The following is a 57,671-nucleotide window of genomic DNA, read 5'->3' on the forward strand; positions in this document are numbered from 1 at the left end:
TGGCTAAGTCCATCAAGGTTTGACTTACGGTGTCATTGTTCCATGTGAACATGCTTTCCAAACGCCAAATCGCAAATTGAAGACTTTGACGAACTTGTTCTTCGCTCAGTTTCTTGCTTTCAAACTGTTCTTTGGTCAAGCTTGGGAACTGGTTAAAGTAATGCGCAGACCAGTTCACCGCTTCTGAAAGCAAGTTGATACGAGGTTGAATCGCTGCTGCGATGTCTTCGAGCATCTTACGATCTGCTTTCCATGCCAATAAAGTATCTAGCAGTTCAGCAGGGCTTAAGCCTTTGATCCATTGACCATTAAGCCAATTCAATTTTTCCACATCAAAAATTGGACCACCGAGGGATACCCGTTGAATATCAAAGTGTTCAATCATCTCGGCCAATGTGAATTTTTCGCGTTCATCTGGCATCGACCAGCCCATACGGCCTAAGTAGTTCAACAAGGCTTCAGGCAAGACACCAATATTTTTGTAGTAGTTAATAGAGGTTGGGTTCTTACGTTTCGACAGTTTTGATTTGTCTGGGTTACGTAGTAATGGCATATGACCCAGTACAGGCATTTCCCAACCAAAGTATTGATACAGCAACTGATGTTTAGGTGCAGAAGGCAGCCATTCTTCGCCACGGAAAACGTGGGTAATTTGCATCAAATGGTCATCAACGACATTGGCAAGGTGATAGGTTGGTAAACCATCGGTTTTAAGCAAGACTTGCATGTCCACTTGCATCCAAGGAATTTCTACTTCCCCACGCAGTAAGTCATTGACTGTACAAATGCCTTCTTCGGGCACTTTCATACGAATCACGTGTGGCTCACCTGCAGCAAGGCGACTTTGGACTTCTTCAGCAGATAATTTTAAACCACGGCCATCGTACTTTGGTGTTTCACCACGGGCCTGTTGTTCTGCACGCATTTGATCCAACTCTTCGCTTGTAGCAAAGCAGTAGAACGCATGACCTTTTTCGACCAAATCCAGTGCATATTGCTTATAGATATGCATACGTTCAGACTGGCGATATGGCGCATGTGGGCCGCCAATATCTGGACCTTCAGACCAATTCAATCCTAACCAACGCAATGAATCTAAAATCATTTTTTCAGATTCAGGAGTCGAACGAAGTTGGTCGGTATCTTCAATCCGTAGAATAAATTCACCACCATGTTGCTTGGCATAGCATAAGTTAAATAACGCAATATACGCTGTGCCCACATGCGGGAAGCCAGTTGGAGAGGGTGCAATACGAGTACGAACAGTCATAGCCAATTATGATTCAGAATGTAAATTGAGGTCTATTATAACGAAAAAGCCCGACCACTTAATGCTTAATTCAACATTCAGTGATCAGGCTTTTGTGTGCAAATGTCATAACTTGAGAGAGGTTATGACACTGTGGCTTATTTTTAGTTTAGAGGAACAATGATTGCACAAAACGGCTAAAGCGCTGGTTTTGTGTAGCAAAGAAATTTTGTGTCGGCGCAACTTTGATTGAGGTCATGATTTTTAAATCAGTATCCGTCATCGTGGTTCTATCACTGCCTTTTTGTTGGCTGAGCGCTTTTTCAATCAATGATGTTTTTTCAGTGGGCATCGTTGCTTTGTCATTGCTTTGAATGGCTGCACTATGTCCCAGTTGGCTAAAACAAGCCAAGCCGATACTCAACGTAACGGTATGTAAGAATGTTGCTTTCATGTCCTTTTCCCCCTCTCAACATGGTATTGGAACAGATTTTTATTAAAGTCATTGGTAATCTAGTTTCAATTTAACCGATTTTACAAATAAAAAAGTAGAACTGTGTCACACAATTTACAAAATTATAAACAAATTTGGGCTAAATTGACATTTAAACATCAAATATAAATCATTTGGCTTTTTGTACCAAATAACTGTGGAGATAGCATGGAGATTTTGAGCTTGATCTGTGGAGGATGGATATGGGCTTATCCTTAAAAGTGCACAAAATAGTCCTTTTAGAGATATCTTTTTATCAGATATAAAAACTATAATTAATTATAACTAGATGATTGTGTTGATTTTTTGTTGTTTATATAGTGAGCAAATTCAGTTCGAGTATAAAGCAATGAAAAAAATATTAGCGACATCTATTTTAGTATTACTTGGGGGCTTTGCAGCCAGTGCTTATGCGGCAAAAGATTTTTTAAATGTGTCTTATGATCCGACCCGTGAGTTTTATCAAGAATATAACCAAGCCTTTGGACAGTATTGGAAAAGCAAAACTGGGCAGGAGGTCAACTTTAAGCAGTCTCATGGTGGATCGGGCAAGCAAGCACGTGCCGTTGCAACGGGTTTACAAGCAGATGTGGTGACCTTGGCCTTGGCCAATGATATTGATGAAATTGTGAATACTGGACAAATTGATAAAAACTGGCAAAAAGAATTTCCAAATAATTCTGCACCTTATACTTCAACCATTGTTTTTTTAGTGCGTAAGGGTAATCCCAAACAAATTAAAGACTGGAATGATTTAACCAAACCGGGGGTTGAGATCATTACCCCAAATCCAAAAACAGGGGGCGCGCCGCGTTGGATTTATTTATCGGCTTGGGGTTATGCATTAAAACAACCGGGAGGTAATGATGCTAAAGCCAAAGAATTGGTGAAAAAACTTTATCAAAATGTCAAAGTCCTTGATTCAGGCGCACGAGGTTCATTAACCACGTTTGCTGAACGAGGCATAGGTGATGTGTTGTTGTCTTGGGAAAATGAAGCTTTACTGGCGACCCAAGGGCTAGGTAAAGACAAATACGATATTGTTTATCCCTCTATTTCGATTTTAGCGGAGCCATCTGTTGCGATTGTAGACAAAACCGTGGATAAAAATGGCAATCGAAATTTGGCCAAGGGCTATTTAAACTATCTGTATTCGCCAAAAGGTCAGGAGTTGGCGGCGAAGCATTTCTTCCGTCCACGAAATAAACAAGTGGCGACCAAATACCTTGCTCAGTTTCCAAAGCAAAAAACCTTTAATATTAATGATGTCTTTGGAGGGTGGGCCAAAGCGCAGAAAACTCACTTTGTAAATGGTGCGATCTTTGATCAAATTTATACTGAAAAATAAACGTGCTGTGGTTTGACGCGATCACGTTCGGACATAAAAGTGGATATACGCATATCCACTTTTATTATATTTTAAGCATAAAAATATATATAATAAGAATAAGTAAAGTGTTTGCTGTTATTTTAAATAAAAACAATTCATTAAGTCTCAGTGATTCAAAAATAACGGGTATTTAAAAAACAAAAGTGAATTGCGATTTATGATTTTGTTTCATATATTTAGCATAATTCTTGATATTTAATTTAATACGCCATGAAAACGCATTTGAAATCTTTCTGGGCTGCTGCCGTAGTGGCAACAGGTCTAACATTTAGTATGACATCAGCTCAAGCGGCTGACCGTACTATGCTCAATGTCTCCTATGATGCAACACGTGAATTTTACGATGAGTTCAATAAATCCTTTGGTGCCTATTGGCAAAGTCGTACAGGACAAACGGTCGACTTTAAACAGTCACACGGTGGTTCAGGTAAACAAGCCCGTTCGGTCGTGGATGGTCTAAAAGGGGATGTGGTGACGTTGGCCTTAGCCAATGACATTGAAGAAATTGTCAAATCGGGTCAAATTCAGCCGGGTTGGCAAAAAGAGTTCCCAAATAACTCTGCACCTTATACATCGACCATTGTGTTCATGGTACGCAAAGGCAACCCGAAAAAAATTAAGGACTGGTCTGATTTAACCAAACCGGGTGTACAAATTATTACGCCTAATCCTAAAACAGGCGGTCTACCACGTTGGGTGTATCTGTCTGCTTGGGGTTATGCACTGAAACAACCCGGTGGCAATGAGGCGAAAGCCAAAGAGTTCGTAGGTAAAATGTACCATAACGTAAAAGTCATGGACTCTGCGGCACGGGCGTCTATGACCACCTTTGCAGAACGTCGCATTGGTGATGTGTTATTGACTTGGGAAAATGAAGCCTTAGTGACACAAAAAACTTTAGGTAAAAATCAATTCGATATTGTTTATCCATCGATCTCGATTTTAACTGAGCCTTCGGTGGCAATCGTGGATAAGACCGTGGCTAAAAATGGCAACAAGTGGTTAGCACAGGGTTATATCAACTATTTATATTCACCACTGGGTCAGGAAATGGCGGCGAAACACTTCTATCGTCCGCGTAATGCTGCAGTTTTAGAAAAATATAAAGCGCAATTTCCACCTTTAAAAACCTTCACTATTGATGAGGTGTTTGGTGGTTGGGCCAATGCTCAAAAGACCCACTTTGTGAATGGGGCGACCTTCGACCAAATCTATAATAGCCGTAAATAATCCAGTTAATTATTTCAGCTGCTGCTTAAAAAGCCTCCCTTGGGAGGCTTTTTTGATAATGAATGCCGTTTAAAAACGGTTTTGTCTATGAAAAGTAATATTTCCCTACAAAAAGTCGTTTGGAGCTTTGTTAAAACAAGGTAATAATGTGCAGTTACATTTTTCCTTCCGATCATATTGAGTCTTTATGTCGCATATTTCTGTATTACTTCACGAAACTGTTGATGCTTTGGTAGCAGATCGCAATACAGGGATTTTCATTGACGGGACGTTTGGTCGTGGCGGACATACGCGTTTGCTGTTGTCTAAGCTGGATGAAAATGCACGTGTCTATGGTTTTGATAAAGACCCGCAAGCACTGGAAACAGCCGCGATTTTAGAACAAGAAGATCCACGGTTTAAAATTATCCATGCCAGCTTTGCTGACCTTAAACATGAGTTAGAAGTACGCGGTATTGGCTTGGTAGATGGCGTTATGGCCGATTTGGGCGTGTCTTCACCGCAGCTTGATCAGGCGGAGCGTGGCTTTAGTTTTATGAAAGATGGACCACTGGATATGCGTATGGACAATTCAAAAGGTCCAACCGCAGCGCAGTGGTTGGTCAATATTGAGGAAGAGGCGTTAGCCAATATTATTTTTCAATACGGTGAAGAGCGTTATAGCCGTCGTATTGCCAAAGCAATTAAAGCGGCTGGGTTGATTGAAACCACAGCGCAGTTGGCTGAAATTGTGAAAGTGGCACACCCGAAATGGGAAAAAAATAAACATGCCGCAACACGAACTTTCCAAGCAATTCGTATTGCCATTAATAAAGAATTAGAAGATATTGAGGTTTTCCTACCGCAAGCGGTAGACGTATTAAAACCGAATGGTCGCTTGGCTGTGATTAGCTTCCATTCGCTAGAAGATCGATTAATTAAACAATTTATTCAAAAAGAGTCGACACTTGAGGAAGACATGGGTTGGGGTATGCCACAACAACGACCAGATACACGTCGTTTAAAGAAAGTATCACGTGTGAAAGCAAGTGATGCCGAGGTTAAAGCCAATCCACGTTCACGTAGTGCATGGCTTAGAGTTGCAGAGCGCTTAGCACTTAAAGGCGAATAATGAAAACTGAAGTCGTTGAAAAAATTCCAACAAAGTTAAAGTTTAAGAAGCTGATTGTCTATGTCATTTTATTGGTGCTGGTGTTTATCAGTGCCATGATGGTGGTGTTCCAAGTGTTTGAATACCGTCATGACTATCGCGAAATGAGTTCTTTTATGCGCGAGCGTGATGACTTAAATGCAGAGTGGGGCCGTTTGTTGATTGAACAGCAAACTTTTGGCGCAACTGCACAAATTGGAACACGCGCAGTGACGCAATTGCGGATGTATTCACCACCTGCGGCGCAAACCGTAGTGATTTCTTTACCCACGACTTCAGAAGACAAAAAATAAGGCCGCTGTAACATGGTAGAAAAGCGTAAACCCACTCGTAAAAAACAGCAAGCGGTGACTGAAAAATCGGCTCTACAGGTTGAAATGTGGCGCTTTTATCTCATGTGGGCAGTGGTTTTAGCTTGCTTTATTGCTTTGGTTGGACGTGCTTTTTACGTACAGGTCATCAATACCGAATTTTTGCAAAACAAAGCCAATGCCAATATTTTAAGAACTGAAAAAATTAAAGCCATGCGCGGTGTGATTTATGACCGTCATGGTGTGCCTTTGGCGATCAGTACGCCGATCATGAAAGTGGTGATTGATCCACGTGATTATTTTGATAATAAAAAACTGTTTGATGAAATTACCGCTGAATTAGCCAAAGATCCACACAATCGTAAATTGAAGCGTCAATTACCAGACAAAAACCTAAATCTGGATGAACTGGCTGATGCCGTGGGTATGGATCGTGCGGAACTGAAGCGGAAACTGAATGAACGTCCGCGTTCGCGTTACTTGGTCTTAAAAAAAGAAGTGCCACCTCAGCAAGCTGAACTGATTGCGAAACGTGAGTTCCAAGGGGTGTATACCGAAAAGAACTACAAGCGTTACTATCCGCAACCACAACCGAATGCGCAAATTATTGGTTTGACCAACAGTGAAGGTTCGGGCATTGAAGGTTTAGAAATGCAGCTGAATCAACGCCTGTCGGGTATTGATGGTGAGCAGCAAATTGTTCGAGATAAAAAGGGCAATCGTTTTAAAGATGCTGAAGTGGTTAAAGAAGTTGAGCCGGGTGAAAATATTACGCTCAGTATTGACTCGCGCCTTCAGTACATTATGTACCGTGAACTGACCGCTGCGGGTGTAGCCAATAATGCACGTTCTGCAACAGCGATTGCGGTCGATGTGAAAACGGGTGAAATTTTAGCGATGGCGTCGTGGCCGTCGTATAACCCGAACGATAAAAATAGTTTGTCCAATAAAGACGCCATGCGTAACCGTGGTGCGGTTGACTCTTTCGAGCCGGGTTCAACCATGAAGCCTTTGACCATTTCAATGGCTTTGGAAAGCGGCAAATACATGCCGAATACTGTGGTCAATACCACTCCGGGTTCGATGCGAGTCGGTAACCATACCATTCGAGATACGCATAACTACGGTCCACTAACTTTGGGCGGGATTATTCAAAAATCGTCTAACGTAGGTGTGGCTAAAATTGCCTTGTCTCTCCCTTATGCAACTTTACCGACTTTTTATAAACGTCTTGGTTTTGGTCAGCGTTCTGCGGTTAAATTCCCGGGTGAAAGTGGTGGTTTAATTCTGCCACCAAGTAAATGGAATGTATCGGAAGTGGCGACCATGGCGTATGGCTACGGTTTAAATGCGACTGTGCTGCAAATGGTGGATGCTTATGCCATGTTGGCCAATAAAGGCGTGAAAATGCCTTTGAGTTTGTATAAGTTAGATGCGCCACCTCGTGGTGAGCAAATGATTGATCCAAAAATTGCGGATCAAGTTTTGTTGATGATGGAAACGGCAACTTTACCGGGTGGTACCGCGACTCGTGCGACTATTCCGGGTTACCGTGTGGGTGGTAAAACAGGAACCGCACATAAGTTGCGTGCGGACCGTAAAGGCTACTCAACCAATGAATATCGTGCACTTTTTGCTGGTGTTGCACCCGTTAGCGATCCGCGTTTAGCAATGGTGGTTGTGGTCGAAAACCCGCAAGGGACCTACTATGGTGGTACGGTGTCTGCGCCTGTATTTGCCCGTGTTATGCAAGAATCCTTACGTTTAATGAACGTGCCTTTAGATAAACCTTTAGATGCTCCTGTAATCAAGAGATAGGTGATGAATGTCCATTACATTTCAACAACTCTATACCGCTAACTTAAGCGCTGAATGGATGGCACAGCCATTTCAAGGTTTTGTTCTTGATAGTCGTAAAGTACAGGCAGGGCAAATTTTTATTGCGCTGACATCGCTTTCACAACCTGAAAAAACAGTGCAGTTTGCACAAATAGCCTTGGACAAAGGGGCTTTAGCGGTGGTGAGTGAAACTGAACTTGGACTTGAAAACAGCATTGTGGTGCCGAATGTACGTCACTTGATGGGGGGCTGGCAAAAGCAATTTTTGTTGGCCACTAGTCAAGTACAGCCTGCTCGCATTTTAGCGGTGACAGGAACGAATGGTAAAACTACCATTTCTCGTTTGGTTGCTGAGCTGCTGATGTTGCAAGGTAAGTCTTGTGCTGTGATGGGCACGACAGGAAATGGCATTTTACCGAATTTAGAAGCATCGTCGCATACCACCTTGGATGCGTTACATTTACAAAATGCACTACATACTTATGCCAAGCAAGGTGCTGAATTTGCATCGATTGAAGCCTCTTCACATGGTTTGGAGCAAGGCCGTTTAGCGGGCAGTGAGATTGAAATTGCTGCATATAGCAATTTAAGTCGCGACCATTTGGACTACCATGGCACGCTTGAGGCCTATGCCGAAGCTAAATCTGGCTTGTTTCAATTTCCATCATTGAAAGTTGCAGTCATCAATCTGGATGATGAGCATGCTAGAGTCATGATTCAAGCGGCACAAAATAATCCAGCCCAACCGAAAATTTTGACCTATTCAACCACGCAGCCTGCAGACTATCAGGTGAAGAATATTCAATATAGCCTGACGGGTGCGAACTTTAGCCTGTCTACGGCACAGGCCGAATATCAGGTACAGAACCCATTATTGGGTCATTTTAATATTGAAAATTTGGTCGCAAGTTTAATTATGGTTGAACAAGCGGGTTTTGATTTAGCCGATGTGGTTGCTACGACAGCACAGCTCAAGGGTGCACCAGGCCGTATGCAAGTGATTCGTGATGATGCGCGTTTATTTGTGGTTGATTATGCGCATACGCCTGATGCTCTGGTGCAAGTCTTAAGCACGTTGAAGCGCCATGTAGAACAGCAACTCTGGGCGGTATTTGGCTGTGGTGGAGACCGCGACCGTGGCAAACGCCCACTCATGACCCAAGCTGCTTTAAATGGAGCGGATGTAGTGTTGTTGACTTCAGATAACCCACGTACCGAAAATCCTGAGCAAATTTTTGCTGATATGAAAGCGGGTGTTGATTTCTCAACTCGTGTGGTTCATGAAATTCATGATCGTCGTGAAGCGATTAAATTTGCAGTCCAACAGGCCCAAGCGGGTGATATTGTCGTGATTGCCGGCAAAGGTCATGAAAACTATCAAGAAATAGAGGGTGTTCGGCATTGGTTTGACGATGTCGTCGAAGTGCAATCCGCGATTGATGCACAGCACCACACTACTGATTCTGCTTATCCTGCACACTAAGGAAGTCGTATGCATACCTCAACAACCAGCACAGTGCCTTTAGTGTCATGGACCGCCGCACAGTTACTTGAAGCCACCCAAGGTTATTGGCTAAATGATCAAGCGCCAAATACTGAAATTAAACGTATTTTGACGGATTCACGTGATGCAGAAGCAGGAGATGCTTTCTTAGCACTCAAAGGCGAACGTTTTGATGCACATGCTTTTATTACGCAAGTTGCTGAACAAGGTTGCCAAGTGGCCATTGTGAGTCAGCCTATAGATGCAGAGATTTGTCAGTTGGTGGTGCCTGATACACGTTTGGCATTGGGACAACTGGGGGCTTATCGTCGTGCACAAAACCCACAGCTAAAAGTGATTGCGCTGACGGGGAGTAGTGGTAAAACCACCACCAAAGAAATGTTAGGTAGTATTTTGTCACGTATAGCACCAACGTTGGTGACCCGTGGCAACCTGAATAATGATTTGGGTGTGCCAGTCATGTTGTTGGAATTACGTCCTGAGCATCAATATGCAGTGATGGAATTGGGTGCAAGCCATCAAGGTGAAATTGACTATACCTCGAATTTGGTCCAGCCCTTGGTGGCAGGCATTATCAATATTGGTACAGCACACTTGGGTGAGTTTGGTGGACGCGATGGTATCTGCCGTGCCAAGTCTGAGATTTATGCGCATATTGCCCCAAATGGGACATCTATTGTTCCTGCGGCCGATGACTTTACTGATAGCATTCGCCAAGCAGTACAAACCGAACAGGTACTCAGCTTTGGTGCGGGTGGAGAAGTCTTTGCCACTGAGATTGAACTACAGGCACAGTCGGCAACGTTTAAGCTAAATACCCCGCAAGGCATGCGTCAGGTGAATTTGCCGTTTGCTGGTGAGCATAATGTTCAAAATGCGACCGCTGCGGCAGCTTTTGCTTTAGCGATTGGCATCCGTTTGGATGAGATTGTGATTGGCCTTGAGCAAGCGGTCGGTGCAAAAGGGCGTTTGAACTTTATTCAACAAGGCCATCATTTGTTGATTGATGATACCTATAATGCCAACCCAACTTCTATGCGTGCCGCTGCTGAAGTGCTTGCACAGCAAGCGGGGGTTCGAGTGATGGTGATGGGCGATATCGGTGAGCTAGGTAGCTCTGCTGCACAGCAACACTATATGCTGGGGCGTGATTTGGTCTCAGTGAAAGGGCTGAACTTCGTGGTGGCTGTCGGTGAATTTGCACCTGCGGCACAAGAAGGCGCACGCAGCACCCAATATGGCAAAAAAATGCAGGCTTTTTTAACTCAAGAGCAGGCTTTGCCGTTCTTACTTAGTTTAATTGAAACACATCAACCCCAGTCTATGAGTTTCCTCTTTAAAGGTTCTCGTTATACCCATATGGAAACGTTGATGGCTGATTTGATGGAGAAACTCTAAATGTTGTTATGGTTATTTGAACAACTGGCGGGCTACCATAGTTCGTTTCAGGTGGTTCGTTATTTAACATTGCGTTCTTTGCTCAGTGTTTTAACCGCACTGACCATTGGTCTAGTGCTCGGTCCTGTGATGATTCGCAAGTTGCAAGCACTCAAATATGGTCAAGCCGTGAGTTCATATGCTCCTGAAAATCATGCCAAAAAAATGGGTACACCAACCATGGGTGGGGTGCTGATCTTACTCTCAATTGGTATCTCCACACTGTTGTGGGCAGACTTATCCAACCCGTATGTATGGATTGTCTTGGCGGTGATGGTGATTTTTGGTGCAGTGGGTTGGGCTGATGACTGGATCAAGATTCGCTATAAAGACAATGCAGGCTTACCTGCCCGTAAAAAGTTCTTCTGGACGTCGCTTGCGTCATTGGGCGCAGGTATTGCGCTATATGTAATTGCACAGCAACAGACCAATCCTGTACATACCGCAAATATGCTGGATCTGCTGATTCCATTTTTTAAAGATTTAAGTATTCCTTTGTCGGTGATTCCGCTGGGTATTGGTTTTATCATTTTCACGTATTTGGTGATTAATGGTGCATCAAATGCCGTGAACCTGACCGATGGTTTGGACGGTTTAGCGATTATGCCTGTGGTACTGGTTGCTGCAGGTCTAGGTGTATTTGCATATTTGGCTGGTGATGTCCGTTTTGCCAATTATTTACATATTCCTTATGTACGCTTTGCCTCTGAGTTGGTGGTGATTTGTGCAGCTATGATTGGCGCAGGTTTGGCCTTCCTTTGGTTTAATGCACACCCTGCACAGGTCTTCATGGGCGATGTGGGTGCATTATCATTGGGTGCAATGCTTGGTACAATTGCGGTTATGGTTCGTCAGGAAATTGTCTTTGCTATTATGGCTGGTGTGTTTTTGGTCGAAGCGATTTCAGTCTTCTTGCAAATTGGTTCCCTTAGAATGCGCAATAAACGGGTATTCCTGATGGCGCCATTACACCACCATTATGAGAAAAAAGGCTGGCGTGAAACCCAAGTGGTGATTCGTTTCTGGATTATCACAATTATGCTGGTAGTTTTAGGGCTAATGACCTTAAAATTGCGCTAAGCAAAAGTATGAAAAGAGTCGGCATTTGCCGGCTTTTTTTATGCCTGAGGTAATGTCTTGGAGAAAATAATGAATCTGCTCATGTGTCCTGTGTGTCGTGAGGCTTTAACTTTAAACGAAAGAACATGGCGCTGTGCGAATTCACATAGTTATGATGTGGCGAAACAAGGCTACGTCAATCTGCATGTGGTGCAACATAAGCACAGCAAAAATCCGGGGGATACGCCTGAGTCGGTACAAGCCCGTCGTGCATTCTTAAGTGCAGGTTATTACGCGCCGTTACAGCAAGCAGTGGTAAATAAGGTGCGTGAGTTACGTATTGAAAATTTACTCGATATCGGCTGTGGTGAAGGCTATTACACCGATGCGATGCAGGCTGAAGTGCTGCAATGCATCGGTGTGGATATTGCAAAAAATGCGGTTCAAGTGGCTGCGAAAATCAATAAAAACATTACTTGGGTGGTGGGTACAGGGGCAACTTTACCCGTGTTGGATCAATCGATTGATCTGTGTAGTAGTTTGTTTAGCCCGATTCCAAAACAGGAGATTTTACGGGTACTCAAGCCGCAAGGATATTTGTTGGTGGTGACGCCTGCGCCTCAGCATTTATATGCAATGCGTGAGGCCTTGTTTGAAGAGGTGAAGCCGCATGAACCGAGCAAATTTGTAGAACAGTTGAGTGATGCATTTGATTTGGTGAGTGATGATGTTGTCGATGCTGAACTTAAGCTCAATCAGCAGGACTTACAAAACCTGATTGCGATGACCCCTTATGCCTATAAAGCAAAACAAGAGCGCCGTGAAGCTTTAGAGGCTCAAACAGCTTTTGAACTACACGCCCAGTATCAAATTTTACTGTTTCAGAAAAAAGCATAAGTATAAAAAAGCCCGCAAATGCGGGCTTATATTATTGGACTTGATCAATCAAATGATCGAGCGCATCCGATTTAGGTTTCGGTTGTTCTTTGGGTGCTTGCATGGTGGGTGGGGTGCTATTCTTTGGAACCAACGTTTCCTCCTCACCCGGCAAATCATCAAAGTCACGCTCAGGAGCACGTGGAACCACCACAGGTGCAGGGCGATACAACGGCTGCGCCAAGGGTGGGGTTGGGCCTAAGTTGCTCTGAGGTGCTTCTTTCTGATGGCGTTGAATCGGCGCTTTGGCTTTGGCATCGAGTTGAACCCAAGCCGAAGGCGTGCCTTGTAAGGCTTTGGCCATGAAATCTGTCCAAATCGGGAGCGCAGCCACACCGCCATATTCGCGGCGCCCTAAAGTTGTTGGTTGGTCGAAACCGACCCACGCTACAGTCACCAATTTACCATTAAAGCCGGCAAACCAAGCATCTTTTGCATCATTGGTGGTTCCTGTTTTACCGCCCAAGTCATCTCGTCCAATACGCAGCGCAGCACGGCCTGTACCATGTTGAATCACGTCTTTTAAAATATTCGCCATATCATAAGCAGAGCTGGATTTTAAAATACGTTGCGCTTGACGATAGTCACTGTTGATCTCCACTGGATTTGCCGATTTTTCAGCAGGGTTCAAATCTTGGTTGGTGACTTCAATGACTTCATCATCAGGTGTGATGGTGTCAGCAGACTGAGGATTTGATTCTTGTTGAGAGATACAACTGATACATGCATATTCAGGGTTGTTCTGATAAATGACCTTGCCATAGGCATCTTCAATACGATTGATGAAGTGTGGTTGAATACGATAACCGCCATTGGCAAAGGCTGAGTATCCAGTAGCCATTTGAATCGGTAAAACCTGAGGTGTTCCGAGTGCGATGGTATAGTTCCGCGGAATCTGTTCATCGGTTAAGCCGAAGTCCATGAACAATTGGCGTGTACGTTCAATGCCCACGGTTTGCAGGAGTCGAACTGACACGGTGTTACGCGATAAATAGAGTGCTCGACGCAGGGGAATCATGCCTAAATAGCGACCATCGGCATTACGCGGTGACCATTTTCCAATGGTGATCGGGCTGTCATTGACCATGCTATACGGTGTCATACCGCGCTCTAAAGCGAGTGCATAGACAAAAGGTTTAATAATCGAACCTGGTTGGCGCCAGCCTTGTGTGGTTCGGTTAAATTTAGATTGATAAAAATTATAACCACCAACCAAGGCTTCTACAGCGCCATTGTTTGGGTTAAGTGCAATCAGCTGGCCCTGAACTTTAGGCAGTTGCACCAAAGCCCATGAGGTTTTATTGTCATTGGGACGCAGACGCACAATGTCTTTCACTTTAACAATTTGAGATGCTCTTGATGGTGCACCGCCTACCGCATTCGCATTGCGATAAGGACGTGTCCAAGACATGCCAGACCATGGCACTGTCACTGTTGAGCCATCTTGCATTAAGGCATCAAAACTATTTTGATTGACACGGGTAACTTCAGCAGGGAAGGTGTTGGCAAATGCACTAAAGCTACTTAAGGGTTTGTCATGAGCTTCCGCACCACGCCAACCATGACGACGGTCATAGGCTTCTAAACCATCTTGTACCGCTTGTTCGGCATAGGCTTGGCGTTCACTGTTGATGGTGGTGTAGACCTTATAACCAGAGTCAATTGCATGTTCGCCAAACTTTTCAATCAGTTCGCTACGGACCATTTCGCCGATGTAGGGAAATCGATTGCTTACCCCACGGTCAGGCATATCGAGGTTAATTGGTTCCGCAATGCCTTTTTCATATTGGCTTTGGTTAATGTAGCCTAGCTGGAGCATACGACCCAAAATCCAGTTACGACGTTCTAAAGCACGTTCGGGGTTGACCACTGGATTGTATTTAGACGGCGCTTTAGGCAGACCTGCAATCATTGCCATTTGCGCAATGCTGAGTTCATCTAAGCTTTTGTTGTAGTAGATTTTAGCTGCCGCTGCGATACCGTAGGCATTTTTACCCAAGAAAATCTTGTTGACATAGAGGGTTAAGATTTCCTCTTTCGTCAAATTTTGTTCAATTTTTCGTGCTAGAAAAACTTCAGTCAACTTACGTTTTAACGTACGCTCGGGACTGAGATAATAGTTTTTGGCCACTTGCATGGTGATGGTCGAGCCACCCGTTTGGACGTTGGAGCCAGTAATACTTTCACTGACTGCACGTCCTAAACCTTTAAAACTGATACCACTATGCTCAAAAAAAGAAGAATCTTCAGCCGCTAAAAAGGCATGAATAAAACTTCGCGGGATTTGATCGTAATCTACGGGTACAGATAGCTTGCCACCGTATTCCGAAATGAGTTGGTTATCCGCACTATAAACTTGTAAAGGTTTTAGTAATGGCGCCTTTTTTAGAGTTGTCATTTGCGGCAAAGATGGGGCAATATAGAGATACATGCCATAAAAACCCATTGGAATTGAGACCAACATTATAATAATGATCAAAAAAAATGGATGAACACGGCCCGAACAAGATAGCTTTTTCATAACAAGTAAGTTTTAATAAGAGCTAATGGCAAACTAATTAGCGGTCAGTATATCCTGTACACATACGGAATGTTAGATGAGTTATTGTATCCGTATAAAATTATAGACGCAGACTAATTAGTGGGTTACTTTTTTTGGGGATAAAAAAATAATAGGAATGATACTGTGCTCAGGTTATATCGTAAGCCAAGTAAGGGGTTAATAGGAGTAGATATTAGTTCGACTTCTGTTAAGGTATTGGAACTTTCTGTTAAAAACAATCGGTATTGGGTGGAGAGCTATGCACTAGTCCCATTACCAGAAGGAAGTGTGGTCGAAAAAAATATATTGAATCCAGAAGCAGTTGGTGATGCCCTTGAGCGTGCGGTAAATTTGGCCAATGTTCAATCGACAGACGTAGCACTGGCAGTTCCGACGTCCATGGTGATTACTAAAATCATTGAAATGGATGCCGATATGAACGATGACGAACGTGAAATTCAGATTCGTGATGATGCTGAGCAATATATTCCATTCCCATTAGATGAAGCGAGTTTGGACTTTGAAGTCCTTCCAGACCGTTTAGCCAATCCTAATCGTGTCAATGTACTCCTCGTTGCAACCCGCATTGAAAATGTAGAGGCGCGATCCGAAGCATTGGAGTTAGGTGGTTTAACGCCTAAGATTGCCGATGTTGAAAGTTTCGCCATTGAAAATGCATTCAAAGTCTTTTCAGATACGCTTCCAATGGGTGTAAACACCGTTGGGATTCTGGACATCGGTCATACCATGACCACCTTATCTGTCATGCAAAATAATAAAGTCATTTATACCCGTGAACAGGTGTTCGGGGGTAAACAACTGACGCAAGAAATTCAAAATCGTTATGGTTTGTCTTTTGAAGAAGCTGGACGTGCCAAAAAAAGCCGTACCCTGCCTGACGACTATGATATTGAAGTCCTTGAACCTTTTCTTGAAGCTGTGGTGCAACAAGCAGCACGTTCTTTGCAGTTCTTCTTTTCGTCCTCTCAATTTAATGAGATCGACCATATTTTATTGGCAGGGGGGAATGCCAATATTCCAGGACTGGCGAAGTTATTACAACAAAAATTAGGTTATCGGGTCACCATTGCCAACCCATTTTTACAGATGGGCTTTTCTCCACAAATCGACATTAAAAAAATTGAAAATGATGCTTCATCACTCATGGTGGCATGTGGATTGGCATTGAGGAGTTTTGATTAATGGCAAAAATAAACCTACTCCCTTGGCGTGATGCGTTAAGAGAGAAACGAAAAAAAGAATTTATTGCCTATTGTGTTGGGGCTGCATTAGTTGGGGTTTTAGCTGTTGCTTTGGCTTGGTTCTTTTACAGTCAAAAACTGGAAGATCAAGAACAAGCCAATCAGTTGGTGGTGAGTACCAATCAAAACTTAGATGTCCAATTAAAGTCATTGGAAGGTCTGCAAGAGCAGCGCAATGCGATTGTTGAACGGATGAAGTTGATCCAAGGTTTGCAAGGTCAACGCCCTGTGGCTGTGCGTTTGGTCGATGAAATGGTACGTGTTACACCGAGTAATATGTACATTACTAAGTTTGTGCGTACAGGTGATAAATTTACCATTGAAGGGAAAGCGGAGAGCCCGAATACAGTTGCGGAATTCTTACGTAATCTAGAAGCATCGGCATGGTATCGCAATGCCTTTATGAATTCATTCTTGGTTGCTGAAGAGAAAAAAGATAAAGCACCAAGTTCCATTGTGCCGCGTGTTGAAGAGACCTATGGCACATTTGTGGTCACTGCAGATTTAGATGAGATTGCTCAGCCGACCGCGCCTGATGCGACCACACCTGAAGCAGCAAGTACAGTTAATAATTCAACAGCGGGGGCAGCACAATGAGTCGCGATGAATTTGAAGAATTAACATCAGAAAACCATGCTGTAACCAAGAAGAAAATGACGGTTGATAAGTTTTTTCAACAGTTCAATACCTTAGATCCAAATAACTACGGTAGTTGGCCCTTTTCAGTCAAATTGACTTGTTGGATCTTTATCATTTTAGTAATTGGGGCATTGGGTTATTTTGTCGTGATTAAGCCGAAACTTGATGCGATTTCAAATGCACATGCACAAGAACAAAATTTACTGAATGAGTTCCGTGAAAAAGATTCAAAATTACGTAACTTGCAGCAATATCAAGCGCAATTGCAAGAAATGGAAGCGAATTTCAATCAGCAGTTAGAACAGCTGCCGAAAGAAACCGAGATACCGGGTTTGGTTGAAGATATCAACGTGAGCGGCGTAAATTCTGGATTAAAGTTTAAAAATATTCGTTTAGAGCCAGAAATTCGCCAAGAATTCTTTATCGAACAGCCTATTTCCATTGAAGCGACCGGTGATTATCATTCCTTTGGTTCATTTGTCAGTGGGATTGCAGCTTTGCCGCGTATTGTGACCTTACATGACTTCGATATCTCAGCATCAAGTAACAATGAGAAAAAGACGGATATTCCGCAAATTTCATACAGTGTAAAAGCAAAAACCTACCGTTATGTCGGGGCGACGGCTACCACAGATGTTGATGTGAAAGATGCAAAGAATGATACGAAAGCCGATGCAGGAGGTGCCAAGTAATGAAATATCAAAATCTCATGCTTAGTCTCTGCGTAGGACTATTCCTTGTCGGTTGTGATTCTCGTATTGATGCGGTCAATATGCAAATGGCTGAAATTCGCAATCAGCCACCATTGCCGATTGAGCCAGCGCCAGATTTCCCACCTGTACCGACCTTTAACTATGCTGCGCACCAATTAAAGAGCCCGTTTATGCCAAGCTCGTTAGCGGCTGAACTGAAGATTATGGCTGGAAAGCGTGTCTATCCAAACCTATCTCGCCAATTACAACCCTTGGAAAGTTATGCGATTGAATCGCTTAACATGAAAGGCAGCATGCGCGGACAAAATGGACAAATTTTGGCGTTGATTCAAACACCAGATGGTGAAATTGAACGCGTGCAGCGTGGTAGTTATTTGGGGATGAATCATGGTCGTGTGATTAATATCACTGCCACACAAATTGATTTGATTGAAATTATTCCGGATGGGCGTGAGGGCTATGTCGAGCGCCCGAGAAGCCTAGTATTAATTGGGCCGGCGCCTTAAAAAAGGAAAAGGAATAAAAATGAAAAATAGTGCTAAAGATTTTATATTTGGGGATGGCAATACGATGAACCATATGTTCCGTCAGTTTTCAATGGGTGCAATTGCAATGGCGGTGATGCAGGCTGCAAGTGCGCAAGTCAGTATTACGAATATTGTGCCGATGCAAATTCCGGGACAGGGAACAGAAATTCGTGTCATGTTCAACGGTTTGCCACCACAGCCGCAAGCCTATCAGTTGGAACAGCCATCACGTTTGGTTTTGGATTTTGATAAAGCACAGCAGAGCTTAAAACAAGGCAGTATTGCGGTGGCAACGGCTGAAGCAAGTACAGTAGATGTAACTTCAGATGCGCAGCGTTCACGTTTAACTGTAAATTTGGCGGATGCAGGTGCATTTACTACACGTGTTGAAGGTAATACCTTTATTCTGAAAATTAACTCAGCGAATCCAGCGCTAGCAACACCTGTTGCTGCAGCGCGTTCAGAGCAAGGTATTTCAAATATTGGATTCCAACGTGGTTCAGACGGCGAAGGCCAAGTTGTCATTGATTTAAAAGGTAGCAATACCCCTGTCGATGTGAAACAACAAGGCAGTAAAATTGTGGTGCGTGTTTTGGGGAATAAAATTCCTGCCCACTTATCGCGCCGTCTCAATGTGAATGATTTCGCAACGCCTGTATCGACCATCGATGCACAAAACGATGGCAGTAACGGCCTGATAACGATCCAATCGAATGGTAGTTTTGAATATATGGCTTATCAGGCAGAAGATAAGCTCACCATTAGTTTAAAGCGTCCTGAAGATAAAAACCCAATGAAGCCTAAAGCACCAAGTGCTTATACAGGCAAAAAGATTTCTTTAGATTTCCAAGATATTGAAGTGCGCCGTGTATTACAGCTCTTGGCTGATTTTACAGGTATTAACATGGTGACTTCGGACACGGTACAAGGCAATATTACTTTACGCCTTAAAGATGTACCGTGGGATCAGGCGCTTGATATCATCATGAAAACTAAGAATTTGGATAAGCGACGCAATGGTAATGTGATTTGGATTGCACCTGTAGCTGAACTGATCAAATCTGAGGAAGATGAAGCGAAGGCGATTGCACAAAGTATTAAGCTTTCACCCATTCAAACCGATTACATTCAATTGAGTTATGCTAAATCGGCGGATGTACTGAAGTTGTTGGAGGACTCTCGAGACAGTAAAGGGAGTGAGTCTAACCGTACAGCGGGTTCAGATTCATTGGCTTTGGAAAGTTTATTGAGTGCTCGTGGTAGTGCAGTTTCTGATTCGCGTACCAATACGCTAATTATTAATGATACGCAGCAAAATATTGACAAGATTCGTCGCATGATTGACTTGCTGGATGTCGCAGTGAAACAGGTGATGGTCGAAGCCCGTATTGTCACAGCATCAACAGACTTTTCTCGCGAATTGGGGATTAAGTGGAGTGCGAAGAAGCTGAGCGGTAGCCCTGTGTGGGGTGGAGATTTCCAGCCAAGTTTTGATTTGGGTGTGGATTTAGCAACAAACACTGCTGGTACGTTTAACTTTGGTTTATTGAAAATTTCAGATTATATGTTGAACCTTGAGTTAAGTGCACTTCAAGCGGATGGTCATGGTGAAGTGTTATCTGCACCGAAAGTACTTACAGGCGATAAGCAAAAAGCTTATATTTTACGTGGTACAGAAATTCCTTATCAAACTTGGAGCGCGACAGAAGGCCTAAAAACTGAATTTCGTGCGGCTAACTTAAAATTAGAAGTGACGCCAAGCATTACCCCAGATGGTAAAGTTCAAATGTCACTCATGGTTGAAAAAGACTCGATTGGTGACATTACCAATGATGGTCTTGCGATTGATACCAGTGAATTACAAACTAATGTCTTAGTTGATGATGGTGAGACCGTCGTACTGGGGGGTATTTTTGATGATACGAAGCGTAATGACTATCAAAAAGTGCCATTCTTGGGTGATTTACCTGTGGTGGGTAACTTATTTAAGAATAATGTCAAAACTACCATACAAACTGAGTTATTGATTTTTGTGACACCACGAATTGTTAATGACAGTGTTTCAAGAAATCATTAATATATTTTCAATTTGAACAAATCTAAAAGGTGACTCCTTGCCAAGCAAAGAGTTTGAAACCCTACCAAATATTTATTTGGTAGGGCCTATGGGGGCTGGAAAAACAACGGTAGGACGACATTTAGCTGAACTGTTAGGGCGTGAGTTTCTTGATAGTGATCATGAGATTGAGCGTAAAACAGGGGCAACGATTCCATGGATCTTTGAAAAAGAGGGTGAACTTGGCTTTCGTAGTCGTGAAACAGTTGTGATTGATGAGTTAACCTCTCGACCCAACTTGGTCTTGGCCACAGGTGGTGGGGCGGTGACTCAGGCTCCAAATCGCGCATTTCTCAAACAACGGGGTATCGTTGTTTATCTTTATACTCCTGTAGAGATTCAACTACAGCGAACCTATCGTGATAAAAATCGTCCACTGCTTCAAGTGGAGAATCCTGAACAAAAGTTAACTGACTTACTCAGCGTTCGAGATCCTTTATATCGTGAAGTTGCCCATTATATTATCGAGACCAATCAAGGGGCTGCACGTGATCTTGCGCAGCGTATCTTAAACTTGATTCTTGTAAAGTAGTTTTGATTCAGTTTTGAAGTGATTTGATCCATGCAAACCTTATATGTTGAACTTGGCGAACGCCGTTACCCGATCTCTATTGGTAGTGATTTAGATCCGAAAGCTTTACTTGAGCCATATATTCATGGGCACCAAGTGATGATTGTGAGTAATGAAACGGTCGCACCTTTGTATTTAGCACGTTACGTGGCAGCAATTGAAGCGTTGGGAAAAACAGTTGCAACCTGTATTTTGCCCGATGGTGAAAAATATAAGAACATTGAGCACCTCAACCTGATTTTTGATGCATTGTTAGCGTCAGGCTTCAACCGTGATTGTACAGTTTTAGCTTTGGGTGGTGGTGTGATTGGGGATATGGCGGGCTTTGCTTCAGCATGCTTCCAGCGCGGAGTCTATTTTATTCAGGTGCCAACTACACTTCTTTCACAGGTTGATTCGAGTGTCGGTGGTAAAACAGGGATTAATCATCCGCTGGGTAAAAACATGATCGGGGCATTTCAACAACCGCAAGTGGTCTTGGCGGATATGTCTCAACTTAAAACGCTGCCACCACGTGAGTTATCCGCAGGTTTGGCAGAAGTGATTAAGTACGCACTCTTGGGAGATGCTGACTTTCTCACTTGGTTGGAACAATATATAGATGATTTGGTGCAGGGGGATGAAGCTGCATTGGCTGAAGCTGTGTATCGTTCTTGTGCCCATAAAGCACGTATTGTTGCCAATGATGAAAAAGAACAAGGCGAGCGTGCGTTATTGAATCTTGGGCATACTTTTGGACATGCGATTGAATCTTATCTAGGCTATGGTGAATGGCTCCATGGCGAAGCTGTGGCAACAGGTATGGTGATGGCAGCAGATTTATCGCAGCGTATGGGATGGATCAGTGCAGAAGATTTAGCGCGTACAAAAAATATCATTCAACGCGCGAATTTACCGATAGTATGTCCGCAGATTCCCCTCGATGACTTTTTGGCATATATGGCTCATGATAAAAAAGTCTTGAACGGGCAACTGCGTTTGGTTTTGATGCAAGCGGTAGGCCAAGCCATCATTACCAAAAAATTTGATGTAGAATTGATGAAACAGGCGATTTTAGCCAACCAAGAGCAGGCATAACGTTATTATGGCAACAACCCTTCGAACCCAGTGGCAGACAAAGCAAAATTATATTTGGCTTGCATTCGGAGGGGCATGCTTGTTTGGCGCTTTAGTCTTTTGGGCTATTACAGATCAAGAGGCTGTGGTTGAAGTTGAAAAAAAAGCTGAATCCGAAGTTGAGTTACAAATTCAGCCAGAAAAAGTCGCAACAACCGCCCATTTAGGCTCATTCCTCGATGAAGTAAAACCTTTGGAGATGACGACACGTGTTGTGGCCATTGCACAGCATGAAGCTGAATTCCGCGGTACCAAATTTATCCAGGAAAATAAAAAGAACAATACAATTGAACTGTTTAGAGTCTCAGAAGAAGCGATTATTAAGCGTTTTTTACAGAGGCAATCTGATCGTCAAGCTTTTAGTTACCTAAGGCTGACGGGTGAAAACCAAATTGAGCAATATGTGCTGATCTATGGCGTATATAAAAATGCCAATGAGGCGCAAAAGGCATTGGTTGATTTAAAACTGACGTTGCCGAAGTCGGTGCAACCCAAAGTTGAAAAAATTGAAAGTTATGCTGAATATGTCAATGATCTCGGTTCTGATGAGCTTGGACTTAGCAATAAGCTCTATGCTGTGCAGTTGAAACCAGCCGCTGTCCCCGTGATTGATGAAGCTACGCTTGCGGCACGTCAGCAAGCGGCACGTGCAGCAGTTGTACAAAATAAACAATCTACAACATCGACAACGGTTACTCGTCGTGATGCGGATGGAAATGTAGTTGATGTGCAAAAGTCACAAACGACTGTAGAGAATGCGCCACAAAATAAAACAAATGAACCTGAAGTGACCGACCCCTTTAATTAAAATTGGTTCATTATGGCGCATCAAAAAATGTAAATTCCATATATGCACAAAGATAGTGCAATAAATTGATTGTCTTCGAACTGAATTTTTACGTAAAAAGCACAAACCTAATAAAACTAAAGCGCTTAACACACAAAATAAATAATTGGCACAAAACTTGCTTTAATGGTGCATGAATTGAGTTGATGTCACTGTTTTGGCGCAAAAAAGATTCGATTTATGAGCGAAATAGTAGCGGCCAAGTGCCTTAAAAAAGTGCGTGACTGCTGCATACATTTTTTCAATTAAGACATGCATAAAGACGAAAATCAGTCTATCTTGGGTGTGAAGAAAAAATGCTGTACTTCAATCAGAATCTGAATATGAGTCAATTGAACGAATCGGCAAGAAGTAATTAGATTGTTAGACGCCCGACAGGGCCTGTAGAAAGAAGGGTACGCTATGCACATGCCATCGCCTAATACTGTAGCTCCCGCTCAAGGTTTATACCAACCGGATGAGTTTAAAGATAACTGTGGTTTTGGTTTAATCGCCCATATGCAGGGTGATGCAAGCCATGATCTTGTCAAGACTGCTATGCACAGTCTGAGCTGTATGACCCACCGCGGTGGTATTGCAGCAGATGGTAAGACAGGGGATGGTTGCGGTTTACTCTTAGCAATGCCAAAACAGTTTTTCCGCGAAGAAGCGAAAAAACTCAGTGATATTACACTCAGTGAAGTTTTTGCTGTCGGCACGGTGTTTTTAAGCCTCGATCCAGCAATTGCAGCACATGCAAAACAAATTCTAAGTAAAGAAATTGAATCTGAAGGTTGTCGAGTATTGGCGTGGCGTGTGATTCCGACCAATAACGATGCTTTGGGTTCGATTGCGATGCAGTCACTTCCTGCATTTGAACAAATTATTGTAAACTGCCCAATGGGTGTGTCTGAGGTTGAGTTTAACCGTAAACTTTTCTTGGCACGCCGCCGTGCAGAACAGCAGCTTAGCAATGACTCATCATTTTATGTAACCACATTATGTTCAACAGTGATTAGCTATAAAGGCTTGATGATGCCTGAAGCGATTGCTGATTTTTATACAGACTTGGCAGATCCACGTCTTGAGTCACATATTGTGGTGTTCCACCAACGTTTCTCGACCAATACTTTGCCGCGTTGGCCTTTGGCTCAGCCATTCCGTTATCTTGCACACAATGGTGAAATTAATACCATTACTGCGAACCGTAACTGGGCTATGGCGCGTACGCCAAAGTTTGAAAACCCATTATTGCCTGGTTTAACTGAGCTCAATCCAATCGTGAACCGTACTGGCTCGGATTCTTCAAGCTTAGATAACATGCTTGAAATTCTTGTGGGCGGCGGTATGGACTTGTTCCGTGCATTGCGTATGTTGGTTCCGCCAGCATGGCAGAACGTGGAAACTTTAGATGCCGATTTACGCGCATTCTATGAGTTTAACTCGAAGCATATGGAAGCGTGGGATGGTCCTGCAGGTCTCGTGATTCAAGATGGTCGTCATGCGATTTGTATGTTGGACCGTAATGGTTTACGTCCAGCACGTTGGGTGATTACCAAAAATGGTTACATCACACTGGCGTCTGAAATTGGTGTATGGGGCTACGAGCCTGAAGATGTGATTTCTAAAGGTCGTGTTGGTCCAGGTCAAATCCTAGTGATCGATACCTTTACAGGTAAAATGCTCGACACTAAAGATGTCAGCACGCATTTGAAAAAAATGCGTCCTTATCGTGAATGGTTACGTGAAAACTCGGTTCGTGTACAAGGTAGTCCAGAGCTTGAAGAATATTTATGTGATCAGGGCTTAAAAGGCGACGACCTTAAAGCATCACAAAAAATGTTTATGGTGACCTTTGAAGAGCGTGACCAATTGCTTCGTCCAATCGCTGAAAGTGGTCAGGAAGCAGTGGGTTCAATGGGTGATGATACGCCAATGGCAGTTTTGTCTCGCCAAGTACGTCATGTGTCGGACTACTTCCGTCAACAGTTTGCTCAGGTCACTAACCCACCAATCGACCCATTACGTGAATCGATTGTGATGTCATTGGAAACGTGTTTAGGTCGTGAGCAAAACGTTTTTGAACAAAGCCCTGAACATGCAGATCGTTTGATCATTTCAAGCCCAGTGTTGTCAAATTCGAAAATGCATCAAATCCGTACGTTGGGTCGTAAGGGTTATGAAATTGCAGATATCGATTTAAATTATGCGGAAGATGAAGGTCTAGAAACTGCAATTGCGCGTATTTGTGAAGAAGCAGCGCAGGCAGTTCGTGACGGCAAAACCTTATTGGTGTTGTCTGATAAGAAAATTCGTCAAGGTTTCTTGCCTGCCAATGCACTGATGGCAACGGGTGCTGTGCATCATTACCTGATGAATGTCGGTTTACGTACCGATGCTAACATTATTGTCGAAACTGCCTTAGCACGTGATCCGCACCAATTTGCGGTTATTCTCGGTTTTGGTGCAACTGCGATTTATCCATACCTTGCTTATGACGTGATCAATGATTTGATTGCAAAAGGTGAATTGCTGGGTGATCCAATCCAAGCGCAAGTGAATTTCCGTAAAGGCATTGAAAAAGGCTTATTGAAAGTCCTTTCAAAAATGGGGATCTCTACGGTTGCATCTTACCGTGGCGGCCAACTGTTTGAAGCCGTGGGTCTGTCTGAAGAAGTGGTTCAAAAATGCTTCACTGGTGTGCCAAGTCGTATTAAAGGGGCAACCTTTGCCGATCTTGAAAAAGATCAGAAGAAATTGGCTGAAAATGCATGGAAATCACGTAAACCAATCGATCAAGGTGGTTTACTGAAATTTGTCTTCGACAAGGAATACCATGCATTCAACCCAGACGTGATCAATGCTTTGCATAAATCAGTACGTTCTGGTCAATATGCAGACTTTAAAGAATATGCTGAACTGGTAAATAATCGTCCGGTAGCAACGATTCGTGACCTATTAAAGTTAAAAACAGACAACTCGATTGCTCTAGATCAAGTGGAATCTGTAGAAGCGATTTTACCGCGCTTTGACTCTGCAGGCATGTCTTTGGGGGCATTGTCTCCAGAAGCACACGAAGCGATTGCCATTGCGATGAACACCATTGGTGGTCGTTCAAACTCGGGTGAGGGCGGTGAAGATCCAGCGCGTTATGGCACCATTCGTAACTCGAAAATCAAACAGATTGCATCAGGTCGTTTTGGTGTAACACCTGCGTATTTAACCTCTGCTGAAGTCTTGCAGATTAAAGTGGCACAAGGGGCTAAACCAGGAGAAGGTGGTCAATTACCTGGGGGTAAAGTGAATGGCTTAATTGCACGTTTACGTTACTCAGTACCGGGCGTGACTTTAATTTCACCACCGCCACACCATGACATTTACTCGATTGAAGATTTATCACAACTGATCTTTGACTTAAAACAAGTCAATCCTCAAGCGATGGTCTCAGTGAAACTGGTGTCTGAGCCGGGTGTAGGTACCATTGCTGCAGGTGTGGCAAAAGCCTATGCCGACTTCATTACCATTTCAGGTTATGACGGTGGTACAGCAGCCTCTCCATTGTCTTCAATTCACCACGCAGGTTCACCGTGGGAGTTGGGTCTTTCTGAAGCGCATCAAGCACTTCGTGTCAATGACCTGCGCGGTAAAGTTCGTGTTCAAACCGACGGCGGTTTGAAAACAGGTCTAGATGTGGTGAAAGCAGCCATTTTAGGTGCGGAAAGCTTTGGCTTTGGTTCGACACCAATGATTGCTTTGGGTTGTAAATACCTGCGTATTTGTCACCTGAATAACTGTGCAACGGGTGTAGCAACGCAACAAGATCATTTACGCCAAGAACATTATATTGGCGAGCCACAAATGCTCATCAATTTCTTCACCTTCATTGCTGAAGAAACACGTGAGTGGTTGGCAGCGTTGGGTGTTTCGAGCTTAAAAGACTTGATTGGTCGTACAGATTTGCTTGAAATGCTTCCAGGTGAAACGGAGAAACATGCGCACCTTGATTTGAGTGCATTACTGGAGTCACATCCTTCTGCGCAAGGTAAGGCACAGTACTGTGAAGTTGAAGGTAACGCACCGTTTGATAAAGGCTTGCTTGCTGAGAAAATGGTGGCTGAAATGCTACCAGCAATTGAAGCTGGGACCACAGGTGAATATCACTTCACTATTGGTAACTGTGACCGTTCAATTGGTGCACGTATTTCAGGTGAGATTGCGCGTCGTTATGGCAACCTCAGCATGGAAGCACATCCAGTGAAGATGAACTTGGTGGGTACTGCGGGTCAATCCCTCGGTGTATGGAACGCAGGTGGTCTTCATATTAAACTTGAAGGTGATGCGAACGACTACGTGGGTAAAGGTATGGCGGGTGGTCGCGTATCGATCTTCCCTCCAAAAGGTTCGCCTTTCCAAACCCAAGAAACTGCGATTATTGGTAACACTTGTTTATACGGTGCAACGGGCGGTAAATTGTTCGCGGCAGGTACAGCAGGTGAGCGCTTTGCAGTACGTAACTCGGGTGCTTTCGCTGTAATTGAAGGTGCGGGCGATCACTGCTGTGAATATATGACGGGTGGTATTGTGACTGTGCTGGGTAAAGTGGGTCATAACTTCGGTGCAGGGATGACAGGTGGTTTCGCCTACGTTCTTGATTTGGATAATGACTTCGTTGATCATTACAACCACGAACTGATTGAGCTGAATCGTATTTCAACTGAATCGATGGAAGAACATAAAGAGTTCTTAAGCCGAATCTTGGATGAACACATTGCAGAAACTGGTAGTGCTTGGGCATACAAGATCCGTAATGAGTTTGACTTCTACAGTCGTAAATTCTGGTTGGTAAAACCGAAAGCAGCCAATTTACAGACCTTGTTGAAAACCACTCAAGCTGATCCACAATAATTCCACTACTGCTGATACATAGGCAGGTGCAGACGATAGATAAACGGGCTGCACCTACCCACGGAGAGAGACATGGCAGAGCGCCTAAACAATGACTTTCAATTTCTGGATGTAGCACGCCAAGATCCAGAGAAAAAAGAGATTCATGTCCGCAAAGCAGAGTTTGTGGAAATTTATAAACCTTTTACAGCGGAAGTGGCAGCAAATCAGACCCACCGCTGTTTAGAGTGTGGTAACCCATATTGTGAATGGAAATGTCCAGTACATAACTATATTCCAAACTGGTTAAAGTTGATTGCTGAAGGCCGTATTTTCCAAGCAGCAGAGCTGTGTCACCAAACCAACACACTGCCAGAAGTATGTGGTCGTGTTTGTCCACAAGACCGTTTATGTGAAGGGGCTTGTACTTTAAACGATGGTTTTGGTGCAGTAACGATTGGTAATGCTGAAAAATACATCAATGACACCGCGTTTGCACTGGGCTGGCGTCCAGATATGTCTTCAGTAAAGTGGACAGATAAAAAAGTCGCGATTATTGGTGCGGGCCCTGCGGGTCTAGGCTGTGCTGATATTTTGGTACGTGGTGGGGTGAAACCTGTTGTATTCGACAAACGCCCTGAAATTGGTGGTCTACTGACCTTTGGTATTCCAGAATTTAAAATGGAAAAAGATGTAATGAAGCGTCGCCGTGAAATCTTCACGGGCATGGGCGTGGAGTTCCGTTTAAATACTGAAATTGGTACAGATGTCACCATCGATCAACTGCTTACTGAATATGATGCGGTGTTCATGGGTATGGGTACTTATACCTACATGAAAGGTGGCTTCGCAGGTGAAGACCTTAATGGTGTTTATGATGCCTTGGATTTCTTGATTGCCAATGTTAATCGTACTCAAGGCTGGGAAAAAGACCCAAGTGAGTACATCAGTGTTGAAGGCAAAAAGGTGATTGTTCTTGGCGGTGGTGACACTGCAATGGACTGTAACCGTACTTCGATTCGTCAGGGTGCAGAAGTAGTGAGCTGTGCATACCGTCGTGACGAAGAAAACATGCCGGGTTCACGTCGTGAAGTGCAAAATGCCAAAGAAGAAGGTGTGAACTTCTTGTTTAACCGTCAACCGATTGAAATCGTCGGTGAAAATGGCAAAGTCACGGGCGTGAAAGTGGTTACGACTCAACTTGGCGAGCCTGATAGCCGTGGTCGTCGCAGTCCAGAACCAATTCCAGGTTCAGAAGAAATTTTACCTGCAGATGCGGTGTTATTGGCTTTTGGTTTCCGTACCAGCCCTGCGGAGTGGTTTACAAATGTGAATATTAACCTTGATGGTTCAGGTCGTGTGGTTGCGGCTGAACAGCAAACCTATAAATTCCAAACCTCAAACCCGAAAATCTTTGCGGGTGGTGATATGGTTCGTGGTTCAGACCTTGTTGTCACAGCGATTTGGGAAGGCCGTCAAGCAGCTGAAGGTATTTTGGATTATTTAGACATTTAATCTGAATCGTTCAACACAAAAACCCGCTCCGGCGGGTTTTTTTATGATCACTATTTGCCTGAAATGATATGAAAGGGGTGGTTCGGGATAAATCGAAAGAGATCAGGTGGTGAGTCAGATAAAAATGGACGAATTTGCAAACGTACTAAGCATTTTTGCCATATGTGAACGGCCTCTAAATTTAGATACTGAAGATCGCTCGGTTAGATGTTAGGAAATGGACATGACTCAAGTGACGACAGAAAAATTATATCAATATCGTCCAAAAGCTCAGGGTATTACAATTCGACGTTTGCAATTCAACCCTAAAGCCATTCGCCGGCATTATTTTGCCAATTCACCAGTCATGTCGCATTTGCTAACGGCATTGTCTTCGACTTTTCCCATCGGTGAACAGTTTTTTGTGCATAGCGTGCGCAATGTACGTGACCAAGTGAAGGATGAAAATCTGCAAGCGCAGATTGCGGCATTTATTGGTCAAGAGGCGATGCATTCTCAAGCACACACGGCCTTTAATGCTGCATGGCGCCGTGATGATTATAATCTCGACCGTTTTCAGGCGTGGTTGGCGCGTAAAGATGATTATGTGAAAAACCTGCATCCTAAAATTCAGCTCGCAATCACCTGTGCTTTTGAGCATTTTACGGCACTTCTAGGCGGCTATATCTTAAGACATCCTGAGGTGCTGAGCACCTTGGATGATGATGCAGTGAAACTCTGGGTCTGGCATGCCATTGAAGAAATTGAGCATCGCGCGGTTGCGTTTGATGTTTATCAAGCTGTCTATGGTGATGACAAGATTCGTCGTTTAATCATGCGCAGTGTAACAACAGGTTTCGCCAGTTTAACTTTTTATTCGGCCAGCCGTTTATTTTTACAAGACCGTAAGAAGAGTATACCGAAATTGGGCGGGAATCTTTTTGGATTGTATTTAGTGGCGAAGATGTTTGTGCAATTGCTGCCTGAATATCTGTCCTATTACAAAAGCAACTTTCATCCCTCAGATATTGATTACAGCCAACTGCTGAAATATTGGAAAACCCGTTTGGCAGAAGACTATCAACTAGACGGTTTTCAGCAGGAATTGCATGCGGTTGTGGTAGTTTAAGTATAAAAATGAATAATCAAAACCGAGTCAAAATCACTCGGTTTTTTCACTTTTAGATGCTTTAACTAAAAGCAACAAAAGGATAATCAAATGTGTTTACAATCAAGTTATTGCAATAAATACAAAAGAAAGAGGATAGCTGAATGAATTTTATGAAAAAAACTGCTGTCGTTGTTGCCCTTGCGAGCACGTTAACGCTATCGGGCTGTGGTTATAATACCTTACAGGTCAAAGATGAGGCAGTTACAGCTGCGTGGTCGGAAGTACAAAACCAATATCAGCGCCGCGCAGATTTGGTGCCGAACTTGGTTAATGTAGTGAAAGGATATGCTAAACATGAAGAGCAAGTCCTAACCGAAGTTACACAGGCACGTGCCAATGTCGCGGGTTTAAAAGTCGATAAAGAAGTATTAGAAGACCCTGCATTATTCCAAAAATATCAAGAAGCGCAGGCGCAAATGACAGGTGCATTGTCACGTTTAATTGCGGTCTCAGAAAACTATCCAGACTTAAAAGCCAATGAACAATTCCGTGATTTGCAGGTTCAGCTCGAAGGTACCGAAAACCGCATTGCTGTGGCGCGTAATCGCTACATTAGCACTGTACAAGACTTTAATTCCTATGCACGTCAGTTCCCACAAGTCATGACTGCGAAGGTGATTGGGATGGACACCAAACCAAACTTTAGTGCAGAGCAAAGCGCGCAAAAAGCACCAACGGTGTCATTTAACTAGCTGTGACTTACAGTAATCGCAACCATAGGGTGAATGAATGATAGTACAGCAGCAGTTCTTACGGTTTTCGTATAAATGGGTGGTTGCATTCATTTTATCAGGACTGCTGTGTCTAAGTTCGTTAACATGGGCAGAGGTTGCTACAGCAACAGATGATGCTGCTGAAACAGTTATCGCTGGAAAAATTATTCAAGGTCAGCAAGCGGAGAGTTCCAATAATGTAAGCTCGACGAATACTGATATCGTGCCACAACCACCTATTGCTAATGATATGGCAGAAGGTGAATCTATACGGGTGTTACCAACCTTAAATGAACCAGTGATCGATCAAGCACATATTTTAAGTGCTGAAGATAAGCAAGCCATTGGCCAAAAAATCCGTGCCTTGCATGACACAGGAAAAGCCCAAATAGGCATGGTGATTGTCCCGACCACAGGTCAAGAGGATATTTTTGGTTTTGCCATGCGTATTGCAGACCAATGGCAGCTCGGTTCAGCAAAGCAGGACAACGGTTTACTGATAGCAATTGCCGTTAATGACCGGCGTATGCAGATTCTTACGGGTTATGGTTTGGAAGGAGTCATTCCTGACATTATTGCGAATCGCATTATTAACCAACAAATCACACCGTATTTTAAGCAAGCTCAGTATGCTCAAGGGATCAATGCGGGGCTTTCTGAAATTGAACGGATTTTAAATCTTGATCCTGAAGTTGCAGCCCAAGCGGCGCAAGAACTACAAGAACGCCAAGACCAAGCTATTCGAGAGCAGGAAGCTAAAAGTAAAACGTTTAGTACTGCTTTATTTATCTTAATTGCTGGCGCAATTGGCTCATTTGTGGTGGGGAAGCGTTTAAGTGCCTCGACGGCTGCAATTGCAGGAACCGTGGCAGGCTTGGTCAATGGAGCTGGTTTAGTCACCAGTTTGCTGATTGGTGGTGGGATTTTCCTTTTACTCATCACGACCTTAGCCCAAATGATATTTCAGCTCTTTCTCTCTTCTGGCGGTGGAGGTGGGCGCGGGGGGCGTGGCGGCGGAGGTTTTGGTGGAGGTGGATATAGTGGCGGGGGCGGCGGCTTCGGCGGTGGAGGAGCATCAGGGTCATGGTAACAACAACTGAAACGACGGACATAGTCACTAAACCAAAGCTAGATGAAGTCGTACATCCTAGTTTTAAACGTTGGCTAAAGCATTTATTACATATGCCAGCGAGTAAACGCTTTTTTAATCAGCAAGATCAGCATGCGATTGCGCAAGCGGTAGCTGCTGCTGAACATGGGCACATTGGGGAAATTCAGGTAGTAATCGAAGGGCATATGCCTGGACGAGAAGCCTATTATTTAGATACGCGTGGACGTGCAAAACAGCTTTTCGCTGAGCTGGGTGTCTGGGATACAGAGTTGAATAGTGGGATTTTGCTTTACTTAAATTTGTGTGAACGCAAAGTCGAGATTGTCATTGACCGTGGGATACAGCAAGCCACCACACAGCAGGTATGGAATGAGGTCTGTCAGAGCATTATTGAAAAAATGGCACAGCGAGAGTATCGGCTGGCTTTAACCGACGGTGTTACACAAATCGGGACTATTTTGGATCAATTTTATGCCAATAAAATAGAAGATAAAGCTGATGAATTGAGCAATTCTCCAATTATGTTGAACTAGAAAGAGGTAAACTGACAATATTTGTCATTTTTTTACATAAAAATACAATGCTCAAAAATAAATTTTTAAATAGTGAAATAAAGTGCTGTTTTTTATTTGAAAATAAATATAATAAAAGTTGGCATAATACATGCTAATTACAAAGTAGCTTAAAAAGCTTATAAAAAATTAACAAAACATTTGTGGAGAATGTTATGAACGCTCAAAAGGGTTTCACTCTTATTGAATTAATGATTGTCGTTGCGATTATCGGTATCCTTGCTGCGATTGCGATTCCTCAGTATCAGAATTATATTGCTCGCTCGCAAGTAACACGTGTCATGGGTGAAGCAGGTAATATGAAAACTGCGGTAGACAATTGTTTGTTGAATGGTAAATTAACACTTGGTGCAGCTGGTAGTGAATGTCAATTAGATGCAACTGGTTCGAACCTTCAGACAGGTGCTAAACAAGATGGCTCTGCAGCAGTTGCAACTGGGACGGGGGTAGCTCAGGTTACATCACCATTGTCTACCGCAGCAGCGAATACAATTGTTGCTACATTTGGTAATGGTGCAGCAGGTGATTTGCAGACGGCATCTCAAAATACGTTAACTTGGACACGTGCTGTAGATGGTACATGGACTTGTGGAACAACTGTATTAGCAAAGTATCGTCCAGCTTCTTGCCCATAATTTAGGGTTAGTAGAATAAAACCAGCTATTAAGCTGGTTTTATTTTTTATAATATCATTAATGTTAAGTGATAAAATATTTAAGGTTAGTATGTCTAAGCGATTAAATTTTTTTTTAGTACATTTGTTGTGCTCTATTGTTATAGCCTTTTTATTGCTTATTTGGGTATTTAATGTATGGTATCCATATCCGCTAGCTAAGGCTTTGGGGGTAATAGATATAATAATATTATTATTGATAGTGGATATTATTATTGGCCCAATGTTATGTTTTATTGTGTATAAAACAGAAAAGAAAACACTGAAATTTGATTTGATGGTAGTAATTTTTTTTCAAATTTTAGCATTCTCGGTTGGTGTTTATAATTTGTCGGAAGGTAGGCCTGTTTGGATTGTATATAATCAAGGTAATATGGATCTAGTTCAAAGGGTTGAGATTATTACAGATGATATGAAATATGCTTTGCCTGTTTTTCAAACGATACCAATGTTTGGGCCCGAAATTGCTGCAGTTAAAACTCTAGGGTTTAATAATGAAAGTGCAGAAAAAGCAAAAAGTATTTCATTTATTCAGCAACCAGAAAAATATATACTAATTAACAAAGAGGCTATGAATATTAAAAAAAATATACATAAAATTTCTGAATTATATAAAACAAATGAAAAGCAAAAAGTTGATAATTTGCTCTTAAAGCATGCTGATGTACAGGGGTGGCTTCCTTTAAGGGCTACAACAAAAAATATGGTTGTATTGCTAAATATTGATAATCTTAAAATAATATCTATAGTGGATTTAAGGTATTAGGAAATGTGTTATTTAGGTATATTTTATTCCCGAAAGATATAAGTAGCTGAACATTTGGGTTTGTTTTTGCTTAATTAAAAATTAAGGGATATGCATTAGTTGAATTAATGAAGGTTATATTGATTATTGGAATGCTTGCAGCTATCGTGACTCCTGTATTCTAGTATTATATTTCAAAATCACAAATTGTAGCGGTTATTGCTGAGTTAAATGGTGTTAAGCTATAAAATGAGCTTATTGTTAATGGCGCTCAGCTTCTGGTAGTAACATTTTACTTTCGCGAGAAATCGGTCAAATATTTGTATATATTGTTAAATCACCAGATAGTACAGGAAGTGCTAATGAAGCATTGGCTTGTGTTGTGAATTATAAAATATAAGCCCAAACTTAAATGGGCAATATATTTACTTAATTTAATTGGAGATAAACAAAAGGATTGGTAATGTAGTACTTCTTCTAGAATTGGCGTTGGCTATAAACGATCTAGGTCTATTAAAAAATAACTCTGTAAATTAATTGTAAAAACTGCATTTACGAGTTTTCATAAATAAAAAATTTAAATCTGACTCTGAATATAATTTTCTACACCCACAGTTGTAATTAAATCGAGCTGTGTCGTCGTCCAGTCTAACCACTCTTCTTCTTTCTCTAAAATTTCTTGCACGAGGTCACGAGTGACATAGTCCAATTGTTCTTCGGCAAGCTTAACAGCGGCTTGAATGGATTCAATGTTTTCTTTGGTTTTACGGACATCACAGTTTAGGACTTCAACAGTATGTTGACCGATGTAAAGTTTACCCAAGTGTTGTAGATTCGGCAGACCTTCTAAAAAAAGAATACGTTCAATGATTTTGTCGGCATGCTTCATTTGACGGATGGACTCTTTATATTCAGCGGAACCGATTTGTTCAATCCCCCAGTCATTAAACATACGAGAGTGTAGGAAATTTTGGTTAATGGCAGTTAAATGATGATAAAGCACCTGATTTAACTGATTAATTACATCACGATTGCCTTTCATGAGAGAGCTCCATTCAAACTGCGGCTTAAAAATAATATCAATAACTTATGAGAAATATCTTAAACAACAAAGTGGTTTTTGGCGAGTAATTTATAGAACAGCAAATGAAAATCGCAATCAAAAGCATGCGGGATGAAAAATTTATTTTTAGAAATTAAAGAAAACCCGCTTAGAGTCATAAGCGGGGGAGGAGCTACTCATAAAGAGTAAATTTATAATTATGGTTATGGTTATTCTAAAAAACGAATCAAATACCTAGGCAGCAATGGCTAAGCGTGAGGCAATAGCAGACACTTCAGCGCTGATGATTGAGCGTGCTTCTGGTGCACAGCGACCACAGCATGTTCCGAGATCTAGCATCTCGCGAACTTCGCGATAACTGCCCGCACCATTTTCAACAGCATCTTTAATATCTTGATCTGTAATACCACGGCATAAGCACACGTACATTTCAGCAAGCCACATGAAAGAAATAAGATAAGTGATATTATTGATAATTGTTATCGTTTGTCAATAAAAATCATTTGAAATCTCATTTGTCTTTATTGGAGTTTTGGATAAAAAAAAGTCACTCAATCGGTGGCTTTTTCTTAAAAAATATAACTTATTGATTAATAATCACAATGCCATCCATTTCCACCAATGCATTTTTGGGTAGGCTTGCCACACCGAGCGCTGCGCGTGCAGGGTAAGGTTGTGCAAAATATTCACCCATAATTTGGTTGACCAACTGGAAGTTTGAAAGATCGGTTAAGAAAATATTCAGCTTAGCGATATCGGCCAGTGTTCCACCAGCAGCTTCGCAGACGGCTTTTAAATTATCAAACACACGGCGAATTTGTGCTTCAATGCCTTCAACCAATTCCATACTGTATGGGTCTAAACCGATCTGACCAGAAAGGTAAAGTGTATTGCCGACTAAGATTGCTTGCGAATAAGTGCCGATCGCAGCAGGGGCATTTTCAGTATGAATTACTTGGCGGGACATCGTGTTCTCCTATTATATTCACCATCAATCATAGCCTAGATTGGTATTAAAAGGTGCTGATTTAAACAATTAACTCGCAATCGATGTTTCCGTAATGCTCACTGGTTGAGCTAGTCGACTGATACGCGGGAAGCCAAAATGCATGCGTAGATCGCGAATGATTTTTGCAATTTGCTTACGGTTGTGTACCACAACATTGACATAAGTCTTATCGTCTTGATTACGCACCATTTCGACCCCGATTTTTTCTTTACGACATTGATAAATCAGGTCGGAAATTTGTTCGTCATCCATGGCCATGTTAATCAATAAATATGCAGTGAAACTAATTTCTTCTTCGTTTTCATTAGTCCATTGCAGGGGCATGATGTTTTCAGGATGCAGATGTTGTTCATGCAGCAGATTGTGACAACGCGCACGATGCACAATCAGACCGCGGCGTGATAAATGTCCTTGAATTGGATCACCCAACACGGGGTTACAGCAATGTGCGTATTTGACATCGACTCCTTCAGTACCTTGAATGAGTCGGTCAGATTCTTGTGCACTTTGGTCATGCGCAAACAAATGATTCGCGACCAATTGCGGCAGTAAATCGCCCACGGCAATTTGCTCAAATAATTGATCTTTATTTTCGATATGTCGCCATTGTAAAAGTTCTAACCAATCTGATTCGGTTAAATCTTTAATGGATACATTAAATAGCTTTAAAGCGCGATTTAAAGCTTGCTGTCCAACGAGGCGTTGTTCTTCGATATCTTGCTCACGCAGTATATTTTGTAAGGCACGACGGGCTTTTTGCGTATTGACGAAGCTGAGCCAATCCGGGTTTGGGGTGGCCAAGACATCAGTAATAATTTCAATCACCTGACCACTGTGCAATGGCGTAGAAAGTGGTTTAGTTTCCCCATTGATTTTCGCACCTACCGCATGGTTCCCTAAAAATAAGCTGGCAGAGTAGGCAAAATCGACTACCGTTGCCCCTTGTGGTAATTCGTGTAGATGACCTTGTGGGGTATACACCCAAATTTTCTCTTGGTGTAAATAATCGAGTAATTCACTAAAAGTGGTTTTAGCACAGGCACCATCGATCAAGACATTCAAGTTCTGCATCGAGGCTTGAATCGCAGAGCGGCAAGCTTGCGGAGCACTGTCGCCCAGTACCACACCAAAACGCGCAGCTTTACGCATCAGTTCGGTTTGAATAGTTACTGATAAGGTTGTATTTTCACCTTTTAAACGCAGTAGCAGCGATTGGTTACCACCTGGGAGTGGTTTACGAATATGGTCTGCAAAATGTAAAACTTGAAAACTCTCTCGCAACACATCGGCTAAGCGGTCACAGTCAGCAATGCTGTTTAGAATAATTTCAAAGGCGTGACTATGCGTAAGTTCATGTAGATCAATGTCATTTTTTACAAAGTGTCGTAACAGTTCGATATTATTATTTTTCTTTTTAATTCGACCTGAAATTTGATGGGTTTTTAATAGCTCAGTAAGATTATTTTCCCATTTGCTTTGATATTCACAGCGTTTGGGTTTGGTTTGCAGGAGGGCTTCTTGGACATTGTTATACATGTCGAGATCAAGGTTTTGATAACACAGATGTTCGAGGTTATCGCCCATCTCATTCATGCCAACAATACGTGCCATTGGGACAAAAATATCAAAGGTTTCTTGGGCAATACGCGCACGCTTATCGGGGCGTAGTGCATCCAAGGTGGTCATGTTGTGATAGCGGTCAGCCAGTTTAATAATAATGACACGTGGGTCTTGTAGTGTGGCTTGCAGAATTTTTCGGAAAGAAGCGGCTTTGTTATATTCTTTATCGCTGGATTGGCTGAGTTTGGTGACGCCATCGACCAGTTCGGCGACGGTTTTGCCAAATTTTTCTGCAATATCTTCTTTGCTAAAGTCTGTGTCTTCAATGACATCATGTAAAAGTGCCGCCATCAGGGTTTCGGCATCTAGACGCATATGCGCTAAAATACAACTCACCGCAATGGGGTGCAAAATATAGGGTTCGCCACTTTTACGGGTAATACCATCATGGGCAATATCCGCATAATCACAGGCCGCAAGCACTCGCTCGACGTCGCTTTCAGTTAAGTAAGCATCGATAATAGTTTTGAGCTGTTGTTTAGCTTGGCTGACCATTGGGCCTGGCATAAAACACCTTTAAGACGTAGCAATTACAAGAAAATTTTACTGATCCTCTAATGAAAAACATATTGCATGAGTTGTCAAATTTTTCATTGAGAGAAAAGCAAAAAGATACACCTAAACCACGATGAATCCTATCTTCTAGTTATAACGTGTATTGCAAAAATATAAAAGTTATCCAATAAAAAAGCCTAGTTAAAAACTAGGCTTTTAAGCGATAAATTTTTCTTATTGGAAAGAAAAACCATCTAAATTCAAATTGTTTGCAGAAAGTGCAAGATCAAGACTCGAAGTTTGGTAGTCTTGCTCACGTTGTTTCAAAATATCTTTAGAAACATGACCGATTGCGATTTCACGTAATGCAACAACAGTCGGTTTGTCATTGTCCCACTCAACAGTAGGTTCAATGCCTTGACGTGCCAATTGACGCGCGCGTTTGCTTGCCACTAGTACAAGCTCAAAGCGGTTGTCTACATGGTCTAAACAATCTTCAACGGTTACGCGTGCCATAAGAGTTCTCGTTACAAAGGCTAAAATTAAACAGACTGTGCAGTATAAGGTGCTTTGTCTGTAGACTCAAGTTTTAATCACTTTTCAACAGGGGTGATCAGCTCAGAAATCATTTTCTGATGACGACTCGCTTGCTGTGTAATGACTAAACGATTGGCAATAATCACAGACTCAAGATCGTGCAAAGCTTTATTAAAGTCATCATTAATAATTACATAGTCGAAGTTAACATATTGTTGCATGTCTTCAACTGCACAGCCTAAACGACGCTCAATCACTTCAACCGAGTCTGTGCCACGGTTAGACAGACGTTGACGTAGATCAAACTGGCTTGGTGGTAAAATGAAAATTTGTTTAGAGTCAGGAAAAAGCTTACGAACTTGCTGTGCGCCTTGCCAGTCAATTTCCAGTAGGACATCATGACCTTTCGCCAGTTGTTCTTTTACTGTAGCTTGAGCTGTACCGTAGTAATTACCAAAGACTTCGGCGTATTCAATAAAACCACCTTGTTCAACCAAGGCTAAAAATGAGTCTTTTTCGGTAAAATGGTAATGTACACCATCAAGTTCGCCGGGACGTTGCCCACGTGTAGTATGAGAAACAGAAACGTGAAGATTCGTTACACGATCGAGGAGGGCTTTTACGAGGGATGTTTTGCCTGTTCCTGAAGCTGCAGAAACGACAAACAAGAGACCCGACATGATATTTTTCCTGATATGATAAAATATCTTCTCTATTTTAGAGCAGACAAGGTTTAAACGAAATAGCAAGGCGTCACTTTGTTTGTATTTATTTTATTAGTTTCCGCTGATTGAAAAGTGGTATCGAGGAACATATGGAAATTGTATTGGCCAATCCACGTGGTTTTTGTGCAGGTGTTGACCGTGCGATTGCCATCGTAAATCGTGCGCTTGAGTGTTTTAATCCGCCTATTTATGTACGACATGAAGTGGTGCACAATAAATTTGTTGTAGACGATTTACGTCAACGTGGCGCAATTTTTGTCGATGAATTGGATGAAGTACCCGATGACAATATTGTGATTTTTAGTGCGCATGGGGTTTCTAAAGCGGTACAGATCGAAGCCGAACGTCGTGGTTTAAAAGTTTTTGATGCAACCTGTCCATTGGTGACCAAGGTTCATATTGAAGTCACTAAATATGCCCGCGAGGGGGTTGAGGCCATCTTAATTGGTCATGAAGGCCACCCTGAAGTTGAAGGTACCATGGGGCAATATGACCTGAAAAATGGTGGTGCGATTTATTTGGTTGAAGATGAGCAAGACGTGGCTGAGCTTCAAGTGCATCATCCTGAGCGCGTGGCTTTTGTTACTCAAACCACCTTATCGATCGACGATACTGCAAAAGTGATTGATGCGTTACGCGCGAAATTTCCTGAGATTCAAGGGCCGCGTAAAGATGACATTTGCTATGCGACTCAAAACCGTCAAGATGCGGTGCGTGATTTAGCAACCCAATGTGATGTGGTGTTGGTGGTCGGTTCACCAAACTCGTCAAACTCAAACCGCCTACGTGAATTGGCCGAGCGAATGGGTAAAGCAGCGTATTTGGTCGATAATGCAGATGAGCTTCAACAAGCGTGGTTTGAAAATATCGCCAAGGTTGGCGTCACAGCGGGTGCTTCTGCACCTGAAATTTTAATTAAGCAAGTGATCCAGCGTTTACAAGATTGGGGTGCAACACCACCACAAGAGCTTGCTGGAACGGAAGAAAATATTACCTTTAGTTTGCCAAAAGAGTTACGTATTGCGGTAACTCAAGCCTAAAAGGTGGATTGGTTAACATTCTAATTTTATTGAAAAATTGACAGATGATTGTAAATTGGCAATCATCTGTTTTTTTATGCCTTTTATCCTGTATTGTGCTGATTGTGTAAAGAATTAGAATATGATTTTAAATAGGGTAAAGTTTTGTTGCCTTGGGGAGGGAGTATGCAAAATAAACAAAAAGGGTTCACCTTAATTGAGCTGATGGTGACGATTGCTGTTATGGCAATTATCGCGATGATGGCTGCACCTTCTTTCGGGGATATGTTACAGCGCCAAAATTTAAATAAAAGTACAAAAGAATTGGTTGCTATTTTAAATCAGGCAAGGGCAAAAGCTGCTTTAGAGCGTAGAGAAATTACAGTTGAATTATTGTCTGCGGATGAAAATACTGACGATACGTTGAATTGGATGCCAGTCGGTAAGTCCAGTTTAAAGACTGGTCGTGCGACAGAAATAGTTTTTATGCCGACAGGCCTAGTGAAAGATCCAGCAGCAAATCAAATCATTGCCACAGATACGAGTTTTGAAATTTGTGATGCATCTTCTGATCCTAAATATTCCAGAATGGTCACGATATCTAAAATGGGGGCGATCCAGCAGATCGTTGAAGGGGATTGTTCATGATAACTATAAAAAAGCAAGCAGGTGTTGGGTTAATAGAAGTATTGGTTGCCTTGCTGATTCTTGCAGTTGGTGTGCTTGGTTTTGTAGCGTTGCAATATCGAGCAATTGAGGCATCTAGTGAGGGGGCTAACCGTGTGCAAGCAATTAATTTGGCACGAGATTTAGCTGAAAAAATTCGTGTTAATCGTGATCAGTTGGGTGTGTATGCTACGGCTGTTGCGGGAAATGCGACCAATATCACCAATCCGAATTGTTACACAGCATTTTGTACGCCAGCGCAAATGGCGCGTTTTGATGCTGCACTTACAAATTTGTCTGCTCAGCGGGTGGGGATGACAGTCAATATGTTTGCTTGTCCAGAGGTGAGCAATGGTCGAAGATGCATTTATGTTGCATGGGGGGACACTGCTGCAACCAATGCGGATGGTTTAAATAACTGTACCACAGCAGGTGCTTACCGTGATGAATCGACTTGTGTAGTCATGGAGGCCTACTAATGAAAAGACAAAAGGGCTTTACACTTATTGAACTCATGATTGCTCTAGCTCTTGGGCTCATTGTGGTTGCAGCAGCAGCAATGTTGTTTTTGACAGGGGTGAAAAGTAGTCAAGTACAACAAGGCATGGCGGACTTACAAGACAATGCAAATTTTGGGCTTAACTATATAACTAAGGATCTTAGATTAGCCAATCTAGATACTGTTGAAGCTGCGATGAATGACGCTTTACTTCATGGGGGGGTTGTTTTGAGTCAATCCAATCTGCCTACAGGAATTCAAGCTGGTGTGGATGATGTTTTATTAAGCCAAAGTAATGGTGATGCAGTTGGTAGCGATAATGAGTGGACTGGTGCATCGAATGTAACTCAAAACAGTGATCAACTCGTAATTCAGTATAAACCTGCGCAAACAGGTGGTTTTGATTGCGAAGGGCGTGAGATCACGACTGTAGATCGTATTGTTATTCAGCGTTATTTTTTGCGAATAGATGCAAATGCTGGGGCTGGCGAGGGGAACCCTTTAGCTTTAGCATGTGATGCCGGTAACTATAGTGACACCAATCTTGCTCGTTATGGTGATGCTGGTGAAATCATTATGAAACGCGTTGATCATTTTCGTGTATTGCTTAATGTGAGTAATGCTACTGGTAACCGTAGATATATCGGTATTCACGAATATATGGCATTGACAGGGACTAAACCGCGTATTTTAGGAGTGAGTTTAGGTGTACTCGCACGCTCAGGCCAGTCAACAGGCCAAGAAGCGTCAACAGCACAAAACAATGCTTTTGTGGTGTTAGATCAAGACGTAGCAATTGGAGCGAATGGGAATCCGCAAGGTTTTATTCGTCAGGTCGTGACTCAAGAGGTTGCGATACGTAACGCGTTGGGGGAGAGAGAGTGATGATTAAACAACAACATGGCTCGACACTCATCGTCGTATTAATCCTTTTATTGGCGATCACTATTATTGGTACATTGGCTATTCGTCAAAGTATGGTGTCATTAAATATTGCGACCAATAGTCAAGCTCAACAACTCATGATTCAAAACTCTGATGCTGCAACGTTTAACGTTGAAGATACAAATAATTTATTACGTAGTTTAGCGGCTGATGGCATGTTTGGGTTTATTAAAGGTCCTGAAAACAAGGGTAAAGAGTTAGTTTTTTGTTATAGAGGCAGTCGAGCTCAATTCTTTACTTTGTCACAAGCGAGCATGGTTTACGTGAATGACAGTGGAAATATCGTGAATACGGATCAAGGGGTAAGTGGTTTCTGTCGAACAGGAGCGAATAATGCAAACTTTTTTACCAGCGAACGTAGAGCTGTCATGACCCAAGTATCTGTGAGTTTTACAAATTCGGCGTCATCTACGCCATTCCAAGACTCAGTTCGTGGCACGGATGAAGAACTATCCAAAATTCAAAAAACAGATCGAGTGATTGTGAATACGACTTCACTGATGCCTGTACTTACTTCAGCAGATACGGATGATATTGATGATTGTTTAGATAGTCATATTAGTAATAGTTCAACGAATGGTGTAGCAAATTGTCTATCGGATTTAAATGTACCTTTTACAACACATGTCACTGAATATACGTTAGGTCAGGCATTTCTTTAAGGGTGAATGAAATGAAAATTAAAAAGAAAGAACAGCTTATAACTCATCCTTTAAAGAAAGCATTGGCTGTGAGCCTCTCAGCTCTTATGACAGGGTTTGTGTTTAGTGCAACTGCTTCATATGCGAGTGACATTGAGATTTATCAACAAGCACGCTCAGGAAATATCTCTTTGATGTTTGTATTGGATATTTCAGGAAGTATGAGATATTTCGATGCAAATAATCAGGAGCTTACCAGTTGTAGCAGCGGTGCTAGAGAGACTGCATTTAGTGGGAATGGGATTTCCTATAATCGACGTTATTGTGAAATTAGTAGTCGTGAATACTATTATATGCGCTCTGGTGGGAGAAATAACCGTAAATGGTATCGTTGTGGAGGAGCTGCATCAGGGAGTACATCAGTAAATAAAACGGATTGTACTTATGCACTAACTAGTGAACCAAGTCTTTCTGGACTTGATGATGATGGTGGTGGCAACCCGCAATATTACTATAAGAATGGAGCATCTACTCCTTATTATGATCGTATCACTTTAGTTAAGGATGCAATGTACCAGCTTTTATATGGCGCAAATGCCATTGGTAAAGATAAATTTTTTGGATTGACAACCTATTCTATTAATGGTGATGGTACTCGGGGGCAAGTTCGTATCCCTGTTCAAAGGCTAGGTTTAGATACTGAAACCACGTTAGCTTCTGAAACACATCGTAAAAGCCTAATGACCGAAGTAGCGAATCTTGAGGCAAATGGTGGTACACCAACAGCGAATGCGTATGCAGAAGCTGCTGCTTATATGTTGGGTACCTCTACTTCAAATCGTAATAGATATGCATATTATAATAGTTATTGGTATGAGTGTAGTGGGCTTACTGGTTCTACTTGTACTTATACTGGTAATCGTTATACATCGGTTGCTCGAACTTATGGAGCGCAATCGTGTAATTTAGCCGCAAGTAATGGTTCTTTTTCTGCAACATGTTATTATTCTGCGACCAATTCAGCCTCTGGACAATATGCTGCGGGTAGTGGCGTATTAGCAAGTGATTATTCAAAATATAAAATGCCGACCTCCTTGTCTGCACAGTTAGAGCCAGATGCAGATACCAAGCAGTGTAGTGGTCAAGGTATTTATGTTCTAACCGATGGTGTTCCAAATGGGAATAATTCGGCACAGAGTTTAATGCAAACTGCGTTAGCTGGAAGTAGTGCTTTTACCTGTTCTGATTCAAGTGGTGGGTGGGATTGTGTAGAAAAATTTAGTACGCGTATCTTGAATCAAACAACCAATGCTAGCCCACGTGATTTAAAACTCAAAACAGCTGTTGTTGGATTTGGCTCAGCTTATAACTCAATCCCTTCGTATAATAAAAACTTATCTGAAGAAGAAAATATCGCATTACTAGGCACAGTGAATGATGATAATGACGAAAAACGTGCAGCACGTTGGGGTATTCGTGGTCAAGGTGGTTGGTATGCGGGTACAAGTTCTCAAGACGTTATTGATAGCGTAAACGATTTTATTAATAATTTGTCAACAGAAATTCCAGCTGTAACAACAGGAACATCAACGATCCCAAATGATCAATTAAATCCTGCTGCATTGCAAAATTATGCATATTATCCACAATTTCAACCGACCCCTGATAAGAGCTATCAATTATGGGCGGGTAACCTGAAAAAGTATAAAGTTACTAGTACAGGTACGTTGGTCGATAAAAACGATGATGTTTTTGTCAATAGCCAAGGTAAAATTGGTGATAACTACGATTTATGGTCTGCCGATGCGGTTACGGGTGTCAATCAGGATGATGAATCCATTCTTGGTAGCAGTAAAAATAGATTGGTTGGCGGTGTCAAATCACGGTTAAAATTACGTTCAAATACTAATGGCGCAATACAGCGCAAAATATTAACAGACAGACCTGCAACAGCAACAAATAATGAATATTTGGATACAACTACATTAAGAGCGTTGGATTTAAGTTTGGTCAACAGCACTGATCCAGCTAGAGGATATTTATTATCATTGCTTGGTTATCGTGTAAATGCCAAACAACCTCAAACCATTACAAATACATCGATTGCTCAAGCGGAGGAGTTGCGTCAGGTGGGTGCTGTAATGCATTCCTCGCCATTACTTCTTACAAATCAAGGGAAAGTGACATATGAAAATGGTGTTCTCGGTTCGGAAGAGCGAGATGACTATATTTTATTTGGAACCACGCAAGGTGTTTTGCATATAGTTGATGCAGATACTGGAGCAGAAAAATTTGCATTTTTACCGAATAGTATGGTGGAAAACCAAAAGGATGCATTGTTAAACTTTGATACCACTATTGGTGGAATGGATAAGTTGTATTATGGGGTTGATGGTCCTTGGACTTCTTATACTGAATATGTGAATGCTGCAGATGATATGTTAACTGTTGGGGCTGGTTTAAATAGTCGAACGGGTAAACAGATTGTTTATGGTGGTTTACGTATGGGTGGGCGTAATTATTATGCGCTGGACTTAGCTGATATCAATAATCCAACACTTAAATTTACTATAACCCCACCTGCATTAAGTCAGTGTTCGAGTGCAAATCCGCTTGCGTGTATGGGGCAAAGTTGGTCTAAGCCTACATTGACTTGGATTAATTGGAAAGGGACTAAAAAACTCGTCATGTTAGTAGGTGGTGGTTATGATGCTGAAGGGTTACCAACATCCATTAGTAGTATGCCTGAGACTACAGCGGCAGAGCGTGCAGCGAAACAAGCAAAAATCAAATATTACCGTGGTTATGAATATAATGACTATGCTCAAACCAATAAGATTGGTTCTGGTGTGTATATGTTTGATGCGCTTGATGGTAGTTTGTTGTGGTGGGCAAGTGCGAATGCAACAGTACACACATCACCAACAACAGCAAACCCTGGCCCGACTTATGCTCCAACGACTGGTACAGCCAGTTCTTATGATGTAGACATGAAATATAGTGTGGTGAGTCAGATTAAAGCTGTAGATCGAGACTCTGATGGATTAACTGATCACTTATACTTTGGTGATTTAGGTGGTCAGGTTTGGCGTATCGATTTAAATAATAAAGCTGGTGCGAATACAGCATTATTTGCTAAACAGCCTACAAAAGTACTTAATTTAAATAATGGTACATACAGTCCGCGTTTCTATGAAATGCCTGGTTTCTCCACCTATTCAGAAGGAGGAACAATTTTTGGTGTTGTATCAATTGGTAGTGGAAACCGAAGTCAACCTCTCGCAGAATATAGTACAAGTACCAATTATAAACACGATGGTGTTTTTAACTTATATGATAAAGATGTAGCGAGAAGTGATTTATTTAACTTAACGAGTGCAAATGCTTATAGTGTTACTTCTAATGATTTACATACCAAAGGTGTGGACTTATTGGCTGAGGGAAGTAGTGTTGGAACCACTGCAATTAATCAACTCGTTGCACTTGATAATACCAATAGATTTGCTATCACCAATTATAGAGCTCCTTATGCCTTAACTCAGGGTTGGTACTACTTATTTAAGTCCTCTTTAGTACAGAGTGAGAAGGTGATGTCGACACCATTGGTTATCAATAATGACATGTTTGTAACTACTTTTGATGGAAGTCGAAATGGAATGTCAGGAGACTGTGGAGCTGGTGTAAAGGGTGAAAGCTTCATGACTTTATTCTGTATGCCGTATGGGCAATGTAATGGTGGGACATCTACTTCGTATAGGCTAAGTATGGGGGCAGGTATTGTCGGTGGTGCTGTTGGTGCAGGTGATGGTAGTGGGATGCAGCGACTTATTGTTGCAAACGTAGATACATCGGGGGTCACGGGCAATGCTATTTTAGATAAACGTTACAATACTGGGAATAAACTGATTCCTCAGCGTTGGTACGATCGACGTTAATTAAGGAGGAGCTATGAAAAAAATAATAAAGTCCTCTGGATTTACATTGATTGAATTAATGGTTGTAGTAGTAATTGTTGCTATTTTCGCAGCAATTGCTATACCGTCATACCAAGAGTATGCACGACGCGCCGTAGCTAGTCAGGCACAGCAAGAGGTACAACGACTAGCTACTTTGTTAGATCGGCATAAAGCACGTAATTTTAGTTATCGAGGATTTACGACGACAAGTGCAGTATTACCCGTGGGAGCAACTGGCTCTGCGATTAAATATACATTGACGATCAGAGATGGAAATGATCCAGATTTGGATTTAACAGAGGATGATGCTGCAGGACGGAATTGGTCAATTCAAGCTGTGAGTTCGGACGATAAAAATTATACGATGTTACTTACAAGTACAGGGATGCGTTGTAAGAATAAAACTACTGCAAATGTTGATTTTGAAAGTTGTGGTAGTACCGCGAATGGTAGTGAGGAGTGGTAAATGAATAAAGGATTTACGCTTATTGAACTCATGATTGTGGTTGCAATTATTGGTATCTTGGCTGCTATCGCATATCCATCTTATCAAGAGCATGTACGAAAAACAAAGCGTGTAGAAGCTCAGGCTGAACTGGTCGCTCTAGCTAACCAAATTCAGCGTTATAAAGTATCCAACTTTAGGTTTTTGTTGGCGAACGGTAACCCGATCACATTGGGAACATTAGGTTATACACTCAATGCAAACGGTAATCTTGAAATTCCTCAAGGTGATGATCCATTGTATGAAGTATCTTTAACAGATGTTGCGGCAAATACATGGACATTAACAGTCACCCCCATTGATGGAACGATTCAGGAAAATGATGGGGTTAGTATTTTGAATCACCGCGGGGAAAAATGCTGGACCAAAGGTGCTTCGACTTGTGCCCTAAGTGACACATCCAACTGGGACGGCAGATAAAATCCAAATTCAAAACTGTGGATAAACAAATTTTAATCTTTCTTTCGTAGCAAAGATAACGTAAAATATTGCCCTCTATGAAAGGGGTTTGAAATGTTCCGGTGGTCGGGGCAGGGATAATCCGTAAAAACTATAAGGTTGTATCATGGTAGTTATTCGTCTTGCACGCGGTGGTGCTAAAAAACGTCCGTTCTATCAAGTTATTGTAACTGATAGCCGTAATGCACGTGACGGTCGTTTCATCGAACGTATTGGTTTCTTCAACCCAACAGCTCAAGGTAAAGCAGAAAAACTTCGTTTAGATGCTGACCGTTTTGCTCACTGGGTTGCTCAAGGTGCTCAACCATCTGAACGTGTTGCTTCTTTAGCTGCTCAAGCTAAGAAAGCTGCAGCTACTGCATAATTTTTGCTAATTAAGTAGTAGGTAGCCCATGACACCAACACAGAATGTTCCCGAAGATCGTATTCAGATTGGACAGTTACGTTCAGCATATGGATTAAATGGGTGGCTCTGGATCTATTCCAATACAGAACCAATGAGCAACATCTTTGACTATCTGCCTTGGTATATTGAAACCAAAGCAGGTTGGCAAACAATAGATGTAAAACGTTGGAAACCGCATGGCAAAGGCTTAGTTGTTTCGCTCAAAGGCGTCATTGATCGCACTGCAGCAGATAACCTAGTTGGCGCAAATGTCTGGATTTCAAAAGCGCAACTTCCTAAAGCAGGAATGGATGAGTTTTACTGGTCAGATTTGAAAGGCTTAACAGTGTTAGGTTTGGATGATGAAGAACAAGAAGTAAATCTCGGAAAAATCCATGAAATGTTTGAGACAGGTGCCAATGATGTGATGGTGGTTCACGCAACACCAGACAGCGTTGATGCTGAAGAGCGTATGATTCCATGGCATAAAGATGTGGTGCAACGCGTTGATCTTGAAGCTGGTCGTATTTACGTTAATTGGGGCGTAGATTACTAATTATTTTTGGAAATACGGGAGTCTGCGATGTTTTTTGCAGTCATTACGCTTTTTCCTGAAATGTTTGAAGCGATTACAGCCTACGGTATTAGCGGGCGTGCAGCAAAAAGTGATTTAGTACAAGTGACTTGTATTAATCCTCGTGATTATGCTGAGGGTAACTACAAACGAGTGGATGAACGTCCATTTGGTGGTGGTCCTGGTATGGTGATGATGGCTGAGCCTCTGGCAAAAGCAATTCAACATGCCAAAGAGCTTGCCATGCAAGCAGGTGCAGTTCATGTTCCTGTGGTGTATATGTCACCACAAGGAAAAACCTTAAATGAGCCTGCAGTACAACAGTTTGTCGACTATGATGGATTGATTGTGTTGTGTGGTCGTTATGAAGGGGTCGATGAACGTTTGATCCAAAAATATGTTGATCAGGAATGGTCCATAGGGGATTATGTTTTATCGGGTGGCGAGCTTCCTGCGATGGTTTTATTAGACAGTATTATTCGGAGACTTCCGGGTGCAATGTCTGATGAACAGTCTCATATGCAAGACTCATTTGTGGATGGTCTTTTGGACTGCCCACAATATACCAAGCCAGACCATTTTGAAGGTTTGGATGTCCCTGAAGTCTTAAAGTCGGGACATCATGCCAATATTGAGAAATGGCGGTTTTTGCAGCGTTATCAACGAACACAACAACGCCGACCTGAGTTGGTGGAAAATGTGGAGTTGACGAAGCAGCAAAAGAAATGGCTAACAGATTTGAATACTTAATTCAGAGTATTCTTTTAATAGGCTCTTTGTGCATTGAAGTGGTCAAGCATAAAGAGAAAGATAATCGGGTCTATGCGATTTAGCCTCTATACCCAGCGGATACAGACCTCTTCTGACCCGCACATATTGGAGATACCCCATGAGCGGTAAGCATCCTTTAGTACAAGCTGTTGAAAATGCACAGCTTAAACAAGACATCCCAGCTTTTGCACCAGGCGATACAGTTATCGTTCAGGTTAAAGTAAAAGAGGGTGACCGTGAGCGTCTTCAGGCATTTGAAGGTGTTGTAATTGCGAAGAAAAACCGTGGCTTGAACTCTGCGTTCACAGTACGTAAAATTTCTAGCGGTGTTGGTGTTGAGCGTGTTTTCCAAACTCACTCTCCAATCGTTGCTAAAATCGAAGTGAAACGTCGTGGTGACGTTCGTCGTGCTAAACTTTACTACCTACGTGAATTGTCTGGTAAAGCTGCACGTATTCGTGAAAAGTTACCAGCTCGTAAAGTTAAAGCTTAATTTTAAGTTTTATACGAGTAAAAAAATGCGCCCAATGGCGCATTTTTTATGCCTAAATTTTAGAGTCCTTGAAGCTTCAATCGGTTGGCGTGTTGTCGGTAAACATCAACAGGGTCTGGAGCAAAAATAGAACGTAGTCCAAAGAACTGGTTAATCACATCTAAATGGTTCCAATTATAGTTATCGCGCACGGTCTTACCATATTTGGCACTACAACGTGAGACTAAGCCATCGTTATCATTGGGCGCTTGCATGAGTAAGCCTGTCGCACCCAATAATGAGTCTGGATCAAGAATATTGGTTAATGTTGAGTTGCCAGAGAAAGAGTAAAAATAAACTCCATTTTCTTTCGCTAAGCCTTCACCACAGCTTGTTTTTGGCATACCCAGTGGATATTTCTGTGCAAAAGCTTTAGAACCAGCTTGACTTAAACTTTTACCAGCACCGAGTGCGTCATGTGGAAGTGAGTTCGGATCTTGCTGTTGTGCCCAAACAATAGCCTTGGACCCAAAGTTGATTAAGCCTACCAGCGGTTGTTCTAGCGGCGTACCTTGCGCGGAAATAATCAAATCCGCCACAGGAGAGCCTTTTAAAGGACTAGAAATGGCTGTTGCAGACGCGATTTTATTGGGCATAACATTTGAGACATAGGCAATACTATGTCCGCCATGACTATGACCAAGCAAATTGACTTTGGGTGCTCCTGTAATCGCTAAGATTTCATCAACTTGTTGCAGCAGTTGTTCACCACGAACTTCAGATGTGTTGAATGGAGAAACGCGTGTTGCCCATGCGTTTGCACCGTTACGGGCTAAATCTGGCAAGATTTGATACCAGTAATCCACACCAAGTTCATCGGTTCCTGCTCGAATCCAGCCACCCATACCATGTGCAAAAACCAAAGGGTATTTGGTCTTTGCATAATTAGAGGCAACGTAGTTTGATTTAATTTGTGAAGCGGCTGCTTGCGTTTGTGTAGCAGCAAGTGCACAGGTCGACAGCAGTCCAGCTATCAATAATCCATATTTCATTGATCATCCTCGCTTTTTATTTTTTATGACGACAATTGAAGTTGTCAAAAATGAGTATAAAGGTGAGGGAGGTGGAGCGTAGAGAAATCCGATTAAATTAAATACAGTTTGTAACTGGATAATTCTAGGAGGCATCCCTCCGAAACGTTAAAGATTCGAAGGGAAAAATAGAACTAGAGTCCTTGAAGTTTTAAGCGGTTGGCATGTTGGCGATAGACATCAACAGGGTCTGCGCTAAATAGTCCACGTAGCCCCATAACTTGGTTGACCTCATCTAAATGGTTCCAGTCATAGTTATCACGGATGACCTTACCGAAGTGCGTACTACAGCGTGCCACTAAACCATCATTGTCAAAATGCGCATATGCCAAAGGCCCCAACAGTGAGATCGCACTATCTGCGACATCGAGAATGTTCGTGACTTGAGACGTGCCAGTCCACGAATAGTAATACACGCCATTGCTAGATGTTGCACCGCTCTTGTTACAGTCTGAAGCCAGTGCTGTTGTTGGATATTTCTGATTAAAAACACTGGAACCTTGCTCACTAATTGAGGTGAGTGATACTGTTAAATTGCTTTTTAATGCAGGGTTACTTTGCCCATAAGCAAGCATAGGACCAATAATATAATCAGCCGCTAGGCTGAGCAGTTGTGTTCCACCTTGATTGGCAAGAAGCTGGTCTGCCACTTTTGAACCTCTAAATGTTGCTCCCACACCTGTCAGTGAGGCCACATATTGCGGTTTAACTGCTTCTACATAGCGAATGGTTGGTCCGCCATGGCTATGTCCAATCAAATTAACTTTGGGCTTGCCTGTCAGGGCGATGACCTCTTCAACTTGTTGTAGTAACTGTTCACCCCGCACTTCAGTTGACTCTAAAGGGGAAATTTGTGCTGCAAAGGTGGTTGCGCCATTTCGAGCCAAGTCGGGTAAAATTTGATACCAGTAATCCAGTCCAAGTTCGGCAACGCCCACTCGGCTGAACCCAAACATGCCATGGGTAAATAGCAATGGATATTTAGTTTGAGCATAATTACTTTTTACGCTTGCAGTCACCGTCTGTAAACCAGCTGTGGCTGTGGTTGCGCTGAGTCCAAGGCTGGTAACCAGACCTACGAGTGACATTGTTTGTATCATTCTTTTCGTTATAAACATTTTTTTCATCCTGAAAAAGTCAAACACGGTATAGCTTTAATCTGCGAACGGAAGTTTTCCTCCCGTGTCATGCGTGGTTTCAAAGGCTCCTAGTCGAAGTTGTTCTTGTGAATTATTAAACTGTTGATCACGTAGTTTTTGAATGGCTTGCTGCTGCGCGTCTTGACTCATGTTGCTGTTGAGAATGCTGTCGCGTTGTTCTAAGTAAGTATTGACCCGAGATTTCCAATTGTTTCGATCTTGGTCGAGTTTTTCTAGGCGTACGGTCGCTTCGGCACCGACAAGATTCTGGCGCATTTGGCGAATTTCTTCGGCGGAGCCGCCGCGCGCTTTAATATCTGAGGTTAGTTTACGCAGATCTTCGAGTTTGGAGAGTTGTTCTAGGTTTTCTTTCCAATCTTCAGGCAGTTGAGCAAACAACTCTTTCAGTTTCTGCGCTTTTTGTACTTCGGTCAGGGACTGATCTGCCATGATGCTCATGCGGTCTAAGGTATATTCATGGTAGGTATTTTCAGCGCCAAAGAGACCTTCGATTTCATAGTCGGAAAAGAATTGGCTGCGTAGGTTTTTCATCAAAGTAAAAATTTTACGATAGTATTCAGGGTCTTCTTTATTTAGGCTTGGTTCCTTCAGACTACCCAATTGCACACGATAATCTAAATAACGAGTCCAAAGATCTAAAATTTGCTTAAGCGCAGGTTCTTTATAACCTTGCTGGATATAGGCTTTAAAATCTTGCTTGATCTGATCAATATTTTTTTCACCATATTGGGTAATAAAATATTCAAAACAGTTACGTGTTTGTTCATTGACAACTAAGCGATTACTTTGGTCGAGCACCAGTTGGCAGTTGACTTCGGTGTCCTGTTGGCTGTTACTGGCAAAAGGCAACCCTGATGCATGTGGCAAGTCTGACGCTGTGGGTAGTAAGCCTGTAGTGTTTTGAGCGCTAGAGCGAATCGGCCCTTGGTTTGAGCCAACAGTTGCACTGGGTGCGAGCCAAATGAGAAAACCAAGAATGACAACGATGATCACGGCGAAAATGAGCCATAATTTCTTTTTTTGCATATCCTATGCCTAACATCCCTATTGTATTTTTTATTTGGTTCATATGACTGAACTCGATTTATTCTGAAACAAAAGGGCAAATAAACAACAGAAAAGTTGTAAAACTAGACAAGCGGTTGATAGTATTGCGGCAGCTTTAAGACGTGTCTATGTTATGAAATCATCTGCTTCAAAAATCCAGCGCCGTGCAGTGAATGGTGTATTTTTATTGAATAAGCCATTGGGGATCAGTTCAAATGCGGCATTGCAAAAAGTGCGCTGGTTATACCGTGCACAAAAGGCGGGGCATACAGGAGCGCTTGATCCATTGGCATCGGGACTGCTGCCGATTTGTTTGGGCGAAGCGACCAAGTTTTCGCACTTTTTGTTGGACTCGGTGAAGCGCTATCAAACCACCATTCAGCTGGGGCACAGTACCACCACAGGTGATGTGGAAGGCGAGCAGTTGTTAGAGCAGATTGTACCTGAGTTAACCGAAGAGCTGATTCAGCCCGTTTTGGCTCAGTTTATGGGTGATATTCAGCAAGTGCCGCCGATGTATTCCGCTTTGAAGAAAGATGGTCGTCCTTTATATGAGCTAGCCCGTAAAGGGATTGAGATTGAGCGTGAAGCACGCCCGATTACCATCTCTGCGCTTGAGCTGCTTTCATTCACAGCAGACAGTATCACCCTTGATATTACCTGTTCAAAAGGCACATATATTCGTGTTTTAGGCGAAGATATTGCGAAGGCATTGGGTACTTATGGCCATTTAACTTATTTACACCGCATTAAAACGGGTCATTTTGATTTGATTCCAATTTATACCATTGAGTATTTGGAAAGTTTGTCTGAACAAGAGCGCGAAGCACTGTTGTTACCTGTATATGCACCTGTAGATCATTTTCCTAAAGTACAAGTTCCAGAAGGGCGCAGTGAATACTTTAGTCGCGGTATGGAAAGTAATATTGAGCATACAGCGGAAGTACAGGTCTTGGTTTTCGATGGGGAAAAATGCTTAGGCTTGGCTGAAATTACCGAGAAGAAAAGATTGGTTCCAAAGCGAGTTTTAAATCTATAATCGAAATATATCACTCGGTAAAAAAGGATAAGGCGTGGACATCGACATTATTATCAGTCTGATCTTTTTTGCCTTTTGTGCAGGCGCAATTGACGCTGCCGTTGGCGGTGGTGGGCTGATCCAAATTCCCGCTTTGATGAATGCATTTCCGTCGATGGCGCCTGCCACTTTATTTGGCACCAACAAATTAGCGGCAGTGGTGGGTACAGCCACTTCGGCTGTTTCCTTTGCCCGCAAAGTTCGCTTTGAATGGAAACTTTTGGCTGTAGTCGCAGTGTGTGCCACTATCAGTTCATTTGGGGGCGCGGCCAGTGTCGCTATGATTCCAAAAGAAGTCCTCCAACCCTTTGTCTTGGTCATGTTGATTGTGATGGCGGTATATACCTTCATGAAGAAGCAATTTGGGCAAGTGCATATGGCACAGCGTGTGACGCCTAAAATTTTGCTGTTGGCGGGAATCGGGAGTTTAGCCATTGGTTTTTATGATGGTTTGTTTGGTCCAGGTACGGGCAGTTTCTTTATTTTCTATTTTATTCGCTATTTACGCGTCGATTTTTTGCATGCGGCGGCATTGGCTAAAATTGGCAATGTGATGACCAATCTTGCAGCGCTAAGCTTTTTTATTCCCTCGGGGCATGTGCTTTTTGCTGTGGGAGGCACGATGGCCGTCGCAAATATGATCGGGTCTATTTGTGGGGTAAAAATGGCGCTGAAATATGGCAGTGGCTTTATTCGTATTTTATTTCTTATTTTGGTGACGATTCTGATTGTAAGATTGAGCTATCAAATGTTTTTGATGTAATGGTGCGATACCTTTAAAACTTCATTACAAAAAACGCGCAGTCTGTGACCTCATTTCTCGTTTATTGCATTTATGATCAATACAGTGCACTCAACGCTGTGCCAAGAAGCTTTTCAATAAAAAATGATGGTTTAAGTTGAACGGAACTGGAGCATAGAATGAATATATTTGAAGCCTTAAGAGAAAGTCACGTTATACAACGAAATTTGGCTGAACGACTACTCCAAACTTCAGGGGATACGCCTGAGCGCCGTGAGCTATTTGAACGCCTTAAAAATGAATTATTTGCGCATGCTGTGGCAGAAGACCGTTATTTTTATATCCCGTTAATGATGACCGATTCGGGCCTCAACATTACCCGCCATGCTTTGGCCGAGCACCATAAAATGGATGAGTTATTGGAACAGTTGACCGAGACGGAATTCTCAAATCCGGGCTGGTTGGCAATTGCAAAAAAATTATCGGAAACCGTACATCATCACTTACAAGAAGAAGAGCATGGTTTCTTTCAGCAAGCAGGAAAAATTTTACTCGATGCTCAAAAGACTGCGCTCGCCAAACAGTATCAGCAGGAATACAAAAAGTACAAAAAAATTGACAAAGACAGTTTGGTTTAAGTCCATTTTAAACAAAAGATGGCGAGTACCATCTTTTGTGATTTAAAGCGCGTCATAACTTTGCGGTTTGGCTCTAAAGGTAACACCAACGGAGGCAATCATAATGCAAACCAGCGCCAACGTTTGCCACATGCTAATTTGTTCTTTCAGTAGTAACCAACCTGCCAACGCTGCTAAAGCCGGCGACAAACTTGAAAGCGTCCCATAGCTGAGTTTACTCAAACGTTTTAAAGCCATCAGATCTAGGGCATAGGGAATGGTTGTGGCGAGTAGTGCAATCAATAAGGCTTTGGGCCAGTATTCCGTTTGCATTAGCGCTGTTGGGTTATGCGTGGCACTAATCGGCAGAAGTACCAAGGCTGAGATCACAATAGCAATACTGAGAGCATGCATGCCGATATTTTGACGGACGACTTTTTGCCCAAAATAGATATACAGTGCCCAGCAAGCACCCGCTGAAACTGCAAATGCGGCTCCTAAGAAGGAGAAGTTGGTTGCATTGGCTTGATGCCACGGCACCATCAGTGCAATGCCTAAAATCGCTAATCCGACCCAAATATAATCACGACGTTGTTTGATCGAGAGTAGCGCTAAAGTTAAAGGGCCTAAAAACTCTAAACCTACGGCAATACCTTGCGGCAGTTTACCCAGCGAAGCGTAGAATAAAATATTCATGAGGCATAAGGCTGCCGTGTAGCTGAGTAAATCTTTCCACTTTAAATGTGGTAGGCGTTTAATGATGCTCCATGAGCGGAACATCAGCACAATTAAAATTGCGGCAAAGCACAGTCTAAGGGTCACCACGGTGAGGGGATCCAGCACTGCAATCAACTGCTTGGCAAAAGAAGCACTGATTTGATAGGACAGCATGGACAAGACCATGAACATCACTGCCATCAGTTGAGAATTAGGCATCATGCATACATTAGGTCATAGCGACCTGTTATTTTAAGACGGTGGATTAGTATAACGATTCAGCACCCAAGTTGGATGCTGAATAAGCTGATTTTTTGAAATGTAACGACATGAATTTAAAAGTAATAGATATAGCCTTTGGATTTAAAAGCCAAATTCAAACGCTGAATCACATGGTTTAAACTGCATCTTTTCGGTTTTTCTGGGCTGTATAAGTACAACCAATAGACGCCATGATAATCACGCTGAGCGCAAGCCATTGTGACCACAATAGTTGCTCGCCTAGAAAGACAAAACCAGACAGTGCTGCGATAGCAGGTTCAAGACTCATGAGCGTCCCAAAACTTAAAGCGGTTAAATTACGTAGCGCAATCATTTCCAAGCTA

Annotated in this window: 55 protein-coding genes (2 of these 55 only partly in view); 41 read left to right on the forward strand and 14 right to left on the reverse strand. The window is 42.4% G+C overall.

All coding sequences use genetic code 11. From position 1 onward, the window contains the following. Together gltX and RR876_RS07215 are read right to left on the reverse strand one after the other, a co-directional pair. Nucleotides 1–1,270, reverse strand: the 5' portion of a protein-coding gene (gene gltX, locus RR876_RS07210) for a glutamate--tRNA ligase (RefSeq protein WP_332476380.1). It extends 239 nt beyond the left edge of the window; the window shows 1,270 of its 1,509 coding nt (coding positions 1–1,270); its start codon is at nt 1,268–1,270; its stop codon lies beyond the left edge, outside the window. 148 nt (nt 1,271–1,418) lie between these two features. Beyond that, nucleotides 1,419–1,703, reverse strand: coding sequence for a hypothetical protein (locus tag RR876_RS07215; RefSeq protein ID WP_087011782.1), 285 nt, complete (start codon nt 1,701–1,703; stop codon nt 1,419–1,421). A 388-nt stretch (nt 1,704–2,091) separates the two neighbouring features. Here RR876_RS07215 and RR876_RS07220 point away from each other — a divergent pair, with 388 nt between their 5' ends. The 9 genes from RR876_RS07220 (at nt 2,092) to RR876_RS07260 (ending at nt 12,559) form a co-directional block, all read left to right on the forward strand. Further along, nucleotides 2,092–3,090, forward strand: coding sequence for a sulfate ABC transporter substrate-binding protein (locus RR876_RS07220; protein ID WP_151835952.1), 999 nt, complete (start codon nt 2,092–2,094; stop codon nt 3,088–3,090). A 252-nt stretch (nt 3,091–3,342) separates the two neighbouring features. After that, entirely contained in the window at nt 3,343–4,362 is a 1,020-nt protein-coding gene (locus RR876_RS07225) for a sulfate ABC transporter substrate-binding protein (RefSeq protein WP_332476381.1), read from the forward strand. Between the two features lie 187 nt (nt 4,363–4,549). Beyond that, on the forward strand, nt 4,550–5,473 hold the full coding sequence (rsmH, locus tag RR876_RS07230; RefSeq protein ID WP_058951622.1) for a 16S rRNA (cytosine(1402)-N(4))-methyltransferase RsmH: 924 nt from the start codon (nt 4,550–4,552) through the stop codon (nt 5,471–5,473). Continuing rightward, complete coding sequence (gene ftsL, locus RR876_RS07235) at nt 5,473–5,805, forward strand: cell division protein FtsL (RefSeq protein WP_279744364.1); 333 nt, start codon at nt 5,473–5,475, stop codon at nt 5,803–5,805. Before rsmH ends, ftsL begins: the two co-directional genes overlap by 1 nt. 12 nt (nt 5,806–5,817) lie before the next feature. Next, a complete protein-coding gene (gene ftsI / locus RR876_RS07240; RefSeq protein WP_010327652.1) occupies nt 5,818–7,641 on the forward strand; it encodes a penicillin-binding protein PBP3 in 1,824 nt (607 codons plus the stop codon). A gap of 7 nt (nt 7,642–7,648) precedes the next feature. Continuing rightward, nucleotides 7,649–9,145 (forward strand): UDP-N-acetylmuramoyl-L-alanyl-D-glutamate--2,6-diaminopimelate ligase, encoded by a 1,497-nt coding sequence (locus tag RR876_RS07245; protein ID WP_332476382.1) that lies wholly within the window; start codon nt 7,649–7,651, stop codon nt 9,143–9,145. Between the two features lie 9 nt (nt 9,146–9,154). Then, complete coding sequence (gene murF / locus RR876_RS07250) at nt 9,155–10,564, forward strand: UDP-N-acetylmuramoyl-tripeptide--D-alanyl-D-alanine ligase (RefSeq protein ID WP_332476384.1); 1,410 nt, start codon at nt 9,155–9,157, stop codon at nt 10,562–10,564. Then, the gene (gene mraY / locus RR876_RS07255) at nt 10,565–11,683 is read left to right on the forward strand and encodes a phospho-N-acetylmuramoyl-pentapeptide-transferase (protein WP_058951625.1); all 1,119 of its coding nucleotides are present in this window, start codon (nt 10,565–10,567) and stop codon (nt 11,681–11,683) included. Nucleotides 11,684–11,752: 69 nt separating this feature from the next. Continuing rightward, nucleotides 11,753–12,559, forward strand: a complete 807-nt coding sequence (locus RR876_RS07260; RefSeq protein ID WP_332476386.1) for a methyltransferase domain-containing protein — start codon at nt 11,753–11,755, stop codon at nt 12,557–12,559. A gap of 31 nt (nt 12,560–12,590) precedes the next feature. Here RR876_RS07260 and ponA read toward each other — a convergent pair whose 3' ends face one another. Next, nucleotides 12,591–15,119, reverse strand: coding sequence for a penicillin-binding protein PBP1a (gene ponA / locus RR876_RS07265; RefSeq protein WP_332476387.1), 2,529 nt, complete (start codon nt 15,117–15,119; stop codon nt 12,591–12,593). Nucleotides 15,120–15,284: 165 nt separating this feature from the next. On the opposite strand from ponA, the gene RR876_RS07270 reads away from it, so the two are divergent. The 17 genes from RR876_RS07270 to RR876_RS07350 all read left to right on the forward strand — a co-directional run bounded on the left by RR876_RS07270 (nt 15,285) and on the right by RR876_RS07350 (nt 34,458). After that, complete coding sequence (locus RR876_RS07270) at nt 15,285–16,343, forward strand: pilus assembly protein PilM (RefSeq protein WP_058870420.1); 1,059 nt, start codon at nt 15,285–15,287, stop codon at nt 16,341–16,343. Continuing rightward, nucleotides 16,343–16,999, forward strand: coding sequence for a PilN domain-containing protein (locus tag RR876_RS07275; protein ID WP_332476388.1), 657 nt, complete (start codon nt 16,343–16,345; stop codon nt 16,997–16,999). Before RR876_RS07270 ends, RR876_RS07275 begins: the two co-directional genes overlap by 1 nt. Beyond that, the gene (locus RR876_RS07280; RefSeq protein ID WP_130235305.1) at nt 16,996–17,733 is read left to right on the forward strand and encodes a type 4a pilus biogenesis protein PilO; all 738 of its coding nucleotides are present in this window, start codon (nt 16,996–16,998) and stop codon (nt 17,731–17,733) included. Before RR876_RS07275 ends, RR876_RS07280 begins: the two co-directional genes overlap by 4 nt. Next, entirely contained in the window at nt 17,733–18,260 is a 528-nt protein-coding gene (locus tag RR876_RS07285) for a pilus assembly protein PilP (protein ID WP_094148569.1), read from the forward strand. The genes RR876_RS07280 and RR876_RS07285 overlap by 1 nt, the downstream gene beginning before the upstream one ends. Nucleotides 18,261–18,279: 19 nt before the next feature. Beyond that, nucleotides 18,280–20,358 (forward strand): type IV pilus secretin PilQ family protein, encoded by a 2,079-nt coding sequence (locus tag RR876_RS07290; RefSeq protein ID WP_332476389.1) that lies wholly within the window; start codon nt 18,280–18,282, stop codon nt 20,356–20,358. Between the two features lie 37 nt (nt 20,359–20,395). Then, complete coding sequence (gene aroK, locus RR876_RS07295; protein ID WP_062032260.1) at nt 20,396–20,929, forward strand: shikimate kinase AroK; 534 nt, start codon at nt 20,396–20,398, stop codon at nt 20,927–20,929. Between the two features lie 30 nt (nt 20,930–20,959). Then, a complete protein-coding gene (gene aroB, locus RR876_RS07300) occupies nt 20,960–22,045 on the forward strand; it encodes a 3-dehydroquinate synthase (protein ID WP_332476390.1) in 1,086 nt (361 codons plus the stop codon). Between the two features lie 7 nt (nt 22,046–22,052). Continuing rightward, a complete protein-coding gene (locus RR876_RS07305) occupies nt 22,053–22,892 on the forward strand; it encodes a hypothetical protein (RefSeq protein WP_332476391.1) in 840 nt (279 codons plus the stop codon). Between the two features lie 447 nt (nt 22,893–23,339). Beyond that, nucleotides 23,340–27,815 (forward strand): glutamate synthase large subunit, encoded by a 4,476-nt coding sequence (gene gltB, locus RR876_RS07310; RefSeq protein WP_332476392.1) that lies wholly within the window; start codon nt 23,340–23,342, stop codon nt 27,813–27,815. Nucleotides 27,816–27,887: 72 nt separating this feature from the next. Beyond that, on the forward strand, nt 27,888–29,309 hold the full coding sequence (locus RR876_RS07315) for an FAD-dependent oxidoreductase (protein ID WP_332476393.1): 1,422 nt from the start codon (nt 27,888–27,890) through the stop codon (nt 29,307–29,309). A gap of 223 nt (nt 29,310–29,532) precedes the next feature. After that, nucleotides 29,533–30,417 (forward strand): metal-dependent hydrolase, encoded by an 885-nt coding sequence (locus RR876_RS07320; protein WP_332476394.1) that lies wholly within the window; start codon nt 29,533–29,535, stop codon nt 30,415–30,417. Between the two features lie 143 nt (nt 30,418–30,560). Further along, a complete protein-coding gene (locus tag RR876_RS07325; RefSeq protein ID WP_094148562.1) occupies nt 30,561–31,151 on the forward strand; it encodes a LemA family protein in 591 nt (196 codons plus the stop codon). Nucleotides 31,152–31,188: 37 nt separating this feature from the next. Continuing rightward, nucleotides 31,189–32,262: a TPM domain-containing protein gene (locus tag RR876_RS07330; protein WP_332476395.1), complete on the forward strand. Its 1,074-nt coding sequence runs from the start codon at nt 31,189–31,191 to the stop codon at nt 32,260–32,262. Then, a complete protein-coding gene (locus RR876_RS07335) occupies nt 32,256–32,816 on the forward strand; it encodes a TPM domain-containing protein (protein ID WP_332476396.1) in 561 nt (186 codons plus the stop codon). Before RR876_RS07330 ends, RR876_RS07335 begins: the two co-directional genes overlap by 7 nt. Before the next feature lie 194 nt (nt 32,817–33,010). Then, nucleotides 33,011–33,490 (forward strand): pilin, encoded by a 480-nt coding sequence (locus RR876_RS07340; RefSeq protein ID WP_332476397.1) that lies wholly within the window; start codon nt 33,011–33,013, stop codon nt 33,488–33,490. 90 nt (nt 33,491–33,580) lie between these two features. Next, nucleotides 33,581–34,294, forward strand: coding sequence for a TfpX/TfpZ family type IV pilin accessory protein (gene tfpZ, locus RR876_RS07345; protein ID WP_332476398.1), 714 nt, complete (start codon nt 33,581–33,583; stop codon nt 34,292–34,294). Between the two features lie 80 nt (nt 34,295–34,374). Next, nucleotides 34,375–34,458 (forward strand): prepilin-type N-terminal cleavage/methylation domain-containing protein, encoded by an 84-nt coding sequence (locus tag RR876_RS07350; protein WP_332476483.1) that lies wholly within the window; start codon nt 34,375–34,377, stop codon nt 34,456–34,458. Nucleotides 34,459–34,850: 392 nt separating this feature from the next. On the opposite strand, the gene bfr is transcribed toward RR876_RS07350, so the two are convergent. The 6 genes from bfr to gmk form a co-directional block, all read right to left on the reverse strand. Then, entirely contained in the window at nt 34,851–35,315 is a 465-nt protein-coding gene (gene bfr, locus RR876_RS07355) for a bacterioferritin (protein WP_332476399.1), read from the reverse strand. A gap of 255 nt (nt 35,316–35,570) precedes the next feature. Continuing rightward, entirely contained in the window at nt 35,571–35,765 is a 195-nt protein-coding gene (locus tag RR876_RS07360; protein WP_010327639.1) for a bacterioferritin-associated ferredoxin, read from the reverse strand. A 154-nt stretch (nt 35,766–35,919) separates the two neighbouring features. After that, on the reverse strand, nt 35,920–36,303 hold the full coding sequence (locus tag RR876_RS07365; RefSeq protein ID WP_004691470.1) for a RidA family protein: 384 nt from the start codon (nt 36,301–36,303) through the stop codon (nt 35,920–35,922). A 69-nt stretch (nt 36,304–36,372) separates the two neighbouring features. Beyond that, nucleotides 36,373–38,472, reverse strand: a complete 2,100-nt coding sequence (locus tag RR876_RS07370; protein WP_184117986.1) for an HD domain-containing protein — start codon at nt 38,470–38,472, stop codon at nt 36,373–36,375. A gap of 222 nt (nt 38,473–38,694) precedes the next feature. After that, on the reverse strand, nt 38,695–38,976 hold the full coding sequence (gene rpoZ / locus RR876_RS07375; RefSeq protein WP_004978050.1) for a DNA-directed RNA polymerase subunit omega: 282 nt from the start codon (nt 38,974–38,976) through the stop codon (nt 38,695–38,697). A gap of 77 nt (nt 38,977–39,053) precedes the next feature. After that, nucleotides 39,054–39,677 carry a guanylate kinase gene (gene gmk / locus RR876_RS07380; RefSeq protein WP_005401338.1) on the reverse strand — a complete coding sequence of 208 codons (624 nt, stop codon included), beginning with the start codon at nt 39,675–39,677 and terminating at the stop codon, nt 39,054–39,056. 134 nt (nt 39,678–39,811) lie between these two features. On the opposite strand from gmk, the gene ispH reads away from it, so the two are divergent. The 12 genes from ispH to rplS all read left to right on the forward strand — a co-directional run bounded on the left by ispH (nt 39,812) and on the right by rplS (nt 50,635). Further along, nucleotides 39,812–40,762 carry a 4-hydroxy-3-methylbut-2-enyl diphosphate reductase gene (ispH, locus tag RR876_RS07385; protein ID WP_004978047.1) on the forward strand — a complete coding sequence of 317 codons (951 nt, stop codon included), beginning with the start codon at nt 39,812–39,814 and terminating at the stop codon, nt 40,760–40,762. Nucleotides 40,763–40,927: 165 nt separating this feature from the next. After that, nucleotides 40,928–41,389: a GspH/FimT family pseudopilin gene (locus RR876_RS07390; RefSeq protein WP_332476401.1), complete on the forward strand. Its 462-nt coding sequence runs from the start codon at nt 40,928–40,930 to the stop codon at nt 41,387–41,389. After that, the gene (gene pilV / locus RR876_RS07395) at nt 41,386–41,886 is read left to right on the forward strand and encodes a type IV pilus modification protein PilV (RefSeq protein ID WP_332476402.1); all 501 of its coding nucleotides are present in this window, start codon (nt 41,386–41,388) and stop codon (nt 41,884–41,886) included. The genes RR876_RS07390 and pilV overlap by 4 nt, the downstream gene beginning before the upstream one ends. Then, nucleotides 41,886–42,791: a prepilin-type N-terminal cleavage/methylation domain-containing protein gene (locus RR876_RS07400; protein WP_332476404.1), complete on the forward strand. Its 906-nt coding sequence runs from the start codon at nt 41,886–41,888 to the stop codon at nt 42,789–42,791. Before pilV ends, RR876_RS07400 begins: the two co-directional genes overlap by 1 nt. Further along, nucleotides 42,791–43,513: a pilus assembly protein PilX gene (locus tag RR876_RS07405; protein ID WP_332476406.1), complete on the forward strand. Its 723-nt coding sequence runs from the start codon at nt 42,791–42,793 to the stop codon at nt 43,511–43,513. The genes RR876_RS07400 and RR876_RS07405 overlap by 1 nt, the downstream gene beginning before the upstream one ends. Nucleotides 43,514–44,061: 548 nt before the next feature. Then, nucleotides 44,062–47,427, forward strand: coding sequence for a pilus assembly protein PilY (locus RR876_RS07410; protein WP_332476407.1), 3,366 nt, complete (start codon nt 44,062–44,064; stop codon nt 47,425–47,427). Between the two features lie 13 nt (nt 47,428–47,440). Beyond that, complete coding sequence (locus RR876_RS07415; protein WP_332476408.1) at nt 47,441–47,914, forward strand: type IV pilin protein; 474 nt, start codon at nt 47,441–47,443, stop codon at nt 47,912–47,914. Then, nucleotides 47,915–48,373, forward strand: a complete 459-nt coding sequence (locus RR876_RS07420; RefSeq protein WP_332476409.1) for a type IV pilin protein — start codon at nt 47,915–47,917, stop codon at nt 48,371–48,373. It begins immediately after the preceding gene. Between the two features lie 145 nt (nt 48,374–48,518). Continuing rightward, nucleotides 48,519–48,776 (forward strand): 30S ribosomal protein S16, encoded by a 258-nt coding sequence (rpsP, locus tag RR876_RS07425; RefSeq protein ID WP_004718284.1) that lies wholly within the window; start codon nt 48,519–48,521, stop codon nt 48,774–48,776. Nucleotides 48,777–48,804: 28 nt separating this feature from the next. Further along, nucleotides 48,805–49,353 (forward strand): ribosome maturation factor RimM, encoded by a 549-nt coding sequence (gene rimM / locus RR876_RS07430; RefSeq protein ID WP_004978035.1) that lies wholly within the window; start codon nt 48,805–48,807, stop codon nt 49,351–49,353. Nucleotides 49,354–49,380: 27 nt separating this feature from the next. Next, a complete protein-coding gene (gene trmD / locus RR876_RS07435; RefSeq protein ID WP_332476411.1) occupies nt 49,381–50,121 on the forward strand; it encodes a tRNA (guanosine(37)-N1)-methyltransferase TrmD in 741 nt (246 codons plus the stop codon). 139 nt (nt 50,122–50,260) lie between these two features. Continuing rightward, the gene (gene rplS / locus RR876_RS07440) at nt 50,261–50,635 is read left to right on the forward strand and encodes a 50S ribosomal protein L19 (RefSeq protein ID WP_004691454.1); all 375 of its coding nucleotides are present in this window, start codon (nt 50,261–50,263) and stop codon (nt 50,633–50,635) included. A gap of 59 nt (nt 50,636–50,694) precedes the next feature. Here rplS and RR876_RS07445 read toward each other — a convergent pair whose 3' ends face one another. The 3 genes from RR876_RS07445 to RR876_RS07455 form a co-directional block, all read right to left on the reverse strand. Next, nucleotides 50,695–51,666 (reverse strand): triacylglycerol lipase, encoded by a 972-nt coding sequence (locus tag RR876_RS07445; protein WP_058870393.1) that lies wholly within the window; start codon nt 51,664–51,666, stop codon nt 50,695–50,697. 173 nt (nt 51,667–51,839) lie between these two features. Next, nucleotides 51,840–52,805: a triacylglycerol lipase gene (locus tag RR876_RS07450; RefSeq protein WP_332476412.1), complete on the reverse strand. Its 966-nt coding sequence runs from the start codon at nt 52,803–52,805 to the stop codon at nt 51,840–51,842. A gap of 54 nt (nt 52,806–52,859) precedes the next feature. Beyond that, nucleotides 52,860–53,891: a lipase secretion chaperone gene (locus RR876_RS07455; protein WP_332476413.1), complete on the reverse strand. Its 1,032-nt coding sequence runs from the start codon at nt 53,889–53,891 to the stop codon at nt 52,860–52,862. 154 nt (nt 53,892–54,045) lie between these two features. On the opposite strand from RR876_RS07455, the gene truB reads away from it, so the two are divergent. The 3 genes from truB to RR876_RS07470 all read left to right on the forward strand — a co-directional run bounded on the left by truB (nt 54,046) and on the right by RR876_RS07470 (nt 56,370). Beyond that, a complete protein-coding gene (gene truB, locus RR876_RS07460) occupies nt 54,046–54,951 on the forward strand; it encodes a tRNA pseudouridine(55) synthase TruB (RefSeq protein ID WP_332476414.1) in 906 nt (301 codons plus the stop codon). Nucleotides 54,952–54,985: 34 nt separating this feature from the next. After that, entirely contained in the window at nt 54,986–55,753 is a 768-nt protein-coding gene (locus tag RR876_RS07465; protein ID WP_236769228.1) for a TSUP family transporter, read from the forward strand. Between the two features lie 158 nt (nt 55,754–55,911). After that, entirely contained in the window at nt 55,912–56,370 is a 459-nt protein-coding gene (locus RR876_RS07470; RefSeq protein WP_178895948.1) for a hemerythrin domain-containing protein, read from the forward strand. A gap of 42 nt (nt 56,371–56,412) precedes the next feature. Here RR876_RS07470 and RR876_RS07475 read toward each other — a convergent pair whose 3' ends face one another. Together RR876_RS07475 and RR876_RS07480 are read right to left on the reverse strand one after the other, a co-directional pair. Beyond that, the gene (locus tag RR876_RS07475) at nt 56,413–57,285 is read right to left on the reverse strand and encodes an EamA family transporter (RefSeq protein WP_332476484.1); all 873 of its coding nucleotides are present in this window, start codon (nt 57,283–57,285) and stop codon (nt 56,413–56,415) included. Between the two features lie 178 nt (nt 57,286–57,463). Beyond that, nucleotides 57,464–57,671 carry the 3' portion of an EamA family transporter gene (locus RR876_RS07480; RefSeq protein ID WP_332476415.1) on the reverse strand. Its footprint extends 668 nt past the window's final position, so only the last 208 of its 876 coding nucleotides appear in the window; its start codon lies off the right edge, out of view; the stop codon is at nt 57,464–57,466.

This window comes from Acinetobacter sp. (genome assembly GCF_036666595.1).
Lineage (GTDB): Bacteria > Pseudomonadota > Gammaproteobacteria > Pseudomonadales > Moraxellaceae > Acinetobacter.

Coding starts and splice junctions, on each gene's coding strand:
- RR876_RS07215 (WP_087011782.1), bottom strand. CDS start 1,703: ATGAAAGCAACATTCTTACATACCGTTACGTTGAGTATCGGCTTGGCT.
- RR876_RS07220 (WP_151835952.1), top strand. CDS start 2,092: ATGAAAAAAATATTAGCGACATCTATTTTAGTATTACTTGGGGGCTTT.
- RR876_RS07225 (WP_332476381.1), top strand. CDS start 3,343: ATGAAAACGCATTTGAAATCTTTCTGGGCTGCTGCCGTAGTGGCAACA.
- rsmH (WP_058951622.1), top strand. CDS start 4,550: ATGTCGCATATTTCTGTATTACTTCACGAAACTGTTGATGCTTTGGTA.
- ftsL (WP_279744364.1), top strand. CDS start 5,473: ATGAAAACTGAAGTCGTTGAAAAAATTCCAACAAAGTTAAAGTTTAAG.
- ftsI (WP_010327652.1), top strand. CDS start 5,818: ATGGTAGAAAAGCGTAAACCCACTCGTAAAAAACAGCAAGCGGTGACT.
- RR876_RS07245 (WP_332476382.1), top strand. CDS start 7,649: ATGTCCATTACATTTCAACAACTCTATACCGCTAACTTAAGCGCTGAA.
- murF (WP_332476384.1), top strand. CDS start 9,155: ATGCATACCTCAACAACCAGCACAGTGCCTTTAGTGTCATGGACCGCC.
- mraY (WP_058951625.1), top strand. CDS start 10,565: ATGTTGTTATGGTTATTTGAACAACTGGCGGGCTACCATAGTTCGTTT.
- RR876_RS07260 (WP_332476386.1), top strand. CDS start 11,753: ATGAATCTGCTCATGTGTCCTGTGTGTCGTGAGGCTTTAACTTTAAAC.
- ponA (WP_332476387.1), bottom strand. CDS start 15,119: ATGAAAAAGCTATCTTGTTCGGGCCGTGTTCATCCATTTTTTTTGATC.
- RR876_RS07275 (WP_332476388.1), top strand. CDS start 16,343: ATGGCAAAAATAAACCTACTCCCTTGGCGTGATGCGTTAAGAGAGAAA.
- RR876_RS07280 (WP_130235305.1), top strand. CDS start 16,996: ATGAGTCGCGATGAATTTGAAGAATTAACATCAGAAAACCATGCTGTA.
- RR876_RS07285 (WP_094148569.1), top strand. CDS start 17,733: ATGAAATATCAAAATCTCATGCTTAGTCTCTGCGTAGGACTATTCCTT.
- RR876_RS07290 (WP_332476389.1), top strand. CDS start 18,280: ATGAAAAATAGTGCTAAAGATTTTATATTTGGGGATGGCAATACGATG.
- aroB (WP_332476390.1), top strand. CDS start 20,960: ATGCAAACCTTATATGTTGAACTTGGCGAACGCCGTTACCCGATCTCT.
- RR876_RS07305 (WP_332476391.1), top strand. CDS start 22,053: ATGGCAACAACCCTTCGAACCCAGTGGCAGACAAAGCAAAATTATATT.
- gltB (WP_332476392.1), top strand. CDS start 23,340: ATGCCATCGCCTAATACTGTAGCTCCCGCTCAAGGTTTATACCAACCG.
- RR876_RS07315 (WP_332476393.1), top strand. CDS start 27,888: ATGGCAGAGCGCCTAAACAATGACTTTCAATTTCTGGATGTAGCACGC.
- RR876_RS07320 (WP_332476394.1), top strand. CDS start 29,533: ATGACTCAAGTGACGACAGAAAAATTATATCAATATCGTCCAAAAGCT.
- RR876_RS07325 (WP_094148562.1), top strand. CDS start 30,561: ATGAATTTTATGAAAAAAACTGCTGTCGTTGTTGCCCTTGCGAGCACG.
- RR876_RS07330 (WP_332476395.1), top strand. CDS start 31,189: ATGATAGTACAGCAGCAGTTCTTACGGTTTTCGTATAAATGGGTGGTT.
- RR876_RS07335 (WP_332476396.1), top strand. CDS start 32,256: ATGGTAACAACAACTGAAACGACGGACATAGTCACTAAACCAAAGCTA.
- RR876_RS07340 (WP_332476397.1), top strand. CDS start 33,011: ATGAACGCTCAAAAGGGTTTCACTCTTATTGAATTAATGATTGTCGTT.
- tfpZ (WP_332476398.1), top strand. CDS start 33,581: ATGTCTAAGCGATTAAATTTTTTTTTAGTACATTTGTTGTGCTCTATT.
- bfr (WP_332476399.1), bottom strand. CDS start 35,315: ATGAAAGGCAATCGTGATGTAATTAATCAGTTAAATCAGGTGCTTTAT.
- RR876_RS07360 (WP_010327639.1), bottom strand. CDS start 35,765: ATGTACGTGTGCTTATGCCGTGGTATTACAGATCAAGATATTAAAGAT.
- RR876_RS07365 (WP_004691470.1), bottom strand. CDS start 36,303: ATGTCCCGCCAAGTAATTCATACTGAAAATGCCCCTGCTGCGATCGGC.
- RR876_RS07370 (WP_184117986.1), bottom strand. CDS start 38,472: ATGCCAGGCCCAATGGTCAGCCAAGCTAAACAACAGCTCAAAACTATT.
- rpoZ (WP_004978050.1), bottom strand. CDS start 38,976: ATGGCACGCGTAACCGTTGAAGATTGTTTAGACCATGTAGACAACCGC.
- gmk (WP_005401338.1), bottom strand. CDS start 39,677: ATGTCGGGTCTCTTGTTTGTCGTTTCTGCAGCTTCAGGAACAGGCAAA.
- ispH (WP_004978047.1), top strand. CDS start 39,812: ATGGAAATTGTATTGGCCAATCCACGTGGTTTTTGTGCAGGTGTTGAC.
- RR876_RS07390 (WP_332476401.1), top strand. CDS start 40,928: ATGCAAAATAAACAAAAAGGGTTCACCTTAATTGAGCTGATGGTGACG.
- pilV (WP_332476402.1), top strand. CDS start 41,386: ATGATAACTATAAAAAAGCAAGCAGGTGTTGGGTTAATAGAAGTATTG.
- RR876_RS07400 (WP_332476404.1), top strand. CDS start 41,886: ATGAAAAGACAAAAGGGCTTTACACTTATTGAACTCATGATTGCTCTA.
- RR876_RS07405 (WP_332476406.1), top strand. CDS start 42,791: ATGATTAAACAACAACATGGCTCGACACTCATCGTCGTATTAATCCTT.
- RR876_RS07410 (WP_332476407.1), top strand. CDS start 44,062: ATGTACCAGCTTTTATATGGCGCAAATGCCATTGGTAAAGATAAATTT.
- RR876_RS07415 (WP_332476408.1), top strand. CDS start 47,441: ATGAAAAAAATAATAAAGTCCTCTGGATTTACATTGATTGAATTAATG.
- RR876_RS07420 (WP_332476409.1), top strand. CDS start 47,915: ATGAATAAAGGATTTACGCTTATTGAACTCATGATTGTGGTTGCAATT.
- rpsP (WP_004718284.1), top strand. CDS start 48,519: ATGGTAGTTATTCGTCTTGCACGCGGTGGTGCTAAAAAACGTCCGTTC.
- rimM (WP_004978035.1), top strand. CDS start 48,805: ATGACACCAACACAGAATGTTCCCGAAGATCGTATTCAGATTGGACAG.
- trmD (WP_332476411.1), top strand. CDS start 49,381: ATGTTTTTTGCAGTCATTACGCTTTTTCCTGAAATGTTTGAAGCGATT.
- rplS (WP_004691454.1), top strand. CDS start 50,261: ATGAGCGGTAAGCATCCTTTAGTACAAGCTGTTGAAAATGCACAGCTT.
- RR876_RS07445 (WP_058870393.1), bottom strand. CDS start 51,666: ATGAAATATGGATTATTGATAGCTGGACTGCTGTCGACCTGTGCACTT.
- RR876_RS07450 (WP_332476412.1), bottom strand. CDS start 52,805: ATGATACAAACAATGTCACTCGTAGGTCTGGTTACCAGCCTTGGACTC.
- RR876_RS07455 (WP_332476413.1), bottom strand. CDS start 53,891: ATGCAAAAAAAGAAATTATGGCTCATTTTCGCCGTGATCATCGTTGTC.
- truB (WP_332476414.1), top strand. CDS start 54,046: ATGAAATCATCTGCTTCAAAAATCCAGCGCCGTGCAGTGAATGGTGTA.
- RR876_RS07470 (WP_178895948.1), top strand. CDS start 55,912: ATGAATATATTTGAAGCCTTAAGAGAAAGTCACGTTATACAACGAAAT.
- RR876_RS07475 (WP_332476484.1), bottom strand. CDS start 57,285: ATGCCTAATTCTCAACTGATGGCAGTGATGTTCATGGTCTTGTCCATG.